General features: G+C 28.7%; 59 protein-coding genes (2 of these 59 running past the window's edge). 15 read left to right on the forward strand and 44 right to left on the reverse strand.

Going from position 1 to position 57,671, the window contains the following annotated elements; genetic code table 11:
- The 5 genes from nqrE to D1817_12740 form a co-directional block, all read right to left on the reverse strand.
- Positions 1-109, reverse strand: partial view of an NADH:ubiquinone reductase (Na(+)-transporting) subunit E gene (nqrE, locus tag D1817_12720; protein AXT20710.1) — the 5' end (the start) only. It extends 617 nt beyond the left edge of the window; the window shows 109 of its 726 coding nt (coding positions 1-109); its start codon is at positions 107-109; the stop codon falls past the left edge of the window.
- 73 nt (positions 110-182) lie between these two features.
- Positions 183-827, reverse strand: coding sequence for an NADH:ubiquinone reductase (Na(+)-transporting) subunit D (locus tag D1817_12725; protein AXT20711.1), 645 nt, complete (start codon positions 825-827; stop codon positions 183-185).
- Between the two features lies 1 nt (position 828).
- The gene (locus tag D1817_12730; GenBank protein ID AXT20712.1) at positions 829-1,578 is read right to left on the reverse strand and encodes a Na(+)-translocating NADH-quinone reductase subunit C; all 750 of its coding nucleotides are present in this window, start codon (positions 1,576-1,578) and stop codon (positions 829-831) included.
- A gap of 2 nt (positions 1,579-1,580) precedes the next feature.
- Complete coding sequence (locus D1817_12735; protein ID AXT20713.1) at positions 1,581-2,807, reverse strand: NADH:ubiquinone reductase (Na(+)-transporting) subunit B; 1,227 nt, start codon at positions 2,805-2,807, stop codon at positions 1,581-1,583.
- Positions 2,807-4,162 (reverse strand): Na(+)-translocating NADH-quinone reductase subunit A, encoded by a 1,356-nt coding sequence (locus tag D1817_12740; GenBank protein AXT20714.1) that lies wholly within the window; start codon positions 4,160-4,162, stop codon positions 2,807-2,809. Before D1817_12740 ends, D1817_12735 begins: the two co-directional genes overlap by 1 nt.
- Before the next feature lie 158 nt (positions 4,163-4,320).
- Between D1817_12740 and D1817_12745 the strand changes: the two genes are divergently transcribed.
- The gene (locus tag D1817_12745) at positions 4,321-5,568 is read left to right on the forward strand and encodes a DUF5103 domain-containing protein (GenBank protein ID AXT20715.1); all 1,248 of its coding nucleotides are present in this window, start codon (positions 4,321-4,323) and stop codon (positions 5,566-5,568) included.
- A 77-nt stretch (positions 5,569-5,645) separates the two neighbouring features.
- The gene (apaG, locus tag D1817_12750; protein ID AXT20716.1) at positions 5,646-6,032 is read left to right on the forward strand and encodes a Co2+/Mg2+ efflux protein ApaG; all 387 of its coding nucleotides are present in this window, start codon (positions 5,646-5,648) and stop codon (positions 6,030-6,032) included.
- On the opposite strand, the gene D1817_12755 is transcribed toward apaG, so the two are convergent.
- Together D1817_12755 and D1817_12760 are read right to left on the reverse strand one after the other, a co-directional pair.
- Entirely contained in the window at positions 6,001-7,023 is a 1,023-nt protein-coding gene (locus tag D1817_12755; GenBank protein ID AXT20717.1) for a hypothetical protein, read from the reverse strand. The two genes, apaG and D1817_12755, sit on opposite strands and share 32 nt — an antisense overlap.
- Positions 7,016-7,741: a hypothetical protein gene (locus tag D1817_12760; GenBank protein AXT20718.1), complete on the reverse strand. Its 726-nt coding sequence runs from the start codon at positions 7,739-7,741 to the stop codon at positions 7,016-7,018. The genes D1817_12755 and D1817_12760 overlap by 8 nt, the downstream gene beginning before the upstream one ends.
- 149 nt (positions 7,742-7,890) lie before the next feature.
- Here D1817_12760 and pruA point away from each other — a divergent pair, with 149 nt between their 5' ends.
- The 7 genes from pruA (at position 7,891) to D1817_12795 (ending at position 13,221) form a co-directional block, all read left to right on the forward strand.
- Complete coding sequence (pruA, locus tag D1817_12765) at positions 7,891-9,519, forward strand: L-glutamate gamma-semialdehyde dehydrogenase (GenBank protein ID AXT20719.1); 1,629 nt, start codon at positions 7,891-7,893, stop codon at positions 9,517-9,519.
- 105 nt (positions 9,520-9,624) lie between these two features.
- Positions 9,625-10,083: a PaaI family thioesterase gene (locus D1817_12770; GenBank protein AXT20720.1), complete on the forward strand. Its 459-nt coding sequence runs from the start codon at positions 9,625-9,627 to the stop codon at positions 10,081-10,083.
- Between the two features lie 27 nt (positions 10,084-10,110).
- Positions 10,111-10,659: an N-acetyltransferase gene (locus tag D1817_12775; protein AXT20721.1), complete on the forward strand. Its 549-nt coding sequence runs from the start codon at positions 10,111-10,113 to the stop codon at positions 10,657-10,659.
- Positions 10,660-10,725: 66 nt separating this feature from the next.
- On the forward strand, positions 10,726-11,502 hold the full coding sequence (locus tag D1817_12780; GenBank protein ID AXT20722.1) for a hypothetical protein: 777 nt from the start codon (positions 10,726-10,728) through the stop codon (positions 11,500-11,502).
- Between the two features lie 39 nt (positions 11,503-11,541).
- Complete coding sequence (locus tag D1817_12785) at positions 11,542-12,210, forward strand: hypothetical protein (protein ID AXT20723.1); 669 nt, start codon at positions 11,542-11,544, stop codon at positions 12,208-12,210.
- 223 nt (positions 12,211-12,433) lie between these two features.
- Positions 12,434-12,817, forward strand: a complete 384-nt coding sequence (locus D1817_12790; GenBank protein ID AXT20724.1) for a PadR family transcriptional regulator — start codon at positions 12,434-12,436, stop codon at positions 12,815-12,817.
- Positions 12,814-13,221 (forward strand): hypothetical protein, encoded by a 408-nt coding sequence (locus D1817_12795; protein ID AXT20725.1) that lies wholly within the window; start codon positions 12,814-12,816, stop codon positions 13,219-13,221. The genes D1817_12790 and D1817_12795 overlap by 4 nt, the downstream gene beginning before the upstream one ends.
- Positions 13,222-13,244: 23 nt before the next feature.
- On the opposite strand, the gene D1817_12800 is transcribed toward D1817_12795, so the two are convergent.
- From D1817_12800 to recQ, 3 genes are all read right to left on the reverse strand, one after another.
- On the reverse strand, positions 13,245-13,790 hold the full coding sequence (locus D1817_12800) for a putative metal-dependent hydrolase (protein AXT20726.1): 546 nt from the start codon (positions 13,788-13,790) through the stop codon (positions 13,245-13,247).
- A 69-nt stretch (positions 13,791-13,859) separates the two neighbouring features.
- Positions 13,860-14,792 carry a peptidylprolyl isomerase gene (locus tag D1817_12805; GenBank protein ID AXT20727.1) on the reverse strand — a complete coding sequence of 311 codons (933 nt, stop codon included), beginning with the start codon at positions 14,790-14,792 and terminating at the stop codon, positions 13,860-13,862.
- Positions 14,793-14,889: 97 nt separating this feature from the next.
- The gene (gene recQ / locus D1817_12810) at positions 14,890-17,091 is read right to left on the reverse strand and encodes a DNA helicase RecQ (GenBank protein AXT20728.1); all 2,202 of its coding nucleotides are present in this window, start codon (positions 17,089-17,091) and stop codon (positions 14,890-14,892) included.
- A 190-nt stretch (positions 17,092-17,281) separates the two neighbouring features.
- Here recQ and D1817_12815 point away from each other — a divergent pair, with 190 nt between their 5' ends.
- The 4 genes from D1817_12815 to lptB all read left to right on the forward strand — a co-directional run bounded on the left by D1817_12815 (position 17,282) and on the right by lptB (position 20,246).
- Positions 17,282-18,253, forward strand: coding sequence for a KpsF/GutQ family sugar-phosphate isomerase (locus D1817_12815; GenBank protein ID AXT20729.1), 972 nt, complete (start codon positions 17,282-17,284; stop codon positions 18,251-18,253).
- A complete protein-coding gene (tatC, locus tag D1817_12820) occupies positions 18,253-19,074 on the forward strand; it encodes a twin-arginine translocase subunit TatC (GenBank protein AXT20730.1) in 822 nt (273 codons plus the stop codon). The genes D1817_12815 and tatC overlap by 1 nt, the downstream gene beginning before the upstream one ends.
- Positions 19,075-19,076: 2 nt before the next feature.
- Positions 19,077-19,430 (forward strand): carboxymuconolactone decarboxylase family protein, encoded by a 354-nt coding sequence (locus D1817_12825; GenBank protein AXT20731.1) that lies wholly within the window; start codon positions 19,077-19,079, stop codon positions 19,428-19,430.
- A gap of 75 nt (positions 19,431-19,505) precedes the next feature.
- Positions 19,506-20,246: an LPS export ABC transporter ATP-binding protein gene (lptB, locus tag D1817_12830; protein AXT20732.1), complete on the forward strand. Its 741-nt coding sequence runs from the start codon at positions 19,506-19,508 to the stop codon at positions 20,244-20,246.
- Here the strand turns inward: lptB and D1817_12835 are convergent, their stop codons facing one another.
- A complete protein-coding gene (locus tag D1817_12835) occupies positions 20,247-21,065 on the reverse strand; it encodes a tellurium resistance protein TerC (protein ID AXT20733.1) in 819 nt (272 codons plus the stop codon).
- 8 nt (positions 21,066-21,073) lie between these two features.
- Positions 21,074-21,814 carry a phosphatidylserine synthase gene (locus D1817_12840; protein AXT21280.1) on the reverse strand — a complete coding sequence of 247 codons (741 nt, stop codon included), beginning with the start codon at positions 21,812-21,814 and terminating at the stop codon, positions 21,074-21,076.
- A gap of 128 nt (positions 21,815-21,942) precedes the next feature.
- Here D1817_12840 and D1817_12845 point away from each other — a divergent pair, with 128 nt between their 5' ends.
- On the forward strand, positions 21,943-23,010 hold the full coding sequence (locus D1817_12845) for a hypothetical protein (protein AXT20734.1): 1,068 nt from the start codon (positions 21,943-21,945) through the stop codon (positions 23,008-23,010).
- A gap of 7 nt (positions 23,011-23,017) precedes the next feature.
- The gene (locus D1817_12850; protein AXT20735.1) at positions 23,018-24,187 is read left to right on the forward strand and encodes a DUF4105 domain-containing protein; all 1,170 of its coding nucleotides are present in this window, start codon (positions 23,018-23,020) and stop codon (positions 24,185-24,187) included.
- A gap of 21 nt (positions 24,188-24,208) precedes the next feature.
- Here the strand turns inward: D1817_12850 and D1817_12855 are convergent, their stop codons facing one another.
- From D1817_12855 to D1817_13010, 32 genes are all read right to left on the reverse strand, one after another.
- Entirely contained in the window at positions 24,209-25,603 is a 1,395-nt protein-coding gene (locus D1817_12855) for a sugar transferase (protein ID AXT20736.1), read from the reverse strand.
- Positions 25,604-25,661: 58 nt separating this feature from the next.
- Positions 25,662-26,675 carry a glycosyltransferase gene (locus D1817_12860; GenBank protein AXT20737.1) on the reverse strand — a complete coding sequence of 338 codons (1,014 nt, stop codon included), beginning with the start codon at positions 26,673-26,675 and terminating at the stop codon, positions 25,662-25,664.
- The gene (locus D1817_12865) at positions 26,632-27,999 is read right to left on the reverse strand and encodes an O-antigen ligase domain-containing protein (protein AXT20738.1); all 1,368 of its coding nucleotides are present in this window, start codon (positions 27,997-27,999) and stop codon (positions 26,632-26,634) included. The genes D1817_12860 and D1817_12865 overlap by 44 nt, the downstream gene beginning before the upstream one ends.
- Positions 27,996-29,069 carry a glycosyltransferase gene (locus D1817_12870; protein ID AXT20739.1) on the reverse strand — a complete coding sequence of 358 codons (1,074 nt, stop codon included), beginning with the start codon at positions 29,067-29,069 and terminating at the stop codon, positions 27,996-27,998. Before D1817_12870 ends, D1817_12865 begins: the two co-directional genes overlap by 4 nt.
- A complete protein-coding gene (locus D1817_12875; protein AXT20740.1) occupies positions 29,069-30,184 on the reverse strand; it encodes a glycosyltransferase in 1,116 nt (371 codons plus the stop codon). The genes D1817_12870 and D1817_12875 overlap by 1 nt, the downstream gene beginning before the upstream one ends.
- Positions 30,181-31,182 carry a glycosyltransferase gene (locus tag D1817_12880; protein ID AXT20741.1) on the reverse strand — a complete coding sequence of 334 codons (1,002 nt, stop codon included), beginning with the start codon at positions 31,180-31,182 and terminating at the stop codon, positions 30,181-30,183. The genes D1817_12875 and D1817_12880 overlap by 4 nt, the downstream gene beginning before the upstream one ends.
- Positions 31,175-32,203, reverse strand: coding sequence for a hypothetical protein (locus tag D1817_12885; protein ID AXT20742.1), 1,029 nt, complete (start codon positions 32,201-32,203; stop codon positions 31,175-31,177). The genes D1817_12880 and D1817_12885 overlap by 8 nt, the downstream gene beginning before the upstream one ends.
- Complete coding sequence (locus D1817_12890; GenBank protein ID AXT20743.1) at positions 32,196-33,752, reverse strand: glycosyltransferase family 2 protein; 1,557 nt, start codon at positions 33,750-33,752, stop codon at positions 32,196-32,198. Before D1817_12890 ends, D1817_12885 begins: the two co-directional genes overlap by 8 nt.
- A 3-nt stretch (positions 33,753-33,755) precedes the next feature.
- On the reverse strand, positions 33,756-34,715 hold the full coding sequence (locus tag D1817_12895; GenBank protein ID AXT20744.1) for a hypothetical protein: 960 nt from the start codon (positions 34,713-34,715) through the stop codon (positions 33,756-33,758).
- A gap of 5 nt (positions 34,716-34,720) precedes the next feature.
- A complete protein-coding gene (locus tag D1817_12900; protein ID AXT20745.1) occupies positions 34,721-35,872 on the reverse strand; it encodes a glycosyltransferase family 1 protein in 1,152 nt (383 codons plus the stop codon).
- 11 nt (positions 35,873-35,883) lie between these two features.
- On the reverse strand, positions 35,884-37,281 hold the full coding sequence (locus D1817_12905) for a UDP-glycosyltransferase (protein AXT20746.1): 1,398 nt from the start codon (positions 37,279-37,281) through the stop codon (positions 35,884-35,886).
- A gap of 20 nt (positions 37,282-37,301) precedes the next feature.
- A complete protein-coding gene (locus tag D1817_12910) occupies positions 37,302-38,177 on the reverse strand; it encodes an N-acetylneuraminate synthase (protein ID AXT20747.1) in 876 nt (291 codons plus the stop codon).
- A 5-nt stretch (positions 38,178-38,182) separates the two neighbouring features.
- Positions 38,183-39,337: an acylneuraminate cytidylyltransferase gene (locus D1817_12915; protein ID AXT20748.1), complete on the reverse strand. Its 1,155-nt coding sequence runs from the start codon at positions 39,335-39,337 to the stop codon at positions 38,183-38,185.
- A 90-nt stretch (positions 39,338-39,427) separates the two neighbouring features.
- Positions 39,428-40,594, reverse strand: coding sequence for a DegT/DnrJ/EryC1/StrS family aminotransferase (locus D1817_12920; GenBank protein AXT20749.1), 1,167 nt, complete (start codon positions 40,592-40,594; stop codon positions 39,428-39,430).
- Entirely contained in the window at positions 40,591-41,514 is a 924-nt protein-coding gene (locus D1817_12925) for an NAD-dependent epimerase/dehydratase family protein (GenBank protein AXT21281.1), read from the reverse strand. Before D1817_12925 ends, D1817_12920 begins: the two co-directional genes overlap by 4 nt.
- 1 nt (position 41,515) lies before the next feature.
- On the reverse strand, positions 41,516-42,586 hold the full coding sequence (gene gmd, locus D1817_12930) for a GDP-mannose 4,6-dehydratase (GenBank protein ID AXT20750.1): 1,071 nt from the start codon (positions 42,584-42,586) through the stop codon (positions 41,516-41,518).
- Between the two features lie 43 nt (positions 42,587-42,629).
- Entirely contained in the window at positions 42,630-43,532 is a 903-nt protein-coding gene (locus tag D1817_12935; protein AXT20751.1) for a hypothetical protein, read from the reverse strand.
- A 2-nt stretch (positions 43,533-43,534) separates the two neighbouring features.
- A complete protein-coding gene (locus D1817_12940) occupies positions 43,535-44,974 on the reverse strand; it encodes an MBOAT family protein (protein AXT20752.1) in 1,440 nt (479 codons plus the stop codon).
- 9 nt (positions 44,975-44,983) lie between these two features.
- Entirely contained in the window at positions 44,984-45,862 is an 879-nt protein-coding gene (locus tag D1817_12945) for a glycosyltransferase family 2 protein (GenBank protein AXT20753.1), read from the reverse strand.
- A 5-nt stretch (positions 45,863-45,867) separates the two neighbouring features.
- Complete coding sequence (locus D1817_12950; GenBank protein AXT21282.1) at positions 45,868-47,016, reverse strand: glycosyltransferase; 1,149 nt, start codon at positions 47,014-47,016, stop codon at positions 45,868-45,870.
- A gap of 1 nt (position 47,017) precedes the next feature.
- A complete protein-coding gene (locus tag D1817_12955) occupies positions 47,018-47,965 on the reverse strand; it encodes a glycosyltransferase (GenBank protein ID AXT20754.1) in 948 nt (315 codons plus the stop codon).
- 4 nt (positions 47,966-47,969) lie between these two features.
- Entirely contained in the window at positions 47,970-48,890 is a 921-nt protein-coding gene (locus tag D1817_12960) for a class I SAM-dependent methyltransferase (GenBank protein ID AXT21283.1), read from the reverse strand.
- 7 nt (positions 48,891-48,897) lie between these two features.
- A complete protein-coding gene (locus D1817_12965; GenBank protein ID AXT20755.1) occupies positions 48,898-49,860 on the reverse strand; it encodes a glycosyltransferase family 2 protein in 963 nt (320 codons plus the stop codon).
- An 81-nt stretch (positions 49,861-49,941) separates the two neighbouring features.
- Entirely contained in the window at positions 49,942-50,982 is a 1,041-nt protein-coding gene (locus tag D1817_12970) for a glycosyltransferase family 2 protein (GenBank protein AXT20756.1), read from the reverse strand.
- Positions 50,979-51,794: a polysaccharide pyruvyl transferase family protein gene (locus D1817_12975; GenBank protein AXT20757.1), complete on the reverse strand. Its 816-nt coding sequence runs from the start codon at positions 51,792-51,794 to the stop codon at positions 50,979-50,981. Before D1817_12975 ends, D1817_12970 begins: the two co-directional genes overlap by 4 nt.
- Before the next feature lie 43 nt (positions 51,795-51,837).
- On the reverse strand, positions 51,838-52,626 hold the full coding sequence (locus D1817_12980; GenBank protein AXT20758.1) for a glycosyltransferase: 789 nt from the start codon (positions 52,624-52,626) through the stop codon (positions 51,838-51,840).
- A gap of 63 nt (positions 52,627-52,689) precedes the next feature.
- Positions 52,690-53,523, reverse strand: coding sequence for a hypothetical protein (locus tag D1817_12985; GenBank protein ID AXT20759.1), 834 nt, complete (start codon positions 53,521-53,523; stop codon positions 52,690-52,692).
- A 23-nt stretch (positions 53,524-53,546) separates the two neighbouring features.
- Positions 53,547-54,668 (reverse strand): glycosyltransferase, encoded by a 1,122-nt coding sequence (locus D1817_12990; GenBank protein ID AXT20760.1) that lies wholly within the window; start codon positions 54,666-54,668, stop codon positions 53,547-53,549.
- Positions 54,665-55,366 (reverse strand): class I SAM-dependent methyltransferase, encoded by a 702-nt coding sequence (locus tag D1817_12995; protein AXT20761.1) that lies wholly within the window; start codon positions 55,364-55,366, stop codon positions 54,665-54,667. Before D1817_12995 ends, D1817_12990 begins: the two co-directional genes overlap by 4 nt.
- Positions 55,367-55,376: 10 nt before the next feature.
- Entirely contained in the window at positions 55,377-56,138 is a 762-nt protein-coding gene (locus D1817_13000; GenBank protein ID AXT20762.1) for a macrocin O-methyltransferase, read from the reverse strand.
- Positions 56,131-57,414, reverse strand: a complete 1,284-nt coding sequence (locus D1817_13005) for an ABC transporter ATP-binding protein (protein AXT20763.1) — start codon at positions 57,412-57,414, stop codon at positions 56,131-56,133. The genes D1817_13000 and D1817_13005 overlap by 8 nt, the downstream gene beginning before the upstream one ends.
- A protein-coding gene (locus D1817_13010) for an ABC transporter permease (protein ID AXT20764.1) crosses the window boundary here: on the reverse strand, positions 57,411-57,671 show its final stretch. It continues 627 nt past the right edge of the window; 261 of the gene's 888 nt are visible here — the last part of the coding sequence; its start codon lies beyond the right edge, outside the window — the gene reads right to left on this strand; its stop codon occupies positions 57,411-57,413. The genes D1817_13005 and D1817_13010 overlap by 4 nt, the downstream gene beginning before the upstream one ends.

Raw genomic sequence — 57,671 nt, forward strand, 5'->3', positions numbered from 1 at the left:
CTGTAGATACTTTTTTAGATACAGCAAGATATGAACACATCCCTAAGAATGTTGCAAATACCATATTGTCTATAAATATTGATTTAAAAAATAATTCTAAATGTTCCATATTTCAAGGTTTTGGGTTTTGGATTCTTGGCAAAAGATCTAAGATCTAATACCTATACCAAACACCTGTCTTTTTAATCTTCTATTAATGCTTTATTTTTATTACGTTGTACCCAAATAATGATTCCTACAACAATTAATGCCATTGGTGATAGTAGCATAAAACCATTATCCTCATACCCTATGGCATATAATCCTGTTTTATTGATAGGGTCTCCTAATATTTTAAATCCTAATAAAGTTCCAGAACCTAATAATTCTCTAAAGAATCCTACAATAACTAATATAATGCCATAACCTAACGCATTACCTATACCATCTAAAAATGAACGCCATGCTCCATTACCTAAAGCAAAAGCTTCAAAACGTCCCATAATGATACAGTTGGTAATAATTAAACCTACGAATACCGATAAGGTTTTACTTAGCTCATAAGCAAAAGCTTTTAATACTAAATCTACAATAATTACCAAAGCTGCAACAACTGTTAGTTGTACAATAATTCTAATTTTAGAAGGAATAATATTCCGTATTAATGAGATCACTACATTACCTACTCCTAATACAAACAATACTGAAATAGCCATCACTATAGAGGCTTCAAGTTCTGCTGTAATTGCCAAAGCCGAACAAATTCCTAATACTTGAATTGTAATTGGATTATTATCTGCTAATGGATCTAATATTAATTTGCTGTCTTTTTTTGAAAGTAAACCCATATTAATTATTTTTTAATTGTTGAAAATAAGGCACATAAAGTTTTAAATCGCCTTTAATCATTGCTGTTACACCGTCACCCGTAATAGTTGCTCCTGCAATAGCATCTACTTCATTATCTGTTTTATCTTTATTTACAGGGTCTGCATTACCTTTAGCTACTGTAATACCTTTAAAGGTTCCATTAGACAATAAATGCTCTCCAATAAAATCGTCCATAAAAAAGCGTTGTTTAATATTAGCTCCTAATCCTGGGGTTTCTCCTTTATGGTCAAAATAAGCGCCTTGCACAACCATCTCTTCATTCATTGCTACAAACCCCCAAATAGCATCCCAAAGTCCTTTACCTCTAATTGGTGCTATATAAAATGTTTTTCCATCTTTTTCTCCAATAAATAATGGTAAACGCCTGCTATATCCATCTTCTTTTGCCAAAGACTTTTCTTTTTTAACATCAATTAAATAAGCTTCGTTATCTTCAGTAGTTTTACCATTTTGTATTACCAATTGCTTAGTAATATATTTATCAAATTCTCCTGCTACTTTATCGGCAGAAATAAATGTTGCACTACTCTCATCATTCTCATTTACACCCATAGCATACAAAATGTTCTGTTGCTTTTCTAGGCGTCTATTTTCTGAAATCCTATCATTTAATGATGATGCTGTAAAAGCTAATAATGAGCCTACAACTATTACCATTCCTATGGCAAAAAATAGTGTATATGTATTTTTATCTGTTCTCTTTTCCATCGTTATGCAACTTTAGATTTTAAACGTTTCATTCTTCTCTTTACATTACCTTGTACTACGTAATGGTCAATGGTTGGAGCAAACACATTCATTAACAAAATAGCCAACATTACTCCTTCTGGGTATGCTGGATTAAATACACGAATCATGATAGAGATAAATCCTATTAAAAACCCGTAAATCCATTTTCCTTTATTGGTTTGTGATGCTGTTACTGGATCGGTAGCCATAAACACTGTACCAAAAGCAAACCCTCCAATTAATAAATGATGCCAAAATGGTGTATTCATCAATCCGTAAAACTTGCTTGTTTCTGAAATTATTCCTGCATCAGCCACTGCATTAAAAATTAATCCCATTGCTAAGGCCCCTAATACAGAAGATAACATAATTCTCCAGCTCCCTATTTTTGAAAAGATTAAAAACAGCCCTCCTAATAAAATAAGTAGTGTTGACGTTTCTCCTACTGAGCCAGGTATAATTCCATAGAACATATCTAACCAATCATGCCCTAATGCTCCTTTATTCTGTGCTAAGCTTCCTAATATTGTTTCTCCAGAAATTGCATCTAAATTTGCTCCAGCTGCAATTTCGTTCGTTCGCTCAACTGCGCCTTCTACCCATACTTTATCTCCCGACATCCAAGTTGGATATGCAAAGAATAAAAAGGCACGTATAGTTAGTGCAGGATTTAAGATATTCATTCCTGTACCTCCAAATACCTCTTTACCAATGACAACTCCAAAAATAACTGCTACAGAAAGCATCCATAATGGAATATCTATTGGTACAATAAGTGGTACTAACATTCCTGTAACTAAGTATCCCTCTTCTACTTCATGACCTTTAATCATTGCGAATACAAACTCTACAGCTAGACCAACTCCATAAGATACGATTACTAACGGTAAGATTTTCCATAAACCAACAACAAGGTTATCTATTGTCCAGAATGATGCTCCAAAAAACCCACTAGCATTTTGAATTTCTCCTAAAGCAAGGTAATGTTGGTATCCTGCATTAAACATTCCAAAAATCAAACAAGGAATCATCGCCATAATTACAATGTTCATTGTTCTTTTTAAATCATCCGCTGCTTTTATATGAGTTCCATTATGGGTTGTCTCATTTGGCATATATAAAAAAGTATGAATCGCATTAAACGCAGGGGCCATTTTAGTTCCCTTATACTTTTCTTTTAAGTTATGTAAATTACTTTTTAAACCCATTATCCTATCTCTTTAAGCATTAAGTCTAATCCTTCTCTTATAATTTTTTGATGTGGTTGTTTAGATACACATACAAATTCTGTTAAAGCAAAATCTTCTGGTCCTACTTCGTACATTCCTAAAGCTTCCATTTCATCCAAATCTTTATACATACATGCCTTTAAGATTTGCATTGGAAAAATATCTAACGGAAATACCTCTTCATAAGTACCTGTAGTTACAAAAGCACGATGTTCTCCATTAGTATTTGTATTTAAGTCGTAAGATTTTTTAGGTGATAACCAAGAAAACGTTAATGCTCTAGATATTGATATTTTATTAAACACAGGTTTATTCCATCCAAAAAACTCATAATCATCTCCTTCAGGAATTACAGTAATAACATTACTATAATAATCTAAACTTCCATCTGGTTGTATTTGCTTTCCGCTAAGTACATTTCCAGAAATAATACGATCATTCCCATCTTTTTCAACTCCCTTATCGTAAATCATCGTAGCTACCTCAGCACCTATTTTAGTTCTAAAATATCTTGGTTCTTTTACAGACGATCCAACTAATGCGATAATACGTTCAGCATTAAACTTTCCTGTAAGTAACAATTCTCCAATAATGACAAGGTCTTGTGGGTTTATAGTCCACACTACTTCTCCTTTATTTACTGGGTCGATTTTATTAATCTGTGTTCCTACATTTCCAGAAGGATGAGGTCCAGAAACTTTATGTAATGTAATGCCTGATAATTCAGATAGTGGAGAATTTCCGTCTTTACCAACAGAAACATGTACTTTACCATCTGTTAATTTTCCTAGAGCAGTAACAGCAGCTTGTAATTCTGCTTTTTTACCTTGTAGTGTATGATCGTAATCTGCTGCTAAAGGCGCACTCGCATATCCTGAAATAAATATTGCTTTTGGGGTTGCTTCTGGATTAGCAATAACGTCATAAGGGCGTTGTTTTATAAAAGCCCAACAGCCTGATGTTTGCAAATGTTGCTTTAAATCATCTACTTTTCCATCATTTAAATTAAAGATACCCGCATCTTGGTATACTTGTTCTTTATCTGCTTGAATTTTAACAGCTAAAATTTTACGTTTTTCTCCACGTGTAATTTCCATCACTTCTCCAGAAACTGGAGAAACAAATTTTATGTTTTCGTTAGATTTATCAAAAAACACAGGTTCTCCTGCTTTTACTTTTGATCCAACTTTAACAATCATTTTAGGAATAATGCTGTGGAAATCTTCAGGTCTTAAAGTATAAAAGTTGCTTAAGATAGCATTTTCAGTAGTCTTTTTCGCTACACCTTTAAGTTTAATGTCTAGACCTTTTTTAATACGAATGTCGTTTGACATATTTTTATTATTGAGATTAATTGTCCAAAAATCGGTGCAAATTTACAAATTTATAATACAGCTTTCATAATAAAAACTCATAAATTTAAACGATGCCTTAGCACATAATTTTTAGGTATAAAATTTGTTTATATTTACAATCAAAACTAAAGTATTAAATGGCATTTAACCTTAAAATTATCTTATTTTTTTTAATATGTTCACCTTTTATTTATGGGCAAATAAATGAGGTAAATCCACCTGATTTTATCAAAACAATTACTTTTAAAAGTAACACTAATGAAAGTCAACTTCCTATTCTAAAATTAGGAGAACGTTTAAACCTAGAGTTTGATGCTTTAAATGGAGATGAAGATGATTATTATTATGTAATTGAACATTTTAATTTTGATTGGACACCTTCAATTTTAATGAAACAGGAATATATAGATGGCTTTGATAATTTGCGTATTAGAGATTATGAAAATTCCTTTAACACTTATCAAATTTTTTCACATTATCAATTGCAAATACCTAACCCTCAAACACGCTTAAGAGTTACAGGAAATTATCTTATTAAGATTTTTAATAGTGATGATGAACTTATGTTTAGTAGAAAATTTATGGTGTTTGAGGAAAAAACATCTGTAGCTATAACTATAAGACGTTCCAGGGATGTTAGTTCTATCAATCAAAAACAAGTTGTAGATTTTAGAGTCAATTCTCCTATTAAAGCATTGGTTAATCCAATGCAGACGGTTAAAACTGTAGTGATCCAAAATAACAATTTAAGAAATGTAGTTAATACTTTAAAACCTAAATACACTATTGGTAATGACCTCATTTATCAACAGAATAATGCATCTAGTTTTTGGGGAGGTAACGAATATCTTTTCTTTGAGAACAAAGATATTAGAGGTGCTACTTCTGCTATCCAATATATAGATTTAAAAGATTTATATCATAATTACTTATATGACGATCAGGTTAGAGCAAATCGTCCTTACACTTTTAATCCTGATATAAATGGTAATTTTTTAATTACTGCTTTAAATACAGATAATCTCGCTCTAGAAGCCGATTATGCAGTTATTCATTTTTCTTTATTACAATCTGAATTACCAGATGGAAAGGAAATTTATGTTTATGGTAATTTTAATAATTATGGATTGGACGATTCTAATAAAATGATTTATAACAATCGTACAAAAAAGTATGAAGCAGCATTACTTTTTAAACAAGGGTTTTACAATTACAAATATGTTGTAGTAGATAAAAATGGAGATCTAGATGAAGGTGCTATAAGTGGTAACTTTGACGAAACAGAAAACAATTATAAGGTTTTGGTTTATTATAGAGCATTAGGAGAGCGTTACGATCGTATTATTGGTTTTGGAGAAGCTAATTCTGTTAATATCACTAATTAAATGAAATAAAGTTTCATTTTTTTCGTCAAAGCTAAATATATAATGATTTCATACTAATATTTTATTATATTAGACCAATGGTAGAGCAAGTTACAAGAGGGATCAAAATTTCTGTAGAGACAAGTTTTGAAGGCACATTTTATAAAAATTATAAAGTGCTATACTCTTTTGGTTATAAAGTAACAATTGAAAATCAGAGTAGTTATTCTGTACAACTAGATTCTAGGCATTGGGAAATTTATGATGCTTTAAACAATATTGAAATAGTTGATGGCGAAGGTGTTATTGGTCAGAAACCCATATTAGAGCCTCGAGAATCCCACACGTATACTTCTGGATGTTTGTTATCATCTCCTTTTGGAGCTATGGATGGATATTATAAAATGATTAGTCTTTCTTCTGGGGAACAGTTTAGAGTTATGATTCCTAGTTTTAAATTGAACGCTCCAGTGGCGCTAAACTAAACCTTTTCACAAAACTAAATTTATACAAATTCCCATTTTGTCTTATATGACATATGTTACAATTTGAATAATGGTCAAATTGATATTCACTATCATAATCAAAAGTTTCATCTTCTACTTTAAAAATAGCATCAACATCTACACCTATAGCAGAAATACGTCGGTAACGGTATTCGTTTTTAATATCTGTTCTGTGTAATTCAAACCAAGCGCCAGCACCTATACCTCCTAACCATTGTGCATTTTTACAAAGTCCTTCGACTGGTTTTGGTTCTAAATTACCTTTATAATTTGGAGAATGCTCTTTTAAAGGGTCTCTAAAATATTTTAAGTTTTCTCCTTTAATAGTTGATTTAAATTCTGAAAAACTTCCTTCTGGGGATACTTCATAAACCATTCCTTTAGTATCTGCTAAAATTGGATTAGCTACAGTACTAGGAGTAAATCTATTTGTGATCGTTAATCTTTTTTTGATCTTTTTATTAGTTGTAGAAGCAATAATTGTATCTGTTACAAATCGTGAGCAATTTGTTGCGCTTTTGAGGAAAGCACCATAGCGAATAAAATAAGCTTCTTTTAATTCTGAAATAAACGCTTTAGCCTTGCTATAATCAATTTCATCACAAACTGATGCTACTAATTTTCCTTCTCCATGTGTTAATTTAGGATTAGTTGCTAAAAAATGAAGTACTTCTTTTAGATTTCTTATTTCTCCATTAACCATTTTTATTTTTAGAGAAAAATCTAATTCATAATCGGTATCTTTAGAACGTACACGACCATTAGGCCATGTTGTAATATAACGTCCAAAATCATGATAATCATAAGCTCCAGTCTTCTTATTGATAAGTAATAAAGCTGCATGACCAGCTCTAATATACCCTTTTTTACCTAAACCTATAAATCTTAATAATGGTGAATACCACTCTGTTGCGAGCTTTACGATCGTTTCCGGGTAAGCCAACGATAAAATAATTCCAGAATTATTCATTTACAGTTACTAACGTTTTAAACGATTTAGATGTTGTTGTATTATTTTTAAGACTAAGGTAATCCATTTTTACAATACCATCTGTTTTTTCAACTTGGGTAACACTAGTAGTCTTAACGTCACCTCTATCCATAATAACACCATATTCTTTATTTTCGAGACCAGCAGTTTTATGAAACTCCAATATAGATTCTGCATTTAAATCATTATTTTCTTTATAAGCATTAAACCAAGACAAACGATCTTGTTTCATTTCATTTGAATATAATGTTGAAGATGACCATATTTTTGGTTCTATAGGTAACTTATTAAAATATTTTTGAGCGCCATCCCAAACAAGTTCAAAAAAACGAAGTTTATTATTCCAATCTGCAATAACCAATGTAAATGGCTCTACATTATCAAGATCATATTCTTCAATTGCTAGTACAATATCATCTGTAGCTAGCAAGTCTTTTACTACAACACCTCTACTAACTCTGTATGTAGATTCTTTAACATGACATATAAAACCACCATTAAGCAAACAAATTAATCTATTTTTTTCACTTAATCCAATCCAAGTTCCTCCTCCTTTTTCATCTTTAGGAAATAACATTTTCACGTTATTTATACTATAAAAATCGGGCGTAAGTGGGATTCTATCTGGTGCTTCATCTCTATTAGAGGTTAACACAAAATCATCTCCACCTTTAGGAATAATTGTTACTGTACACATACAATTTACTAGTCTAAAATACGGGCGGCAACTTACAAAAAATAACTAAGATTTTAACGCTGTTTTAGCAATACTATAAATTAAAATGTCATCAAAAAAATTGTAACTTTGCGATTCATTTTTTTACAAATCACAAACAAAAAATAATTATGGGAAAAGGCTTTTTTAATGTACCAATTGCAGTAAATGAACCTGTTAAGGGTTATGCTCCTGGGTCTCCAGAACGTGCTGCTGTATTAGAAGCATATAACGAGATGTTTAATAATACTGTTGATGTACCTTTATATATAAATGGTAAAGGCGTTAAAACTGGTAATACAAGAACAATGTCTCCACCTCATGATCACAAACATAATGTTGGACAATATCATCTTGCTGAAAAATCTCATGTTGAGGATGCTATTGCTACAGCATTAGAAGCAAGAAAAACTTGGTCTCAATTACCTTGGGAGCAACGTGCTGGTATCTTTTTAAAAGCTGCAGAATTGATTGCTGGACCTTATCGTGCAAAAATAAATGCAGCAACCATGATTGCACAATCTAAAACAGTACATCAAGCCGAAATAGATGCTGCTTGTGAGTTTATAGATTTCTTACGTTTTAACGTACAGTTCATGACTGAAATCTACAATGATCAACCAGCAAGTACTAGTGATGCTTGGAATCGCTTAGAGTACAGACCTCTTGAAGGTTTTACATATGCTGTCACTCCTTTTAACTTTACAGCTATCGCAGGAAACTTGCCATCATGTATGGCTTTAATGGGTAATGTGGTGGTTTGGAAACCTAGTGATAGCCAAGTATTTTCTGCAAAAGTTATTATGGATGTCTTTAAAGAAGCAGGTGTACCGGATGGTGTTATTAATGTAGTTTTTGGTGATCCAGTAATGATTACAGAGACTGTATTAGCAAGTCCAGATTTTTCAGGATTACACTTTACAGGCTCTACTTTTATTTTTAAAGAATTATGGAAACAAATAGGAAATAACATTCATAATTATAAAACATATCCTAGAATTGTTGGAGAAACGGGTGGTAAAGATTTTATTGTTGCACATAAATCTGCTAATGCAAAACAAGTAGCTACAGCTATTGTAAGAGGTGCTTTTGAGTTTCAGGGGCAAAAATGTAGTGCAGCCTCCAGAGCTTATATTCCAAAAAGTATGTGGAATGAGGTTAAAAATTATATTATAGAAGATGTTAATTCTTTTAAAATGGGGTCTCCTGGAGATCTAAGCAATTTTATTACTGCAGTGATCCATGAAGGATCTTTTGATAAATTAGCTAAATATTTAGATCAGGCGAAGGCAGATGAAGGTGCAGAAATTATTGTTGGTGGTGGTTATGACAAAAGCAAAGGTTACTTTATAGAACCTACAGTTATTGTAGCTGATGATCCAAAATACACAACAATGTGTGATGAGTTATTTGGTCCAGTTATTACAATTTATGTATATGAAGATGATGCTTATGCTGAAACATTGGAATTAGTAGATCAAACGAGTGAGTATGCCTTAACTGGCGCTATACTTTCGACAGATCGTTATGCTGTAGAACAAGCCACAAAAGCATTACAAAACTGTGCTGGAAACTTTTATATAAATGACAAGCCAACTGGTGCAGTTGTTGGACAACAACCGTTTGGTGGTGCCAGAGCTTCTGGAACTAATGATAAAGCTGGTAGTGCTCAAAACTTATTACGTTGGGTATCTCCACGAATGATAAAAGAAACTTTTGTGACTCCTGTAGATTACAGATATCCATTTTTAGGAGAATAAACAATATTTTTTTACAATTTTTAAAAATCCTATTATCTATAGATAATAGGATTTTTTATATATTATAGTTTCATTCTAATGAATGTAGAAACAATACAATAAAAGATGACATTTGCACCAAAAAATATAAATTATAAAAATAAGGTTAAAGATAGTTTTGATCGCCAAAAATTCATGCAATTGATAAATGCTAAATTAATAGATGTAAAACCTGGTTATTGTGAAATTCAAATTCCTTATGATATAAATTTAACCCAACAGCACGGTTTTTTTCATGCAGGTATTATTAGTACAATTGCAGACAATGCCGCTGGATATGCAAGTTTTTCTTTAATGGATGAAAACTCATCTATTTTAACTGTAGAATTTAAACTTAATTTAATAGCTCCAGGGAAAGGAGACATGTTGATTGGAAAGGCAAATGTTTTAAAAAATGGTAAAACATTAACAATATGTAGATCAGAAGTTTATATTGTTAAAAATGGGATTGAAAAATTATGCGCTGCTGCACAATCAACTCTAATAGAGCTAAAAAATAAATCAGACAATATAAAGTTGAAATAAAACCAGTTACTAACAGCTATAAGATCGATGCAAACTTTAACTACCAAAAGATTAATAATAAAGAAAGCAGAGTTAACAGATTCTGAATTCTTTTTAAAATTATTAAACAGTCCGAATTGGATTGAATTTATAGGAGATAGAGGAGTTAAAACCGTAAAAGGCGCTACCAAATATATTCAGGATAGCTTGATTAGTTCATATCATAAAAATGGTTATGGTTTATATAAGGTTTGTCTAAAAGATAATGGAACGCCAATTGGCATTTGTGGATTTGTTAAACGAGATTACTTAGAGGATGTTGATATTGGATTCGCAATGTTATCTGAATACGAAGGTAAAGGGTTTGCATATGAAGCAGCCAAAGCGACAATAGAATATGGGAATTCTCAATTAAATTTGACTACAATTTTAGCTATCACAACTCGCAAAAACAATAAATCTCGCAAACTTTTATCTAAAGTCGGGTTTTTAGAAATAGGAATAATTAAACCTGATAAAAGTTCAGTAGAATTTTTATTATTCTCAAATAAAAATGAAAAACCAAATGGCAATATTATGTACTTAAAACAGAATTAGAAATTATATTATTTTCAGCATTTTATTAACTTAGTACACAACTACTATCAAATAAATTGTGAAAAGATGAAAAGAATACATTTATTTGAATTTGAAGATCAAAAATGGTTTCCTTCTTTTTTGAGAAACTATGGTACAGATTTTTTACAATTTTTATCTAACAAAACAAAGTTGTACAAACCTATAGTTCCAATCATTAAAAAAGGGCTTCAAGAAAGTAATACTAATCAAATTATTGATCTTGGATCTGGCGGTGGTGGCGGATTAATTTGGTTAAACTCTGAATTAAAGATTGACCACCCAAATTTAAAAATAATCTTAACAGATTATTACCCAAATATTCCTGCATTTAAATACACAAAGAAACAAGCAGATAATTTTGAATTTATTATAAATCCTGTAGATGCTAGAGATGTGCCTATAGAGTTAAAAGGATTTCGAACACAGTTTTTATCTTTACACCATTTTACTCCTATAGACGCAAAACAAATTTTACAAAATGCTATAGATTCTAATAATTCTATTGGTATTTTTGAAGCACAAGAAAGAAGTATTACAAGCATATTAGCAATGTTATTTTCTCCATTAAGTGTAATTTTCACGACCCCTTTTATTCGTCCATTTAAAATTGGAAGAATTGTTTTTACTTATTTAATTCCTATAGTTCCCCTATTTGTATTATGGGACGGAATTGTTTCGTCGTTACGAACATATTCTGTGAAAGAAATGAATGAGTTAGTAAAAGATTTAAATGAAAGCGAAAAATTTAATTGGGATATTGGGAAAATAAAATCAGGACCAAGCGTTGTACTATATCTATTAGGAACCAAAAAAGAATTATAAATATAAGATTATATTAAAATGCATAACTAATTTTAAAAAATGAAGAGTAAACAACACCTATATATTTTTATTCTTTTAGTAAGTTTCTTTTATAATTTTACTAGTTGTGAACATAAAAATAATATTTCAAAGCTATCTCAGGAAGTTACTTATGATTCTATTTTATCTTCAAAATTACTTAATAGTGAAAGAATTAAATTAAAATATGGAAGCTATGCAATTAAAGTTCTCAATAATGACTCTAAACTAAGAATATCTAATTTATACAGTTCTCATGATGATACAAAAACGACACGAACTTTTGCTATTGTAAATTATCCAGAAACTGTAGATAGTATCTTTTTAAAAGAGCATAAAAAAATTATAGAAGGTGGATCCATCGGGCGTACTTTTAAAGATTATGGTTGGGGAATAGAAAAGAAAAGTATCTATTTTGGCGAAATCTTACCTTCAAATGACTTTACGAGTATATATAAACTCATGGGTAATATTGCTCCTTCCAAGTTAGCAATTTATGTATATGAATTCTATATTAAAAAAAATAACTTAGAATTTAAATATGTAACAATTGCAGAAATATATCACCCTGATTATCTTACTTTAAATACTTTAAAAAGCATTCATGAAGACACAAATAATTACTTAGAAATAAAACCTATAATCAACCAAATGCTAGAACAAATTCCTATTAAAATGAAATTAGAATAATAATTTCATTAAAAAATACGAGTTGCACTCATATATTCCTAATACATTTTTACATCCTTTGTAGTTAACATAAAAATTTAAAATACTGCTTTTTCCACACATCTAAACTATCGCTTAGTTATAATTTAAATTTTATTTTTTTGACAATCAATTGGTTGAGTTGAATAATATTTATATATTTGTATTATACCATTTGTATAATACTATTAGATAATACAAAAAAATGAATCAATCTGAAGCATACAAAACAAAACTTCTTTCAAGCTGGGAAGAAACTTATAAAAAAGGGCAGCTTACATTTTGGCTACTATTATCATTAAAAAATGATTCGCTATATATAAACGAAATACAAGATTTTATAAAATCTATAACTAAAGGAACTATTTCTTGTGAAGATCAGAGTATCTATCGTTCTCTAAGAAAATATTATGATCTAGAGATTGTAGATTATGAATTAAAAGAAGGCTATAAAGGACCAAATAGGAAATATTATTTTTTAACCAAAATTGGTAAAGAGTTACTACATACATTTATTCAAAGAAACATTAGTTTATTTTATGATAAAGAGGTAACAGATTTGCTAAATAACAAACCCACTGTATTATGAAAACAATGACAAATAATTTAAAATATTTTAGTGGATTAACTTTAATTTTCTCCATTATTTTCTTTTACTATTTATATTCAGATATAACTATTCAATCTTATAATAAGATCTGGATATATGCAATTTTATACGGAATGACTTTATTCATTTCCGGATTAATTTTAGGGTATAAAGATCCTGTGCGTAATAGCATATATGACCTTGGATTTCAATACCATTTAACAACATTTATTATTGTTAACTGTATTGGTTTTATAGCATCATTAATTGCAATGGGAATTAATTTAAAAACTTTATTAACTAGTATTATGCCAATTATTTTTTGGGGACTAGGGCTTTTAATACATTATTATTTTAGTTTAAAATCAATTAAAGGAATTAATAAAAAAGAAATTTTTGATTAATCTACAAAAAAATCATAAGCATCTTATTTCCAACCGTTTTTTTGTAAGGCTTTTTCAATATGCGCATAATGATGCTGACTATGCCAAGCGTAATTTGCTACATTTTGTTTTAAAGAAACAGTTACATTTCCTTCTGGATGTATAAAACTCTTATTAAAATCGTCTATTGACATCGTTTTTAGAAAATACACTAGTTTAAAATGTAACGCTCTCAAATAGTTAAGTGACATTTCTATTGGCGCTGTTTTGGCATCAATTAATTCAGCCCAAAGTTGTTCGTCATAAGCTTTTATAACTGGGGTATTTTCAGTTGACGCCCATTTAAAGCGCGTATAACTATGATGATGACTATCTGCTAAATGATGAATAACTTGCCTAATTGTCCACCCTTCTGGTCGATATGGTGTATCTAATTGCTCATCTGTTAAATTCTCAACAAGATGCTCTATATGATCAGGAAAATGTTCTAATATAGAGATCCAGTTTGCGATATGATCTTTAGTAATTTCTGAAGGTAATTCTAACTTACCAATAGGGTATTTTAACTGTTCTAATTCTGTATTTGTCATCTTTAAATATAGTAAAAAAGAAAAGCACCTCTAAAGAAGTGCTTTTATACTATTTATAAATCAATTGATTTATTTAACATTCATTAACTCTACATCAAAAATTAAAGTAGCGTTAGGTGGGATAACTCCTCCTGCACCTCTTGCTCCATAAGCTAGATCACTAGGGATTACAAAACGTGCTTTATCTCCTATTTTTAACAGACCTACACCTTCATCCCATCCTGGTATAACTTGCCCAACTCCTAAAGCAAAATCGATAGGCTCATTACGTTTATATGACGAATCGAACACAGTACCATCTAATAATTGTCCTTTATAATGTACAGAAACTGTTTTACCTTTTTCAGCTTTTACTCCATTTCCTTCCTGAATAATCTGGTAACGCAATCCGCTATCTGTTTTATTGAATCCAGCTGCAATTTTTTCTAATTCTGCTTCCTTAATTGCTTTCTCTTCTGCTAAACGTTTTTCACGAGACCCTTCAAATGTTCTAAAAGATTCTACAGCGTTAAATGCTTCAGCTTCAGAACCGACTCTAACGATCTCTAAAGTAGTAATTTCATCTCCCTGTGCAATTGTATTAACGATATCTTGTCCTTCTTGTACTTTTCCAAAAACTGTATGATTATTATCTAACCAAGGTGTTTCTACATGAGTAATAAAAAACTGACTTCCATTTGTTCCCGGCCCTGAATTTGCCATAGACAATACACCTGGTCCATCATGCTTTAACTCTGAATGAAACTCATCATCAAATTGATAACCTGGATTTCCAGTTCCTGTTCCTTGAGGGCATCCGCCCTGAATCATGAAATCTGAAATGACACGATGAAATTTTAATCCATCGTAATATGGTTGTCCTTGAGGTTTTACTGAGTTTTCTAAATTTCCTTCAGCTAAAGCTACAAAGTTACCTACTGTTCCTGGTGTTTTCTGAAATTCTAAAGCAACAAGAATTGCCCCTTTAGTTGTATTAAATTTTGCGTATAAACCGTCTTGCATCTTTTTAATTTTTAAGAATGTGCAAAGATACTTAGGATTTACGAATTAGGATTTAAGATTTTAGAATTTTTAGGGATTTACATCTTTAAAAGTAAAATTAATTTGCTACCTCACTAATAAACTTTATACGATATAAACGAAGTTCCTCATCATCGTAATCTCCATCAAATTCTTCGATTGCTGCATCTATTTCATCAGTTTCAGATTCCATGAAATAATCATGAATCTCTTCTTGTTGATCTTCATCTAAAACCTCATCTATCCAATAATTGATATTAAGTTTAGTTCCAGAAAATACAATTACTTCCATTTCTTTTATAAAATCCACCATCTCCATTCCTTTGGCAGATGCTATATCGTCTAGAGGTAATTTCCTATCTATATTTTGAATAATATATAATTTTAAAGCAGAATTACTTCCAGTAGATTTTACAATCATATCTTCTGGTCTAACAATATCATTTTCTTCTACATATTTAGCAATAAGTGCAACAAAATCTTTACCATATTTTTTTGCTTTGCCCTCACCCACACCATGTACATTTGCTAATTCTTCTAAAGAAATTGGATATTTAAGTGCCATATCCTCTAAAGAGGGGTCCTGAAAAATCACAAATGGAGGAACACCTAATTTTTTAGCATTCTGTTTACGTAAATCTTTAAGCATTCGCATTAAAGCTTCATCTGCTACACCTCCACTTCCTTTAGAGTTCGTAATAATACTATCATCATTAGTATCATCAAAAATATGATCTTCGGTCATCATAAATGATACTGGATTATTAATAAAATCTTTACCTGTATCTGTCCCTTTTAATACTCCATAGGTTTCAATATCTTTTCGCAACAATCCAGCTACTAAAACCTGACGAATTAATGCCATCCAAAATTTATCTTCTTTAGCTTTACCAACACCAAAAAACACTTGTTCATCTGTACGGTGAGATTTTATTAAAGCATTTTCCTTACCTATAATAACATTTACTAGGTCTTTACTTTTATAGGTTTCATTTGTTTTGGACACTACATCTAATAAGGTAACTACTTCATTTTTAGCTTCAACTTGTTTTTTTGGATTACGTACATTATCATCTAAATCACCACCTTCTCCTGTTTCATTATCAAACTCTTCTCCAAAATAATGAAGTATAAATTTTCTTCTAGAAATAGAAGTTTCAGCAAAAGCTACAATTTCCTGTAATAAAGCATGTCCTATTTCCTGTTCTGCAACAGGTTTTCCAGACATGAATTTTTCGAGTTTCTCTATATCTTTATAAGCATAATATGCTAAACAATGCCCTTCTCCTCCATCACGTCCAGCACGTCCAGTTTCTTGATAATAACTTTCAATACTTTTCGGGATATCATGATGAATTACAAAACGAACATCGGGCTTATCTATACCCATACCAAACGCTATTGTGGCCACCACTACATCTACATCTTCCATTAAAAACATGTCTTGATGTCGTGCTCTTGTTTTTGCATCTAACCCTGCATGGTATGGTACAGCTTTAAGTCCATTAACCTGTAATACTTGTGCTAATTCTTCAACACGCTTACGGCTTAAACAATATACAATACCCGATTTTCCTTCATTTTGTTTTATAAAACGAATAATATCTGCATCTACATTTTTTGTTTTTGGACGTATCTCATAAAATAAATTAGGACGATTAAACGATGCTTTAAAGGTCTTAGCATCTGAAATTCCTAAGTTTTTAAGTATATCTTCTTGTACTTTAGGTGTAGCGGTAGCTGTAAGTCCTATAATAGGAATATTATCACCTATCCGCTTAATTATATGTCTTAAATTTCTGTATTCTGGCCTAAAGTCATGTCCCCATTCACTTATACAATGAGCTTCGTCTATAGCCAAGAATGAAATGGTTTCACCTCTTAAAAATTCAACATTTTCTTCTTTCGTCAGTGATTCTGGAGCTACATAAAGTAATTTAGTGATTCCATTAGAAATATCAGATTTCACCTGTTTTACTTCTGTTTTATTTAAAGAAGAATTTAATACATGTGCAACACCATCTTCATTTGAGACTCCTCGAATAGCATCCACTTGATTTTTCATTAAAGCAATTAAAGGAGATACTACTATTGCCGTACCTTCTTTCATTAAAGCTGGTAACTGATAACAAAGAGATTTTCCTCCACCAGTTGGCATTATTACAAACGTATTATTTCCAGAGACTATATTTTCTATAACCTCTTCTTGTAATCCCTTAAAATTACTAAAGCCAAAATATTTTTTTAGAGCTTGTTGTAATTTATCTTTTTCCATATTCATTAACTCTCCCAATTAGTACATTATAAGTTTAAATTTCTCTTATTAGGAGTAAATTCTAATCTATTTAGAAAGTTCTCCTAATTTTTTTTCGTTTTTTTGTATTAATTTTTTAATAACATTAGCGCAATCTGTCTGAGAGACCTATAAAGATACTAATTTCTTTAATTAATTAACCCTAAAATAATAAATTTTGAATACAAAAAAATCTATTCTAGATATTGCTAAAGAAACCATAGAAATGGAGTGCGATGCTATTGCAAATTTATCTAAATTATTAGATGATAACTTTACTGAAGCAATACAATTAATTTTAAATTCTAAAGGGCGTGTTATCATTACTGGAATTGGAAAAAGTGCAATCATTGCCAGTAAAATAGTAGCTACTTTAAATTCTACTGGTACACCTTCAGTATTCATGCATGCTGCAGATGCTATCCACGGTGATCTCGGGTTAATTTTAAAAGATGATGTTGTAATTTGTATTTCTAAAAGTGGAAATACTCCTGAAATAAAAGTTTTAGTTCCTCTTATTAAAAATGGTCCTAATAAAATGATTGCCATTACAGGTAATACAGATTCCTTTTTAGGAAAAAATGCAGATTATGTATTAAACACTTATGTTGAAAAAGAAGCATGCCCTAATAATCTAGCGCCAACAACTAGTACAACCGCACAATTAGTTATTGGAGACGCTATTGCTGTATCTTTATTAAAACTAAGAGGTTTTTCTAGTAAAGATTTTGCTAAATATCATCCAGGCGGAGCATTAGGCAAAAAGCTATATTTAAGAGTTAACGATTTATCGTCTGCAAATCAAAAACCATCAGTAGCTCCAAACACAAGTATTAAAGATGTAATTGTTGAAATCTCCAATAAAATGTTAGGGGTTACTGCTGTTGTAGAAAACAACAACATTATTGGTATTATAACTGATGGTGATTTGAGGCGAATGTTAAGTAATACTGATGATGATTTTATGACTCTTACTGCTAAAGATATTATGAGCTCGAATCCTAAACGTATCAATAGTGATGCTATGGCAGTTGATGCTATGGAACTTATGGAGGCAAACGGAATCTCACAATTACTTGTTGAAAATGAAATTGGCGCATATGAAGGTATTGTACACATACATGATCTTATAAAAGAAGGTATTATATAATGGCTAAAAAAAAGAATATTAATGAGATGTCTTTTTTAGATCATCTCGAAGATTTACGATGGCATTTAATTAGAATCACATTAGCTGTAATAAGTGGAGGCACTATTGCTTTTATATTTAGCAGGCGTGTATTTAATGATATCATTTTTGCCCCTAAAGGAATGGATTTTATTACCTACAGATTACTTTGTCAATCAGCTAATTTTATTGGAATAGAAGAAACTACTTTTTGTGCAGAAGAATTACCTATAATTATACAGAATAGAACTATGGCTGGGCAATTTTCTGCAGATATTTGGACATCTATTACTGTAGGTTTTATTATTGCTTTTCCATATATATTATATCAATTGTGGAAATTTATTAGTCCAGCTTTGCATGATAATGAAAGAAAGCATTCTAGAGGATTCATTATAATTTCATCGTTTTTATTCTTTATTGGTGTTCTTTTTGGATACTATATTATTACACCATTGTCAATAAATTTCTTAGCAAATTATAATATTTCTAATCAGATCGATAATCAAATAGACTTAAGTTCATTTATAGCTATAGTAAAATCTTCTGCATTAGCTTCAGGAATTATTTTTGAACTACCAATAGTTATTTATTTTTTAACTAAAATAGGATTAGTAACTCCACAAATTTTAAAAAAATATAGAAAATATGCTCTTGTTATTGTATTAATACTTTCTGCTATTATTACACCTCCGGATCTGGCAAGTCAGATTATTGTAGCCATTCCTATTTTAATATTATATCAAGTAAGTATTTATATTTCTAAAATTGTAATTAGAAATCAAGAACGTAAAACAACATAATCATGTCAGACATAGTAACAGAATTTAATGACTATCGCCAAAAAATGAATGATAAAATCCTTGGTGATAATAACAAAATAATAAAGCGAATTTTTAATTTAGATACCAATGCCTATCAAGCAGGTGCTTTAGACGTAAAAACCAAAGAGCTTCTTGGTTTAGTTGCATCAACAGTATTGCGTTGTGATGATTGTATTCGTTATCATATGGAAACTTGCTATAAAGAAGGTATTTCTAAAGAAGAGGTTGTAGAATCTTTAGGGATCGCAACTTTAGTTGGTGGTACAATTGTTATTCCGCATTTACGTCGTGCATACGAATTTTGGGATGCTTTAGAAACAAAAAATCAGGGTTAATAAATATATAAATTGAATGTGTTTTAATAGTAATCTATATGATTTTACTATTTTTAGCGTTGATTTGAAGAACATATGGTTTTAAGAGCTGATAATTTAATGAAGTCCTATAGTGGGCGAAAAGTTGTAAAAGGTATTTCTGTTGAAGTAAATCAAGGAGAGATTGTTGGACTTCTTGGTCCTAACGGTGCTGGAAAAACAACATCTTTTTATATGATTGTTGGCTTAATAAAACCAAATGGAGGTAGTATTCATTTAGATAATACAGAAATTACAAAATACCCAATGTACAAACGTGCTCAAAACGGTATTGGATATCTTGCTCAAGAAGCTTCTGTATTTAGAAAGTTAAGTATTGAGGATAACATTTTAAGTGTTTTACAAATGACTAAGCTTTCTAAAAAACAGCAGCATGAAAAAATGGAGTCTCTTATTGATGAATTTAGTTTAGGCCATATCCGAAAAAATAGAGGTGATTTATTATCTGGTGGTGAGCGACGTCGTACCGAAATTGCACGAGCTTTAGCTACTGATCCAAGTTTTATTTTGTTAGATGAGCCTTTTGCAGGAGTAGATCCTGTTGCTGTTGAAGATATACAACGTATTATTGCACAACTCACTAAGAAAAATATTGGAATTTTAATTACAGATCATAATGTACAAGAAACACTTGCCATTACAGATAGAACTTACTTAATGTTTGAAGGAAGTATTCTTAAGGCTGGAAAACCTGAAGAGCTAGCTGCAGACGAAATGGTGCGTAAAGTGTACTTGGGCCAAAACTTTGAACTCCGCAAAAAGAAATTAGAGTTTTAATTAATTTTCTTCATTTTTAGCATTCTTAGCTGCTTCTTTTATTAGTTTTTTCTGATACCTTCCTTGTACAATATCTGTTATTACTAAAATTGTAATCACAAAATAAAAAGTTGTTTTGCTCATTGGTACAATTTCATTACCAAAAATCTTTAGATGTGCTAAATGACCACCTTCTGTTACTAACATAATACCTACAATAAATAAGATAAAAAGCCCCAGAACTTCGTACATCCTATTTTTTGCTAAAAATGCAGAAATTTTGTCCGCCAACAAAAGCATTAATAATCCACTAGCAACTATGGCAACAGCCATAATAATAAATGCTGTAGTTGAATTTTCTATATCACTAGTTAATCCAATTGCAGCCAAAATGGAATCAAAAGAAAACACTAAATTCATTAAAACAATACTTGCAACAACTGCATTTGAAGACTTGCTTCGCTTTGTATTTCCTTCAACATCATGACTTAAATCATGAGTAGAGATCATATGCCATATTTCTTTAATAGCCGTATAAATAATAAAAGCGCCTCCAGCTAATACAATTAAGCTATGTCCGTTAAAAGCAAACTTGAAAACATTTTCTATTTCTCCAGTTAAAAAAGAAAATGGGTCTTGAAAAAAATCAATAATTGATACCAAAACAAACAATAAGACTATTCTTAAAATTATAGCAATTAATATCCCTACTTTCCTAACTCTTTTTTGATCATTTTTCGGTGCCTTTTTTGATTCTAAAGAGATATATAAAAGGTTATCGAAACCAAGAACTGCTTGCAACATTACAAGCATTAATAATGTAAAAATAATCTCTGCCATAGTTCGTATTATTTATTCAATAAAGAAATGATTATATATAATAAAATAATTAAAGGTATTGCTGCAAATTGAAATATTGCTAACAAGATAATCGATAATAAAATCAGCATGTATCTTGATATATTATCTTTAAATGCCCATGTTTTAAATTTTAGAGCAATGAGTTTAATTTTTGCATTTAATAAATAGCAACTTAATAAAGTCAATCCAATTAAAACCCATTGATTGTTTATGATTAAAGCAATAGTATGATTGTTTTGAAATTCTAAAATTAAAGGCAATGATAAAATTAATATCGTATTTGCTGGAGTTGGCAAACCTATAAATGAATCCGTTTGATTTTCATCTATATTAAATTTTGCAAGCCTGTAGGCAGAAGCCAATGTAATCAGTAAACCTATTAATGGTAAAAGTTTTACTTTAAAACCAATCCAATGCATTGTTTCTGTCCATTGGTTAGAGTCTTCAATTAAACTAAAATCATTAATAGTTAAACTTAATAAATGAAACATTACAAGTCCAGGAACTAAACCACTAGTTATCATATCTGCTAATGAATCTAACTGCAGCCCTAATTCACTTTGTACTTTTAATTTTCGAGCTAATAAACCATCAAAAAAATCAAAAAATATCCCTAAAAACACAAATAATGCTGTTGCTATCATATTTCCATTTACAGCAAATAAAACAGCTATGCTTCCACAAAATAAATTTAATAACGTTATAAAGTTTGGAATGTGCTTAATCAAGCTTTTTGATATTAGTTTAAGTAAAAATAATAACATTTTTTGTCTATGGCAAAGAAAGGACAATATCTATTAATTTTTAGAGTTTAATAGGTTAAAAAAATATCTCATCTTTGTGAAAATATTTGCTTTTGAAGAAACCTTTACTTCTATTTTTACTGCTTAGTGCTTCATCTATTTTCGCACAATCTAGAAAATATTCTAATGAATTTTTGAATATTGGAGTTGATGCTGCAGCTCTAGGAACAAGTAATGCAGTAGTAGCTAGAACAGGAGATGTGAATTCTGGATACTGGAATCCTGCTGGTTTAGTTAACTTAGAAGATAACCAAGTTGCCCTATTACATTCTAGTTATTTTGCTAACATTGCTAATTACAATTATGCTGCATTTGCTAAACCTTTAGATGATAGAAGCGCTATTGCAATTTCTGTTATTAGGTTTGCTGTTGATGACATTTTAGATACCACACAATTAATAGATGATCAAGGTCAAATTAATTTTGATAGGATTAACCTATTTTCTGCTGCCGATTATGCTGTTACCTTTTCTTATGCAAGAAAACTTCCTCTTTTAGGGTTTAACTATGGAGTTAATGCTAAAGTTATACGTCGTATTATTGGAGATTTTGCATCATCTTGGGGGTTTGGTTTAGATGCAGGAATTCAATTTAAAACTAAAAACGATTGGCAATTTGGAATTACTGCACGAGATATAACTACTTCTTTTAATGCCTGGACTTTTGATGATGATAGATTAGCTGACATACAGAATGCTGTTGAAGGTCAAAATCAAGAAATCCCTGAATCTACAGAAATTACAATTCCTAGATTACAAATAGGTATTGCAAAACAATTTGAATTTAATCGTGATTATACACTTCATACTGAAGTTGATTTAAATATTAGGTTTGAAGAAAATAATGATATTATTTCTTCATCTATTGCTAGTATTAATCCAGCTATTGGTTTCGAATTTGGGTATACAGATCTTGTTTTTTTACGTGCAGGTTTAGGAAATTTTCAAAATGAGCTTGAAATAGATAATACAGAACGATTAACATTTCAACCCAATTTTGGAGTAGGCTTTCATTATAGAGGTATTTATATAGACTATGCTTTTACAGACATTGGTGACCAAAGTGCTGCTTTATACTCGAACGTATTTTCAGTAAAACTAGATTTTAGTATTTTTAGATAATTAACATATGAAAACAAAGTTACTAGTACTATTATTTTTTATCACTCTTAATATAACTGCTCAAGCTAGACAATTATCTCAACAAGCAGAAATTAGTGTTCTTACCATTGGTCCTGGTAACGGGTTTGTAGATTCTTTTGGGCATAGCGGATTTAGGGTAAAAGATCGTAATATAGATATTGTATTTGATTATGGTCGTTATGACTTTGATGCGCCTAACTTTATTTTAAAATTTGCTAGAGGTAAGTTAAATTATAAATTAGGACTTGGTTATTTTTCAGATTTTTATAATTCTTATGTGCGTCAAAATCGCACGATTCAATCTCAGGTTTTAAATTTAACTCAATCTCAAAAACAGCAATTATTTAATTTTTTAGTTGAAAATGAAAAACCTGAAAATCGCTATTATCTTTACGATTTTTTTTATGACAACTGTGCTTCTATTATAAGAGATGTAATTACTGAAGAAGTTGACAATCCTATAGTTTTTAATATTCCTAATGATTTTAAACAACAAACATTTAGAGAATTAATTCGTAGTCATCTTAACCAAAATTCATGGGGGAGTCTTGGTATTGATATTGCATTAGGTTCTGTAATAGATAAAACTGCAACTCTTGAAGAACATATGTTTTTACCTAATTATATTCATGTTTTTTTTGAGAATGCAACTTATAAGAATTCTGGAGAACCACTTGTAAGAACAAATACTGTTTTATTTAAATCGATTGACAAACCTACAGAAAGTACTTTTATTACTAGTCCATTGATGATATTCGGAATTCTAAGTTTGATTATTTTATGGATTACCTACAGAGATCATAAAACACAAAAACGAACCAGAATTCTAGATGTTATTTTATTTATCACTACAGGTCTTATAGGTATTTTTATATTATTACTCTGGTTTGCTACAGACCATACCGCTACAGCACAAAATTATAATTTACTATGGGCATTTGCTTTAAATATATTTATCCTTAAACAAGTATGGAGTAAACACCCTAAAAATTGGTTTATTAAATATTTAAAATTTTTAGTAATTGCATTTTCCTTATTAGTGTTACATTGGATTATTGGTATACAAGCATTTGCTATTGGGTTAATCCCATTTTTAATCGCTTTGTTTATAAGATATATTTACCTTATTAAACATTTTTCTATAAACAATAATTAACTTTAATAGTGATAATAATATTTATTGACCTCTATAATGAATTACGGTACTTAGCGTTTTTACTATAATATTAAGATCTAAAAAGAAGCTTCGATGCTTAATATAGTATAAATCATATTGTAGTTTTGTTAAACTATCTTCTACAGTTGATCCATAATTTGTATTCACTTGAGCCCATCCAGATAATCCTGGTTTTATACTATGCCTAGTTTCATAAAATGGAATAATTTGAGATAATTCCTTTACAAAAAATGGTCTTTCCGGTCTTGGACCAATAATACTCATATCACCAAGTAGTACATTTACAAATTGTGGAATTTCATCTAATCTAGATTTTCTTAAAAAACGACCAAAAGAAGTTACACGCGAATCATTTTTATCTGCCCATTTGGCCCCAGAAGATTCTGCATTAGGAATCATCGTTCTATATTTATAAACTGTAAATGGTTCTCCATCTTTACCTATTCGAACTTGAGTATATATAAGTGCACCTTTGTTTCCAATTAAATTTCCTATAAAAATAAAAGGAAGAAGAATTATTCCTAAAACAATTCCGATTAAAGAAACTATAATATCCATAAATCTATGGTATATCATATATAATTTATTTTGATTACTCCTACTAAACGGGAAGTATCTATAAAAATCTTTGCCTACAAATTGTACAGGCACTCGCTTGGTTATTTCTTCAAATACTTGAGTATATTCTCTAATTTTAAAACCTTTTTCGAGTAAAGTAGTTAATTCATTATAGATTTCTGGAGTAATATTCTCCGAATTGTAAATTGCTACTACTATTTCATTTATATTCTCTTTTTGTATAGCTTCAACTAGCTTTCCAGGCCAATATTCCTTAATTCCGTTAAACCTAATCGCATATTGATGTGGCGGTTCACTATTTACAAAGCCTACAATTTTATAATTAGGATCCGATTCGTTTATCGTTTTTATAATTGCATCAATATTAGATATTTCTCCAATAACTACAACTCTTTTATAAAATCGAGGTGATACAATAAACGTAACATATAAAAATCTCCATATAAAAATTGAAGCGATTATTGTTAAGTAAAAATAAAATATTTCTATTCGCTTTTCAGGCAATGAAGGTGTTAATATAGGGGTTAAAAAATAAAATAGAGTGGTAACTGATATTGTAAGTGTGATGGTTTTAAAAGCAGAATCTAATTTACTAGATTTCTGTAAATCATATAATTCAAAAATAGTCCCAAAAACAGTTATATATAGTATTAGAATAAATGTCCAAGTCCAATTTTCAATTGAAATAGAAAAATAGTTAAACGAAAATGTATAACAGATAAACTGTAATCCTCCTAAACTAAAAAGGATGTCGAAAAGGCGTAAGAGTATTTTACGTTCAGAAATTTCGAAATGGATTCCTTTTGTAGAAGACATTAATTAGGGAATTGTCATGTGTAAATATAACAAGTAAATCTGAGTAATTCCTACCTTTTTATTTTAATAACTCATTCCACAACAACTTAGCTTTATTCCAATCAAATTGCTCAACTCTTGCTCTTGCTTTTTTTGTTATATTTTTAGTAACCCTTTTATTATTCTTTAACTTTAAAATTGCATTCGCCATCTCTGTAACATTATTCTTATTTACTAATATTCCATTGATTTCATTTGAAATTAAATACGGAATTCCGCCAACATTTGTTGTTACTACAGGTAACCCTAGTGCCATAGCTTCAATTACACTAACAGGCATATTATCGAAGTTTGTTGTATTTATAAACACATTATATTGTTTAGATTTCTCAATCCACTCCTTTTTAGTTAAACCTCCTGTAAACTCAACATCGACATCAAGTTTTCTAGCTAAATTTATAGTTTTTGTAAGTGAGCCATCATTATCAGGGCCTATCATGCATAAACTTACTTTTTCTCCTAATACTTTTAAACGCTCTACAACTTTTATTGCTAATATCGGATTATAAATATCTGAAAACGAGCGCACCCAGAGTAATTTAATAGGTTGAATTTCTCTCTCTATAAATTTATAATTATCAATCTCAATTGTATTTGGAATAGATTTTACATTAACATATCCTTTTTTTTCAAATATCGATTTTGTGTATAATGAAGGAGCTACGTTAATATGTGCATTTTTAAAAATTAAATCAGAAAGTTTTCTATTATTCTTTAAACGATTAGGTAAATTACCTCCATGTAGTATTGGAATATATTTAAGGTTTAGTTTTTTACATAATAAACTACATAATACTGCGTAATAAAAATTTTGTGTGCTATAAGTATCAATTAACACATAATCTACAATTTTACGATGTTTAAAGATTGTAAATAACATATCCAGTAATCTTAGTATTTTGTTAGATTTATTAGATACTGTGGTAATTATATAATCATCCTTCTCTAAAAGTTCACTTAAAACTTCTATAGTTGTAATGGTTTTTCCTTTACTTACTAATTTGTTTCCTATGTAAAGGAGATTTTTTTTCATAATATATATTTAATAAGCATAATCCATAAATAAATGCTGGAGCTGCTATACGCATTGATGAATGATTTATTGTAAGGAACCAAAAAAAATAAAAAGAATAAAAATAAATATTTTGCTTCTTTTTAAACCTGAATATTAACGGAGTAAATAATAAAATACTAAATGCTATAACTCCAAATATACCATGCTCTCCTATAATTCTACTCATTTCGTTATGAGTAGCTGCTTCAATACCTTCTCTTTGTAATCTTAGCTCTTTAAGCTTTCCTACACCTACTCCCAAAATAGGGTTTTCAAAAAACTCATTTAACTCATAAGTAAATAATTCTGCTCTACCTGTAGATGCGTCTTCTTTAATTCTACCCGTAGCATCTTGATTATTATAACGTTTATCTATTAACCCTAAAGTATTAACAGAGCTCATAAACCAAGTCAAAATAATTGCACCGCCTAGAAATATTACATAACCAATAGTTTTAATTTTAAATTTTTTAGAGCTATTTATATAAAACATAATCACTAAAGCTAAAATCATCACTATAGACACAATAACACCACCTCTGCTAAAGGTAACAATTGCTCGATAGCCCATTGCTATTACTAGAATGATATTTAATATTTTATAAAATAAGGTTTTGGATTGTATGAAAAATTTACCTGCTAATAGAAAAACACCTAACCCTAAAACAGTTGCGACTTGATTAGGACCAAATCCTCCTGAAGCTGCAAAATTAGATCCTGTTCCAGATAATATACTTTTAATACTTGGTGAGTATAAAAATAAATATGTTGTCATCGCTATAATTGGTAATAACATAGCTTGAACTATTTTTTGTAAGTCTCTAGGAGTTACTTTTTTTCCGTAACAATATAATGCCGAAATACCTAAACAAAATGGTCCACTTAAATTAAATGTGATTGCAGTTCTAACATTAGTTCCATAATCTAAAGTAGATAACGCAACAAAAACACCAGGTACTAGTAATAGTAAATAAATAATATATGGATATGCTTTTTTATTTACTTGACCTCCTAAAACAACACCAATTATCAAAAATAAAATTACAGTATATTTTGAAATTTCATATAAAAAATTACCCCCTGTCATTCTTAAAAGCACCTCAGATCCAGCTATATAAGCACAAGCCATTAATACATATATATGTTTCTTTTTCGGTTTAGAATTAAAAATGTTCATTATTCCTAATACTAAAATTGCCAAGAAATATATTTTAGATAATGAATCAACCAAATAAATACCTAAACCTATACATATATGTATACCTATAAGTACTAAGTAATTATATGATTTAAAAATATTCATTGTTTATAGTTAGCTATTAATAGATTTATTATCGATTCACTACTAAACTCATTTATGATTTTATGATATAAGTTCTTTCCTAATTTTTCTCGTTCTGAAAAATTATCAATTAGCCTCAATATTGCTATTGATAAATCATTAGTGTTTTCTGAATCGATTAAGATTCCTTCAAGTGAATTACTTATAACTTTATCACACTCTCCCACCTTAGTTGAAATTACCGGTAACTCCCCTAATCCATATTCTAAAAGTGTTAATGGTAATCCTTCAGAATTCGATGACAAAACTCCTATTTGGCCTTGAGATAGTATATGAGGTATATCGAATTTACTTCCATATAAGTATACATGTTTTTCTAGATGTAATTCTTTTATTATAGTTTTAATCTTTTTTGAATATATATCATTAAAATCTTTTCCTACACAATGTAATGTCCAATCTGGTCGTTTCTTAATTACTTTATTAAATGCTTTAATTAAGGTTGAATGATCTTTTTGAGGCCTTAAGTTTGCTAAATGTATAATGCGTTTTTCAGAAGCGCCTAATAATGTCGTTTCTTTTTTGTCATTTCCTTTAACTACAAAGTTTGATAGATAAGATACTTTTGGAGCTTTTAAACGTTTTCTCGCCCATACTTCTAATTTGGAGTTAACACTAAAAATATGAGAAAAATACTTTGAACAAAATTTTAAGACATATGTTTTTCTTTGTTCTAAAAACTCACTATTACCATAATGATCATGCCATATTAGTTTTACATTCTTATTCATTATTTTTATTATAGTTGCCAAAAAAAATGATGTGGAATGCGCATGAATTATTTCAATAGATTCTTTTTTTATAAACTTATTAAACTGTAAAATAGCTTTAATATCTATAGTAGTTTTCTTATTTAAGAAAAGATAATTTACACTTTTATTAATATCACGTTTTAATAAACCTTCTTCTCTAGTAACACATAAATAGGATGCTTCAACATCAGAAAACATTGATAATTCATTAGCTATATTTACTGCCATACGTTCAGTCCCCCCAGCTTGTAAAGAATCTATTAGTTGTAATACTCGCATTATTTTTTTAGTAAAACTTTTATTTCGTCCTCAAAAACATCTAATGTGTACCTTTGTGACCATTTAGAAGCATTAAAAGATATTTGTTTTAAATCACTTTTAGAAATTACTTCGTCAATTTTCTCAACTGCTAAATTTAAATCAGGTTCTATAAAAACTCCTCTATTTTCATTATCTAACATATAAGGTACACAAGAGATTTTAGTTGCAATTGGAATTACTCCAAAAAACATAGCCTCCGCAATAGCTTTTGGCCAGCCTTCAGATCTTGAAGGCAAAATTAAAAAATGAGCTTTTTTTAAAGTTTCCTTAATTGTATCTTTCTCTTGGTTCCCATATAATGTAATGTATTTATTTAAATTATTATTAATAATATAGTCATGTAATTCTGTTTTTAAAACTCCGTCTCCAAATAAATTTAAACGTACTTTTTTTCCTTGTTTAACTAACTCTTCTATTATTTTGATGGCTAGCAATGGTCGTTTTCCTTCTACTAAACTTCCAACAAAAACAAATTGTAACGTATTAGTATAATCTCTTTCTATTAATTTTTCAATTTCAGTTTTAGTGAATGTTGCAGTAAAAAATGATTTTATATTTCTCGTTTGATTTTTCCAATCTCCATAAACCAATACTTGCATATTTTTTGTTAAGACAGTATTTCTCAACAACCATTTTTGCAACCTATAACTTTTTGGTTGCTTTGCTCTTGGATCCCAATTTCCTGCATATTTTGCTGTTTTGATTTTTTTTGGAAATAATATCTGTACAAAACAACCTATAAGTCCTATATTTCCGGGGCAGCGTAAATGAATATGCTCTGCTTGCTTACACGCTTTAAAAATAGTAAATGCAATTATTGGCAATTGAAACATAGACCTAAAAACATGCTTTATAGAAGTAAATTGAATCGAAGGTATTTTATTTAATTTAATATCTTTATGCTTATAATTCATTTCTATTGCTGATGGCTTTCCCATTATTTCTGGAGCTACAATAGTAATAGTATCTACATATTTAAACCACAAATTCATTTCTCGCACATAAGGTGCATAAGCAGCATATGTGCTTCCGTTAAACTTGTGTTTTACATGTGATATGATTAAGAAATTCATCGTTCTATTTTTGGTGCATTTAACAGTATAGACCACCAACCTATTGTTCTCCCTAAACTCTCTGTTAATGCTGCTAATTTAGACTTAGAGGTTATTACATTCGTATAACGAATTGCTGTTAATAAAAATGCTGTTGCATTCCATTTTAATCGTGCTTTTAAAGTTGGCTTAGGATATCTCATACGCCATATATACCATCCGTTTCTCAATACCATTTTTCCATATTTATATTGATTTGGCCTTCCTAACGTACTATGATGATGTGCTAATTGAGCGTTAGTATTAATATAAATAGCCCCTTTTTCTGCTACTCGTAATGAAAAATCTGCATCTTCATATAATCCATAACCCTCAAAATATGTTGAAAATGATAAAGTTTTAAATATCTCTTTTTTAAAAGATGACACACCTCCCATTAATTGTTCTACTTTATATATTTTGCCTGTGGGTGGTAAAAAACTTATAGATCTTCCATGAGAAAATGTTGGTAAAAACCCTGGCGCTTTATCTGGTAATAAGCCAAACTTTCGTCTTAACTGAAAACGTGATGGTTCACTACGCATCCAATTGTCATAATAAAAATGGGTTTTCTTCCTATCTATTGAAGCTATTTTCCATTCTACTTCATTTGTAATATATCCTCCAACAGCTAAAGCATCATTATGTGTATTATAGGTTTCTAACAATGTTTTAAAGTACATGGGAGTTAATACAACATCATCATCCAAAAAACAAATAATCTCTGAGAGTTCTGTTACTAAATTGATTCCATAATTTCTTTGTTTAGTTAATCCTCTATTAATTTCATTTACTTTAAAATACCTTAAGTTTTTAAATTGATTTTTTATCAACACTTGCTCAGTTTCATCATTTATTGAACCATCAATAATTAGGATCTCATTAGGATATAGTGTTTGTTTACATACCGATTGCAACAACTCCAACAATGATTTCGGTCGCATATAAGTACATATAATAAGTGCAAACGTTTTAGTCATTTTGTTTTAATATATCATGAACCTTAATAAAGTAAGCGTGTCTTACTAAATAATTTTCCCAAAGCTGTCTATTATTATTTTGAATTGTATTAAAGGTTTCTTCTGTATTTGAGTTATGAAATTCTAAAATTTGAGATTCTATAGACTTTTCTTTTGTTTCTTCTAAAATTACACAATGTTGAGACCATTTTATAATGTTGGACAATGGCAATTTGCAATCTGTATTTAATAAAATAGGAATACGACCTACTGCTAATGTTTCGTATAATCTAATTGAAAAGTTACCTACTCCTCTCATACAAAATGTATATGCATTGTTAAATACGTTGTCATAAAATTCTTTTGTTGTTTTATATTTATCAGTTTCTGTTAATATTCCGGCTCTATAATTCTCTCTTAAAATAAAATTAGTATTTAAGTTTTTATTTAAATTAAGTTTTTTTAAATAATATGCTCGTTTTATACTCGATGGATAAAATGATTGTGAATCAGCTACTAACTTATTAGTTTTTCTTTTTATTTGATATTTAAGATGGTTTAATAATTCTTTAAAATATTTAAGTATTCCAGATTGTGCGTGCCCTACAAATCCTATATCTGGCTTTTCTTCTTTTTGTTTTGTAGAAAACCTTTGTGATAATTGAGTTTTATACGGGTCATTTATAAATGATGGCATTATAAAAGTCGAATCGTTTAATTTACTTTTATAGCCTCCTAATCTAAATGTATAACTATTTTTAATGTAATTAGTAAACCCATAATCTCCTGCAGAATATATCCAGATGGGTTTATTGTATTTTTTTGCTAATTCTTGAAGTGTTAAAAAATCTGTTTTAAATTTCAAAAATGCTACATAATCTATAGGGAATACAATAAAATCACACTCAGAAACAACATTTACTATTTTATAATATTCAAATAATATTTCATTTTTCAAATAATATAAATCAAACAACAGCGGAAACACTTTTTTACGATGTTCTTCGGTTAAAAAACTAGTATTTGTATATAATTTAAGCATTTTGCTGTTGTTTTAAAATTGTACTCCAATACATACTTTTATTCCATCTTTTTTTAGCGTACTTGATATATTTGAATGGATTTTTAATAGATTGAGAACTATAATTTTTAATAAACAGTAGCAGCTTATACCCTTTTAATTGTTGTTCTGTAAAGTAAGTCATATTTAACAACATTATAGTTGGCGATGGTTTTGGTTGTATAGCATCGCTATCCCAAAGTTGTTTCACTTTTGTTCTATAACCTCCTATTGGAGCTTTTAAATGTGTAATTTTGATATCAGAAAAATAAACAACATCTTGACCTAAATAACGTAATTGCATACCAAATTCTGTGTCTTCTCCATAATTAAATTCATATCTAGTATTGAATGCAACTGATGTTAATAAGTTAGATTTTAAAATTGTATTTCCAGCTCCAAAAATTGTGGTTTGTGCACTTTTTAAATAAACTTGTCTTTCAGAAGGCTGTAAATAAACAGTAGTTGCAACATTTACACCATACTGTTCTATTCCTTTAAACAACTTTTCGATTAAATCTGCATCAAATCTATTATCATCATCTCCTAACAAAACCCATTCACTTTCTACTTTTGTTAGTGCTAAATTCCTTGCATTACAAACTCCAGCTTGATGTGTAAATTGGTGCTTAATTATAAATGGCCATGTTTCAGTAGTTAAATAATCTAATTCAGTAACAGAATCTTTATTTGAATTTTGTTCAACTATAATAACATTTTTAGGCAATATTGTTTGTACAGATAAATCTTTTAATACATCATATAAATATTTTTTTCTTCCTATGGTTGGTATAATAACATCTACATTCTTATTATTTACTACTTTACGTGAAGTTTGTATAACTATATTTTCTAACTTAAAATTAGTATTTCTTTGGAAATAAAATAATGATTTTAAAAATGACCAAATGCTACTTATTTTCTTCTCATATATGACAAAACACAAACTTAAAATACATCCCCAAACCCACTTGTAATGTTGCTTCACAAATTTAAATAACTCATATGTAGTTGCTTGTTTAATTTCTGTTTTAACAACTTTATAATTTTTAAGCAATTTAGGTTCTGAATAACAAAATAGACCTTCTATCATAGCCCTTTTTCCTAATGAATTTAGGAAATAATCAAAGTTATCTTTACTATTCAATTCTCCTTTAAGATTACGCAATACATCCGTATAGATACCGCCAACTAAACTACTTGTTTGCCAAGTAGGATAAGTTACTTCTTTTTTTATTTTTAAATAATACGAGCGCTCTATAAAACCTATTTGTTTAGGTAAATATTCTAACATACTTGGATTATATGAGGCCAATATTCGTTTATGATGAAATATAATTGGTAGTATTTCTATATCTAGTTCTTGTTCATAAATTGAATCACACCAAACTATTAAAGTATCAGGATAAATATTTGCTATTTGTAAAAGTATTTTTGTCACAGATTGTCCAATTTGCATATTTGCAATTGACTGTTTCTTGGCATCCAAAACTTTTAAAACTTTATTATTTTGATGTACGACTAAAATCATACGTTACTTGTTAATCATTTTAAAAGGTTTATCTCCAACGATAGCTGCATATTTAGAAAAACTACTGTGATACATTGGTTCTATTTTTAAAAAGTAAACGATCTCACTATTTGCTATCATAAAAAAATCTATCATTGTTTTTAAATGCCCTTCTATGGTAGAGTTTCCTTTATAATTATCCATATGAAATGGATTTCCTTCCACTAAATGTACTGCTTCTTTTTCTTCTATGTAATCTAGAAAACGTACACTATCTGAAAATCCATAACATTTATATACTGTTGTTTTCACAATACTTTTTACTTCTGTTTGTAATTGAGTTAATAGTTTTTGTTTTTGTTCTTCAGAAATTGTTTTTGTTGAAGAATCTACAAAATCTCCCATTAAACTTGTAAAACGGGTATGGAAAGCTATATATTTTTCTTGTTCAATGTTATTCAATTTATCGTTGAGTTGGCTTGTTTTCTTAAATAATTCATTAAAATTAATTCTCCATTTATTCTCTAAAGCTTTTGCATCTGCTAATGGGTGAAATGAATTTAAATAGTCAATATTTGCATAAACAATAAATGTATCTGCTTTCGATTTTTTAATAAGTTCTAAAGGTTTTACATTAAAATTATTAACTACATAAATTAGTTTTGTTTTAGTTGGATGCCATTTTATATCTTTTTTCTTTATTAACCAATTTACTGTATTAGGTTCTAAAAAGATATTTAAGTTAAATGGATTATCAAAATGAATATAAAACTCGTAGTTTAATAGCTTTGAAATTTCATAAAAAGAAATCATTCCTTTTAATCTATCGACCAATCCTCCATGAGGAAAAAGGCCATCGAAACAAATTATAATTCGCTTTTTATTAGTATTTGTTTTAAAACTTAAATGTCTAGAATAGTGTAAAAAAAACATAATCTTTTTTACAGTTTTACTAAGCTTTTTTTTAAGCGTTTTTATAAACATAAAAATTAATACTCCTTAATTATTGAATTATAGTATTGTATGTTTTGATCTGCAATAGTCTCAATATTAAAAGTAGCTTCTACTTTTTGTCTAGCTGCCTTACCTATCTCTAAACACAGTTTTTCATCCCTTAAAAGTTTTAAAATACATTCAGCATATTCATCTACATGAGATGGATGGATTAAATATCCATTCTTACCATCATCAATTAATTCTTGCGCCCAACCTATACTTGTGTTTATAACAGGCTTTTGTAATGCCATAGACTCTATAGTAACCATTCCTAAGGTTTCTGCAAAAGAAGGAAAAGTGCATACATGTGCATTTTTAATATACTCTTTTACTTCTGAGTACGGGATTTTGCCTAAATAATCACATTGTTCTTTAGCTTTTTCTGAGAATATTTTTTCCATTAATACATAAGTAGACGCATTTCCTGTTTTAATATCTGGTGCATCTCCTCCTATTAAAATTAATTTAGTTTTTGGATTTTTTTTGACTACTTTATTAAATATTTGTGCCAACTCTATAACTCCTTTTTTTCTAATTATAGTTCCTATATATAGTATTGTATTTCTATTAAAATCATCTGGAGTTTCATTTATAAAGTGCTTTAATTGTAAACCGTAGTGTATAGTTCTTATCTTATTTTTATTAAGCCCGAATATTTTTTGAGTTTCTATTCCTGCATAAGTAGTTGGAGTAATATAAGCCACAGCTCCTTTTAGAGCTCTTTTTTCAAATATAAAATTCTTAAACTTCTGCTGACGTTCATCTAATTTACAGAAATAAGCATCACTACCATGAAAACGAATAACTAATGGTATTGTAAATTGCATAAATGCAGTAATCCCTGTCCAATCTGGTGCTTCTAATATATCTATATTTCTTTCTTTTACTATAACATTTATATAGTTTTGGATATGTTTACGATAACGGTACCAAGTAAAATATTTGTATGATTTATTTTGTATTAAGTGAACCTCTACATTTTCATCTATAAATATTTCACTTGTTTCTTGATGGTATACAAAAACTGTAACATCTACTCCTCTTTTCGCTAAAGTAATTGCCAAATTTTTTATACTTGTAGCTATACCTGCGGCATGCTTTACTTTTGAATGTGGATATTCTGATGTTATAAAACCAACCCTCATATTAAACCATTTTATTTAGTCAATAAGCTATCAATTACTTCCCATATTGTTTCAGATGCTTTTGCTGGTGCATCTCCTGCTACTATTTTAAACCATTTTGAGCCTTCTACTACGTTGGATGTTTTCTTCTTTAAAGTGTTATCTACGATACTCTCTAAATCCTTTTTATCGGTACAGAAAATTACAGCTTCCTGACTTGGCATAGATCTAAAGTGTACATATTTATAATTCTGTCCTATATCTCTAATGCCTTTTTTAAGTTGTGGTTGTTCATAATTATAATAAACACAAGGTTTATTATGCACTACAAAATCAAATACTGTAGAGGAACACACATTGGTCACAAATTCACTGTGTTCACAAATGTTATATAACATTTTAAAATCTTCTTTTGCAGGTAAAACCTGATTCCATTGTCCTCCTATTTGCTTCCAAATTGGATCTATAACTTTAATAATATCATTATTTGATTCTATTACAGCATCATACCTCGATGTAAAATCTACAGGGCATTTTCTGTATATAATACCTAAATTTTCGCCTTCCTCATTGAGGTTTCTTACTACGTTTGCTAAGTCTTCTAAATAGTATTGATCTAATGGTGAAGTAGTTTCATCATCTCCTGAATAGCAGATATATTTTTTGTCTTCGTCTAAATTATGTTCTTTAAAAAATTCTGATTTAGATTGTAATAAATTAGTATTATAATGAGGTTCAAACTGTGGAGTTCCAGTAACAAAAACTTGTGATTCTTTTATAAAAGGGTAATATTTTAATACCTCACTCTTCATTAAATCACTCCATACAAAATAATAATCTGTTTCTACTACTTGCATAGCTTTAGGAACATTATCCCAAGAATATACAAAAGCTACTGTTAGAATACCTAAGTCTTTAGCTGCTAACAAAGCGCTTATAGATTGTGTAGCTCTTTGTGTCGTACAAAACACTATATCTGGTTTATGAATTTCTAATTGCGCTTTACAATATTTGTATTTTGAAGTAGAACGTTCTAAAGCATTAATTTTTTTACGAAGGTATATAACTCCTTTTTCTGAAGAATATAATCCTATTAATATCTTTGTATATATACTTTTAAAAATATTTTTTAAGCCTTTATAATTAAATGGAAATTTATATGTGGTATATACGAAATCGTTAAACTTATCTCTAGACACATTTAATTCTGCACGCTTCCTGGCTCTAGTATAGATCGGTAATAATTTATGAGTTGTGTGATTCTCTATTTTTACTTCGTTAAAGCCTAAATCATCTTTTAATGAAAAAATGGTATTATTCCAATACTGAATATCAAACCCCATTCTCTCTCCTATGTTTTTAAAATCTGTGAATGCAAAATTTCTTAAGCCAACACCGTCAGGAAAAAAAACAAATATTTTTTTCTTCATTCTAAATTTTAATAAATTATCTATCCTTTTTGGTTTTTTAATTTATCACGCTGTACTTGTTCTATTGGTAAAACATCTGAAGATTTAAACGATAAAGCTTTATATACTGCAGTTAAATCTCTAGATAATTTACGCAAGCCCATTGGTTCTAAAGATGCTGCATGATCAGTACCTTTCCAAGTACGGTCTATTGTATAATGTCTTTCTACAATATTTGCTCCTAAAGTATAGGCAGCTACATCTACAGCTATACCTAAATGATGTCCAGAAAAACCTATATGCTTTACATCATCTTCATATTTATCAATTAATAAATTAATATCTAAAAGACATACATCATCAAAAGGTACTGGATAGCCCGATGTGCAATTATAAAGTACTAAGTCCTTATTTCTTTTATGTTTTTTAAATAATTGCACCAAATTATCTATTTCGGTTTTGGTGGTCATTCCAGTGGAAATATGGAGTTCTCCTTTATAATTTTTGCATAACCATTCTAACATTCTTGTATTATTGTTACATGCCGATGGTATTTTAATAAACTCTGGCTCTAAAGATGTAATTTCTTTAGCTGATGTTACATCCCAAACCGATGTAGCATATGTAATTCCTATCTCTTCACAATAACCTTTTAGTTCTTTATGCTGTTCTAAATTAAATTCCAAAAATTCTCTATGCGCTCCATATGTATTTCCATATGAGTTTATAGGGTTTGGGTGTGGTTGATTATATTGTTCTTCTGTTAAGAGTTCTTTATTATGTCGTTTTTGAAATTTAACAGCATCAACGTTACAAAATATTTTAGCTACTTTAATTAATTCTTTAGCTATTGTTATTTCTCCTTTATGATTACAGCCTATTTCGGCAATGATGTAGGGTTTTTTATATGTATTCATAAAATCTAAAATCGTTTATTATAATTACTGATAAATTGACATGCTTCTCGAATAGCTCCAGCGCCAGAATTTTTTGATAATACTACATCTGCATTTTGTTTTACAATACTTGTTGCATTATTTGGTGCAAACGACCATCCTACACTACATATGTTAGTTAAGTCATTAACATCATCTCCAACATAAGCAACACTAGCTACTGATAAACTATTTTTTTCTGAAATATAATTTAATAATGTGTATTTATCTTTTACACCCAGATATACATTTTGAATGTTGAGTTTTTTCATACGTTTTGCAACTAACTCTGATTGTTCTGAGGTCATTACAATTACTTCAATATTAAACTGCCTTAAAATTTCAAGCCCCATGCCATCTCGCATATCAAACGTTTTAGACAACTCTCCTTCTTTACTATAAGTCACAGTACCATCAGTAAATACACCATCTACATCTAATACTAAGTGTGTGATTTTTTTTGTTTCTTTTAATCGTTTTTGACGCTCAATTAAAAGATTTTCAACAATAATCCAGTCATTTTCAGAATCTATCTCATATAAAGATTCTTCTGGCATTTTTACAATAGCAATTTTACTTCCTAATCGATTTCCTGTACGCTTTAAAGATGCTTTGGTACTTGTATAAACAGCCCCATTTTCTATTAATAAACCATCAAAATTTTGACGCCTTGGTCTTTCTAATAAATTATAGTTTATTGGAGTACCATTTTCATTCCATAAAAAACGATGTGTTTTAACAACAGTTAGTACTGAATCGTAATCTTCTTTTAATTTTTCCAAGCAAGCATTGATATGTTCGCGTTTGGTAAATGGTGATGTTGCTTGTAATAAGCAAAAGACATCAAAATTATAATCTATTTTTTTACAAAATTCTAATATCGCCATTTCTGTTGAAGCACTATCTGAAGCACTTTCTGCACTTCTCAATAACGCTTTAACTTTTGAGGTCCAATGATATTCTTTTCCTATAAAATCAATAATAGTTTGATCATCTGTATAAACGTAAATCTCATCTAAATTAGAAAAAATAGCTTCTCCTAAAACCCAAGTATATAATGGTCTACCAACCATTTTACGTTTATTTTTATTAAGCACACCTTTAGAGCCTTTTCGCAATGGAATAAATCCTACTGTTTTCATTCTAATTATTTAATTCATATCATTTATGCTAAAATACATTTTTTATCGACGAAATACCAAATAATAGGATAAAATGCAACAAATCTCATTTTATAATTCAGACAAAACTGTATATAGGTGTTTTATTTCTTCTTTTATAGGTGTTTGATGATTCCCGACAAATAAGCCGTTTTCATCTAAATATTTTGCGTTCTTCATTTCTCCAAAAATTTCGTAATCAAAATATTTCAAAACTTCATTTTTCGTAAAATCCCCAGTAACTATAGGTCTACAATCTATATTATTTTGTGTTAATTTTTCAACAACATCTTTACGTTTTAACTTAGATTCAGGTTTTATTATCAAACTAAAACCAAACCAACTACTATGATCTATATTTGTCTGTGTATAGAAATCTTTATGATTTTTAAATAGAGTTTGAAACTGTATTGCATTTTTTCGTCTGTGCTTTAAAAAGTTTGGCAATTTCTTTAATTGTTGTTCACCTATTGCTCCACACATTTCTACAGGCCTTAGATTGTAGCCTGGTAAAACAAATCTAAAGGATTCTGTAAACCAATCATCAGATTTATTTATCACTTTATTTTCCTTTGGCAAATGTCTTGTCCAACCGTGTGCTCTTAAGCTAATTAGCACATGGTACAACTCTTCATCATCTGTAACAATTAAACCACCTTCCATTGTTGCCATATGGTGAGAGAAAAATGTAGAAAATGTCCCCATTACTCCAAAAGTTCCTGTTTGCTTTTCTTTATATTCTGCACCCATAGATTCACAATTATCTTCCAATAATAGAATATTACGCGTTCCAATAATATTTTGTATTGTATCAAAATCGTTAGGGTTTCCTAACAGATTAACTGCAAATATCATTTTGGTATCTTTGGTAACAGCTTTTTCAAGTTGCTCTAAATCAAAATTTAAAGTTTGTAAATCAATATCTACAAATTTTAATTTTAATCCGTATTGATATAGAGGGTAATATGTAGTAGACCAAGATACTGCTGGCACAATAACTTCATCTCCTTTTTTTAATTTTGGTTTTTTTGTGTAAAATAATGCTGCTATTGCCAGTAGGTTCGCTGAAGAACCCGAATTTACCATCACACAATGTTTAGAATCTACAAATGATGCAAACTCCGTTTCAAATTGTTTAACGTGTTTACCCATTGTATACATATCACTAGCTATAACTGCTTTAATAGCTTCTATCTCTTTATCATCCCAAGTAGATGTTGCTAGCGGATACTTTATCATTCAATTACTTCTTTATAGTATTCATAAGTTTTTTTCAAACCTTCTTGTAATGTTGTTTTTGCTTTCCAACCAAAAATAGTTAATCTAGTATCATCTATTAATTTTTGCGTCATACCAACTGGTTTACTTATATCATGTTTAAATGTACCTGTATAACCAATAACATTTGCTATTTCTTTATAATAGTCATTTATTGTGTAGTCATGACCTAATCCTACATTTATGTTTTGTGGCATTTTATGAAAATGTTCTATTGCATAAAAAATAAAATCCGCAAAATCTTCTGCATACATAAATTCACGCCTTGCTTCTCCTGTTCCCCAAATAGTCACACTTTTTTCCGACTTAGTTTTAGCTTCATCAATTTTCCTGATTACTGCTGGTACCATATGTGAATGTTCAAATGAAAATTTATCATATTTGCCATACAAATTACATGGTATTACTGTTTTATATTGGTAATAATTATTTTCTTTATTAATATACTCACATAATCTTGTCGATATAATTTTAGCAAGCGCATACCCTTCATTTGTTGGTTCTAGTTCGCCCTTCAAAATAAGATTCTCATTTAATGGATTAGTAGCTTCTCGAGGATACATACAAGAACTAGATAAATTTATAAAATATTTTATTTTATTTTCTTTTGCAGCTAAAATCAAATTTCTACCCATATCCAAATTTTTAACTAAAAAATTTACTGGGTTAGCTATATTATCTTGAATACCTCCCACTAATCCTGCTGCATGAATAATATAATCTGGGTGATGTAGTTTAATATATTTATTTACTTCCTTATAGTTCTCTAAATCTAATTGATTTCGAGATGGTGCTACTATATTATATTGTTTTGAATTGGCATTGAATTCGAGAATATTCTTCCCAACCATGCCACTCCCTCCTGTTAGTAAAATCTTCATTTTATATAACATTCGATTTATATTTCACAACATAATCCAGGTCATGCTTCATCATCATTTTCACTAATCTTTCAAATGATGTTTTATTTGGGTTCCAACCTAAATTCTTTTTTGCTTTAGATGGATCGCCTAAAAGTGTGTCAACTTCTGCTAACCTATAATAGTTAGAGTCAATTTCTATTAATACTTTTCCTGTTTTGCTACAAACTCCACATTCATTCTCATTTTCTCCTTCCCATTTCAATATTATATTTGCTTCAGCAAATGCTAGCTCACAAAAATATCTTACTGTATGTTGTATTCCTGTACTTATAACATAATCTTCAGGAACGTCTTGCTGTAACATTAACCACATACATTCAACAAAATCTTTGGCATACCCCCAATCCCTCTTAGCATTTAAGTTTCCTAAATATAATTTATCTTGAATACCGTGTACAATCCTAGCTGCTGCCAAGGTAATTTTACGTGTTACAAATGTTTCTCCTCTACGTTCAGATTCATGATTAAATAAAATACCATTTACAGCAAATATGTTATAGGATTCTCTATAATTTTTGGTAATCCAATAGGCATATAATTTTGCTACTCCATATGGAGATCGTGGATAAAAAGGAGTTGTTTCTGTTTGCGGAGTTTCTTGAACTTTACCATATAATTCTGAAGTTGACGCTTGATAAATTTTAGTTTTCTTTTCTAAACCACAAATTCTAATTGCTTCCAAAAGTCGTAATGTTCCCATACCATCAGTTTCTGCTGTATACTCTGGCATATCAAAAGATACTTTTACATGAGATTGTGCTGCTAAATTATAAATTTCGTCCGGCTGAATTTGCTGTACCAATCTAATAAGATTTGTAGCATCTGTCATATCTCCGTAATGTAACTTAATACTCTGCTTTTGATGCAAATCTTTTAAAAGTGTGTCTATATATAAATGCTCAATACGCTCTGTATTAAATGTAGAGCTTCGTCTTATTACTCCATGAACTTTATAACTCTTACTTATTAACAACTCTGCTAAGTATGAACCATCTTGGCCATTTATTCCTGTAATTAAAGCTGTTTTCATATATAAGTACTTAAAATGTAAATATAATTAACTTCATATTATTTTAATTACTGTTATTAATAAAAGTACTTACTTCTGAAGTAAATATTTCAGCGCCGTTTTTCATTAAATGAGATACATCTCTATAGTAAGATTCATTTTTATATACAGGATTCAAAGTATCGTATATCATTATTTTATTTTCCTGTTGAACTAATTCATTAAATCGATTTAAAAAACTAGTATTAAATATTCTATAATTAGGTGGAAAAATGAATATTAATTCAATTTGATTGGATTTGCATAATTCTTGAATTCTTGAAAAAGCATGCAGTTTTTCTTTTTGTTCAAATTCTGTAGAATACTTTTCAAAAGTACTCTTATAAGTCATTTTAGAGTTTCCTTTTGACAAAATAACTTTAGAACCAAACGCTGTCATTTTATTTATTGGTAAAACATTATTTTTTTTCAAATTAAAATCTTTTCGATTTACTCTCGATAAACAAAAGATTTTAGACAATACATTTTTATTTCCTCTTCTAATAAGTTCATTATTAATGTAATTATATTTTTTTAATGGAGATAATCTATCGATTCTAAACTTTAATGTTGGCTCATAATTAAACTCATAAATATCGTCAATAATGAGTATAACTTTTTTAGGTTTTGTATTAAACTTTAATAGGGTTTTTAATAAAAACTCTTGAAACACTATATCTGCTCCTCTATAAGATAAATTATACGATGTTAAGCCTGTCTCATTTTGTAACTGTTCTGCAATAATATTATTAGCGCCGCGAGATGAACCTAAAACAATAAGGTTTTTATTCATTTCTCCTTTTAATATATATTCTAATCGTTTATCGTATTCTTTATTTGGCGCATTAGCAATAAAAAAATAAATACTCTTTTCAACAATAAAAAAAAGGGCACTAAAAACTACAATATTTAAAAGAAATTTTTTCATTCTTAAAATTGAAAGTAAATAAACTCTTGTTCAACATTACTGCTATAAATAAAAATACAAGCAATTAATATCATATAAAATGTCCATCTAAAAAATTTATGCCTGGCTAAAAACATATTACTTATTGCATATTTTTGATCTCTACCAAACCATTCTATTATCATAAAAACCATAATTAAAACCATTACATCCAAAGGTCTGATTTCTGGAATTCTAAAAAATGATGATGTAAAGATTTCTTTTATAAAACTAAAAGCATGGGTAATCGATTCTGCTCTAAAAAAAATCCATGCAAACACTGTTAAACTAAACGTTATACCTATAGAAATAACTTCTCTAAAGCTCGGTAATAAAGTTTTCTGAGCAACGTTATCAAGGTATTTTCTGTTTTTTTTAGCAAGTAATAATGGTAAAAAATAAAGCGCATTTAAAAACCCCCAAGCAATAAACGTCCAATTTGCTCCATGCCAAAATCCACTTACTAAAAATATAATAAATGTATTTCTAATTTTCATCCAAATACTTCCTTGACTCCCTCCTAATGGAATATATAAATAATCTCTAAACCATGTAGATAACGAAATATGCCAACGTCTCCAAAACTCTGCTATATTTCTAGAAAAATACGGAAAAGCAAAGTTTTGTTTTAAATCAAAACCAAACAATCTAGAAGTACCAATAGCTATATCTGAATAACCTGAAAAATCACCGTAAATTTGAAATGCAAAAAATAAAGCTCCAAAAAATAAAGTACTTCCTGAATAGTCTTCTGAGTTATTAAAAATTATATTAGCATATTTCGCACAATTATCTGCTATAACTATTTTTTTAAATAATCCCCACAAAATCTGACGCAAACCATCAATAGCTTTAGAATAATGAAACTCTCTTTTATCATAAAATTGGGGTAATAAATTTGTAGCTCGTTCTATTGGACCTGCAACTAATTGTGGAAAGAAACTAACAAATGCTAAAAATGAGGCTATATCTCTTGTAGGTTCTAACTTTCGTTTATAAACATCTATAGTATAGCTTAATGTTTGAAATGTATAAAAACTAATCCCTACAGGAAGAATTATATTTAGCGTATTTGGAGATATTTTACTTCCAAAAAATGAAAAAGCCTCGACAAAATTATCTATAAAGAAATTGTAATATTTAAAAAATCCTAAAAATCCTAAATTCACACAAATACTTATCCATAGTAATTGTTTTCGTTTATTAGGATTATTTTCTTTAGATAAACTTAATCCAATAACATAATCTAATAATGAGCTAAAAATAATTAGAGATAAAAAACGCCAATCCCACCAGCCATAAAACACATAACTTGCAATTATTAAAAGTATGTTTTGAAACCTTAGATTGGATTTGAAAACAAACCAATACAATACAAATATTATTGGCAAAAAAACAGCAAAGTCTAAAGAGTTAAATAACATTAATTTGTTTTAATATTTTAAACTTTTTAAATTCAATTTATTTTCTATCGTAATTTTCTTCACTGGCCTTCTAAATTTTAAAATATTAAACAATTGAAATACAGTCAAATAACATATTTTAATAAACGATTTAAAATAATTAATATCTGTAAGTCCATATTTTTTAAAATTATGCATTAACAATTTCAAAATTTTAAAAGTAGGTTTAGGGTAATACACTAAATAATAACGTAATTCATTTCTTAATTGCTTTTCAAATCTAAAATAGTTTCTCCCTTGTTGTTTTCGTTTTTCAGTATCGATTCTATGATTTATTACAATTGAAGGTTGATACAAAATTTGAAATCCTAAATCTAATACTTCTATTGCTACAGCGGATTCTTCTCCATAAATATCCATCCAAACTGGAAATCCGTTTATGGCATCATAAACTTCTTTTTTAATAGCAAATCCACACCCTATAAAATCGTTAGTTAAGTATGATTCTCCCATATTCACTTTCTTTAAGGCATCATCATCAGTATTAAATAATCCCTTTATTTCTTGAAAAGCAATAATCCCTAAATTATTATTTTGCTGAAACTCATTTTCCACTTGACTTATAAAATTATCACTAATAGGATGAGCATCATCATCTAAACCTATAAAAATTTTCCCTTTTGCTTTTTTATATAAAACACTCCTTGCTGGAGAAGCACTCATACTTTTTGAATTAATTGTCCAATTAACCCAATTAAATTCAGGTACAATCGCTTCAGTTTTAGAACAACCATCTATACATACCAAAACCTCATGAATAGATAAATTCATAAGTATTTTAAGCTTACTTAAAGTCAAAGCTAAATCTATAGGTCGGTTTTTTGTAACAATTAAAAAGGATAATTGCATAGTTTTTAATCTATTGTATTTACAGTTTCATAAAGCTTTAAAATTTTAGATTGTAATATAGTGCGATTATAGTTTTTCTGGATAAATTTTACATTATAATCTTTCGCTTTCTTTCTTAAATCATCATTTAGAATTGCTTGTTCTATTAACTCTTTTATATGATTTACATCTAAAGCGTTTTCAATTAAAAATCCATTTTTTTTATTGATAATTACTTCTTCAGTAACACCTCCAGGGTTTGATTGTATTGGAAATGCTCCCATACTCATCGCTTCCAAAAGTGCATTTGGCATCCCATCAGAAATGCTATTAGCAATATGCAAACAACTTTTACCCATTAGTTCTAATAAATCTGTATTCTGGATAAAACTATACCTAGAATATATTGTTATTTTTAATGTTGAAAGTAATTTAGAGTTTTTAATTATATTTTTAAGAGAATGATCTGCACTATAAATGATTATTTTTTTATCATTAATCAAATCTTCAGACACTAACTCTAATGCTTTTAATACAATTGATGCTTTACCTATACCATCATCGTATCCTTTTATCAAGATCGTATTTCTGTCAACCATCGGTTGAATTTTATTGATATCTACAGTTAACCCTCCATTGCCAGGGAAAACTCCTAAAAATTTAGATTCATAACCATTATTTAATATAATATTATAATCCCTTTTACAGTCAGTAATTAAATAATCTGTTCGATCATAAAAATCTTGGGCTTGTTGTTTAGTTACCCCCATTTTTTCAAAATAAAACACATCGCTTCCCCAAGAAGAATATATAAATGGAATAGCATTTTGCTTCATTATATCTAATATTGGTAATCCAGACAATTGCATTTCAAAACAATGCACAATATCTGGTTGAATTTCATTTATTAATTCCTCAAAAACTTCTGAAACTTTATATTCATTCCTTTTTTGAATAAATGTATATAATTTAGGTAATCTCTTCTTTATACGAAATCTAAATGGGTAATCTTTTTTTAATTTCCAACCTTTTATTTGCTTAACCCAATCTATACGTTTTGATTCTGGCCCTCCATCTGTTATATCAAACCAAAAAACCTCATGCCCTGAGTTTTTCAATTGATCAACCCATTGAAAAAAATGATGATTTGGTATAGCAACCATTAAGATTTTCATATTAAATTTTAAATAATGATTTAAATTGAGTGTCCCCACGTTTTAACACTTTAAAAATAATATAGAAGAAATGAATTCTTGTACACTTCAACTTCAAATTAAGATTATAACACAAATTCTCTGATTTAATAAAATCTAAACAATATGTCGCAGATTTAAAATCACGTTGCGCTAATCCCATTCTAAAAAACCCTAAAGTCATTTTTAAAATTGCATATTTTACTCTTTTTGAATCAGTTAATTTAAGTACTGTTTTTTTTGCTTTAAAATAGGACTCTAATCCATAATTTATATTTTTATAAAAACTATTAGTAGAGGAAAATGCACCAACACGATAATAAATAAGTGGTTCATTAATTATTTTATATTCCTTTTTATTAAAAAGTGCTCTTGCAAATAGTTCATGATCTTCTAATATATGTAAATCTTCACGAATAGGCATATAATTTTTTAACACACTTTTTTTCCATAATGGAGCTACCATCATCATTGGAAAAACACCAGAAACAAAATCTTCAAATACATTTTCTGAATATTCTATATCTGGAGTTTTATCTTTTAAGAATAAATTAGAATTAAATTCATTATCAAATTCTTGTAATTTACAAACTACAAAATCGGCTGTATCAATTGCATTTCGTTTCTTTAACAAATGCTCTGGGTGCATTACGTCGTCACTATCAAAAAACTGAATATAATCTCCTAAAGCTTTACTAAATGCGAAATTTCTGCACGAGCTTGGTCCTTTTTTTAAATGGCTTGGTCTGCTAAATATTTGAAATCGTGAATCATCACTTGTATAATCGTTACATATATCTATAGTATTATCCGTACTCCCATCATCTACAATAATACATTCCCAATTCTCATAAATTTGTTTTTTAATAGATTGTAACGTTTCAATTATTAAATGTGACCTATTGTATATTGGAATAAGTATAGATATCATATTATCACTTTTTTATAAGCCATAAGTTCCCGCCATGATTATTATACATTAATGGTAGTTTTTTAAAAGCATTTTTATGATGTTTATGTAAATAGTGAGAGAAAAATAATATTTCAAATTCTTTATTATACATTAAAAAAGCTTTAACTATATAATCTTCATTCCAATTTCTGCCTTGAAATACCCATTTTTTAGGATACTCAAAAGGATAAAAGATATCATGAAAATGAATTAAAACGCCACTTTTTAATCGCGGTAGTATTTCAAATAAAATAAAATTGACATCACTACCTGTTTTAGATACATGAGTACTATCTATAAAAAGAATATCTCCAGATTCAAGAGATTCAAATATATTAATTGGTACATTTTGAATAAACGATTCAATTATAGTAGTAGATATTTTATCTTTCTCTAAAATCAAATCATACAATCGCTCTGGGTAAGGCTCTATGAATGTTAAATCAATTTGATTTTGAAAAAAACAAGCATTTACATCCAACATCAATGCAGAGCTATAACCTGATCCAGCTTCTATTATCTTCTTTGGTTTATAGTTTCTAATCATTCCATATAATGAAATTGCATCTGAATAAGAATAAAATCCGTTTTTAAAAAAATACCTTAATCCTTCTTTTTTAGTGTCCTCAAAAGGTATTTCATCATAGTATTCTTCAAAGGATTGAATAGTTTGTAGCTGTTTACCTATATTCAAGTCAACTCCTAAAACCTCATTTACAGTTTCATTTTTCCATATTTCATTTTCTCTCTTTCTTACTTCATCTATAGAAATTATAGTTGAATAATAATGTCCTGCAGGATATATTGTATTCGATTTAAAATTTTGATTCTCTTTATATAATGTTTTTATATAAGGAAGTTTATTTAAGAAAGATTTGATTTGTTTTTTTAGTTTGCCGAACATAATTACTTTATTTCCTAAAAAAGATAATTTTAAGTATGTATATATTAGATTTAAATATATCAAAACTACTTATTTCATTATTTGAATATACAAACCTTAATTTCTTATAATATTTAAACACATCTGTTAAACGTTTCAATAATTTGCTTTCAAATCTTAACCCTGCATAAAAAGCCCATATTGCTTTCTTTGCAATGACTTTATTAAAATGCGTATCTACATTTAAATCTTTATTAGATGCTAATTTTAAACACTGATATCTATAATAAAAAATATCATATAATTTTTTCTTAGTTATATTAGTTTTAGAGCTAATTTGACTCTTATCTCCATCTCCGCTTCTAATAGTTGCTAAAACTATATCTAAAACTTTTATGTTAGGCTTTAAAGCTAGCATTCTTATATGAAATTCATTATCTTGATAACGTTGAATCGTTTCATCAAAAAGAAGTTTACCTTCTAGGAAAGAGCGTTTCCATAAAAACCCACAGGTTTGAATTTCTATAGCTTCCATAGCATAATTGTAGAATAAATTTCTCTCATTATTGTAATCAAATTTACTAGTTCTATATTCAGTAATTTGATAATTTGCATAGTTATTTCTATGCAGAACTGCATCTGTATTAGTTTGAAAAGCTTTTACTTTTTCTTCTAAGAAATTAGGTTGCATAATATCATCACTATCAAACCAATTGATATAATCGCCTTTAGCTAATGTAAATCCATAATTTCGACAACTATTGGCTCCTCTTACTAGATGATTTGGTCTATCAAAATATTTAAATCTAGAATCTGTTTGTAAATACGTCTCCATTGTTTGTTTAGTATGATCTGTACTACCATCATCAATTATAATACACTCCCAATTAGTATAAGTTTGTGCAACGATTGTATCTAATGTTTTTTTTACAATGCTTTCACGATTAAATATCGGAATAATTATAGAGATTAGTGGAGAAGATAAAGTCATTACATTATACTACATATTTACATTAAGAAAAATCATCAAAGTTTTTATTTTATAAAAAAAAGGTATAACTCTATTCAATATTTAATTATAATCATTATCAAGGTAGTTATAAATTTGTTCTTTATTTAACCCTTTCATTCTATAAATGTATTTTTTAAAATGCTTTGAATAAAAAAGTTTCTTAAACATTTTCTCTGACAAAAAATAATTTATAGTATTCTTTTTAAGAAGTTTAAGTTGTTTAAAGTCATTATAAACCTTGTTTTCATCATTTAGTCTAGTAAACTCTTCTTCCATCCAAGGTTCTAAACTATTTCCAAGATGATATGCATAATTGTCATAGGTTGCCAATCTATACCCTCCATACTTCAATACAGGTTTATCTAAATACAAAGATTCACTATTACCCCCAAGTTTAAATTTGCTATTAAATTTAGGAAGCTTATTAAATACTTCTCGTTTATAAGTTCCAACAAAATGTGAATTGCCAATAACTGCTAAAACATCATTTTTTGCTTTTAAAGTCGCCACAACATCTTTTAATTTTTCGCTTAATCCTGGCCAGCTTATACTTTTAGCAAATCGTGTTAATGCTTCAGGATTCTTCACTGGTGAAAATTTTAAACGTTTGGAAAACAAATAGCGTTTCCAAATATTACTTGTTAACCTTAATTGTGTACGATACATAGGTACTGGACTTATCATCCCAGCTTTAGGAAAAGATTCAAAAGCAATAATAATTTCTTTCTCCCAATTATTTAAAAATAAAACATCAGCATCAGTAATTGTAATTAACCGTTCTTCAGCAGTACGCAATGCTTTTAAAATACTATTAATTTTTCCAATATTCTCTTTCTCTACAATGAGTTCATCTATATGATTCTCATTTTGTAAGTTCATTAATTTTATATTGACAGAATCATTACTTCCATTGCTTATAACAGATATTTTTATTGGAGATAATGCTGTTTTTCTTATCGAAAACAAGCACAATTCAAAAATTCGAAATGCATCAGTGTAATACCCTTCTTCATTTGGAATGTATAGAGGAATAATAACTCTATGAGAACACATACTAAGCTTTATTTTTTCATTCCTTATAACGTTCTTACCTTTTCTCATTTTACAAAAGGGCAGCTTTTTAAAAGATCTTTTTTTCTCAACTCTAAAACATCTTCTTCTTGCAATAAAACTGTTTTATTCTCGTCAAGTAAGTCTTCTATTTTTTTAATACTCAAACTATTAGGGTTAACAAATATTTCTTTTTTCAAATAAATATTCATCGATTCAAAATAATCATAAAACTTTATATCATCACCAGATAATTTATTCGAAAATTTTACCCAAAGAGATGGTATTCTATATGATTGACCCACTATAACTCCATGTAAAGAAGACGATATTATATTTTCGCATTCTAAAATTTCATCAGTTGTTTTTTCAACATCTTTAGTAAGCAAATTAATTACTTTTATTGTATTGTTATGATCAAACTTATTATTTACAATTTCATAATCAACAAAATGTGGTATAATGCCTATTTTATATTTTTTTGAAGTATTATTTTCATAAAACATTGGAAGCAGTATTGCTGGATCTCCATAAACTTCAGGAACTGTATAATTCAACTCTAATAAACGTTTACGTGTTCTAGGCCCTCTAACCGCCAAAAAGGTAGCATTATTCACTTTTTCATCTTTTCTCATAATACCTCCTCCCCAGACAACAGTATTTTTGTTAGCTGCAAAAAGTACACTTCCAATACAGATATAATATGTTTTAATTAATCTATTTAAAATTTTCTTTAAAAAGTGGTTTTTAGAAATTACAATTTTTTTTGATAGCTTTCTAGTGAGATACAAAGACATTAAATCTCCATAGTTTTGTAAACTATCTTTTCTTTTTTCTTGCCACCAATACAATCTAATTATCATCTATTTTTTATAAAGATTATAAAATAATGCAATCTATTATAGTTCATTTATTCAGAAGAACATATCTATTAAAATATCCTAAACCAAATTTCGATAAAAACTCAACAATTAAAAGTTTTAATTTAATTACTTTTCTACTACCCCATTTATTATGAAATTGTATTAACCCCTCTATCATCTGTTCATTTTCTAATACCCAAGTCCAATTTTCTTTTACAACATATTTTGGTATTTTACTATTTAACTCAATAGGTTTTTTCTTTTGTTTTAATTCTTTAACACTAATTCCTTCTAAATGGCTTACAAATGCTTTTGTCACCAATGCATGCTTAATATTAAACTTTCTTAACATCATTGCATAATCATTATCGGCATAATAAAAATTAAACCTTTCATCCAATTGCTTAATATCATCAAATACTTTTTTATGTATTACTAGGCACCATCCTGTAATATGTTTTTGAATATCATAACCAACAATATAATCATTATTTTTTGTCGCTTGCTTTGAAAGTTTATTTGCATTAGCATCAAAAGGTGAAAAAGATAAAATATTTTTGTTACCCTGACTTACTTTAAGGATTTCTAACAACCAATTTTTATCAAAAACAACATCATTATTGCTTAATATATAGAAAGTTCCTTCTGCATTATCAACGCCAATATTTAAAAATTTATGAAAGTTAAATTTTCCTTTCGGCATTATCACCTTTAAATGCTCCAAATCATAATTCCAATTATTAGTCTTATTACTTTCTATTAATATAATTTCATATTTAATCTCTGATGCTTTTGCACTTTCAATAAAAGTAGTGAAGCAATCTAAGTTCATTTCAAAAATAGATTGATTTATAGTATTTGAGAGTACAATTAATGAAAACTTAAGCAAAGTATATTATTTTTTAATGTTCGAAATTTTATTTAAAAATCGTTTTTTTAATTTTTTATATTCAATTTTATTAAATATTCTAAAACCCAAAAAACTTGTGTGATATTTTGGAAGTAACCACCAAAACCAAGATTTATAAAATATTTTATTATTAGTAACTATATTATCTATATCATTTTGTTTTCCAAAATCTCCATAGTTATTGATTTGTATATTAACTTTTTCAATCCATTTTTTTTTAGGAATTTGATTAAATAATACATTAATAAATCTAAAATCTGCTCCTTTCCATTCATCCCATTTTGCTAAATCTTTATATTTTGAGTGAAAAAGAATATTTGAAGTTCCAATATGATTAAGCTCTATTTTTTTTTGCTTAAAATGCTTTTTTAAGGGTAAAGTTTTTCCATTAGGGTATCTTATTTGCCAAACAATCATTGTATCATTATCCATTTTTTTAATAAGTTTTACTGCTTCTTCTAAAACTTTATGATGTAATAAACTATCGTCATCATCTAAAAATAAAATCCATCCATTTTTAACCTCTTTTAATAATTCATTACAATATAAGTTATAGGGTGCATAAATAAAGCTTTGCTTTATTTCAGGATCACTGGTTACTTTATTTACTTTTATTTTTTTTAAATCAAAAGCATTAATATAATTCAAATCATTATCATTATCATATGATATAATATGATTAAAATTTTTATATGATTGTTGGATTATAGATTGATGGCAATTTAAAAAACCTATTGGCCTATTAGATGTTCTTGTTAGGATATTTATTAAAACATCTTCTTTTGAATTAGATTTCATGTTGTTAATTAATTGATCCATTTTATGAGAAAACTGAGAAGTTATTAAAAGTGATGCACCGCATTTTCTATCTCTTGATCTAAAACACCAATATGCCTTTTAATATTATAATTTGCTTTTATATTTTCTTTTCCTCTTTTACCTAATCTTTTTGATAAATTTAAATCATTCAGCAATTGAAGCATATTTTCTGTCATAGCCTCAACATCATGTTCTTCTGATAGAAGACCTGTTTCTTTGTCAATAATAACATCTGGTATTCCTGCATGTTTTGTTGAAATAACTGGTAATCCTGCAACACTAGCTTCTAAAATTGTTAGCGGAGTACCTTCCATATTTCCTGAAGCAGCTGTTATAGAATGCTGTACAAAAGCTAAAGATTTTTTAATATGAGATCTATAGTCTTCAGGGGTAATAACACCAAGAAATATGATACTCTTTTCTAGTTTATAATACTTTACCAAGTTTTTACATACATTTAAAAGCTCTCCATTTCCTGCCATAAGTAAAAGAGCATCCGAGTGAGTTTTTAATACTTCCTTAAATGCTAAAATGGTATAATAAGGAGCTTTTTTTTCTGTAAACCTTCCTATAGCTATAAATTGTTTCTTTTTGAATTCTGGCTCAACTGTTTCAAATTCTGGTTGAGGACCATAAACATTATATAAAAGCTTCGCTGAAGGGCAACCTAATTTTAAAAGCATATCTTCCATTTTTTTGGAAACGGCGATGATTTTGGTTGCTAATTGAAAAATTTCTTTATAATTGTTACAGTTTTTTACAATATTTGTTACACTTGCATCATAGCCATGAAAATGAACTATAATTGGCAAACCACAATCTTTTAATACTTGTTTTAAATAATAAGCATGTGTTCCATATTCAACTAAAATTACATCTATTTTATTATTTTTAATACTTTTTAAAACACTTTTATTTAAAACATATTTAGATGATTTATTAGTCAACCTTGCATATATTTTAAGGATTATTTTAAAAAAATAAGGAACTAAATCTCCTTTGTTTTCCAGTTTTATATGATTCTCTTTCCCATAATAGTAAAATATATTCCCTTTTAAATATTTTTTATGTGCCTGAATAAAAGTTTCAGAATATGGGTTTTGATTAGGAGTGAATAATGCTATATTTAAATTTGTTTTTTTCATTTTGTAACTATACCATATAAGCCAGTAATCATTTGACCTTCTGTAAACATAATTGTTTCAGGCTTGTCTAATTTCATTAAATAATTTATTATGGGTTTTAATAATCTTGAGAAAAAATTTCTTTTAAAACCAGACATAGGGCTTCTTAAAGCCCAAAGCCCTAACATCTGAGCCATAGATGCATGCCATCCCCCTGTTGCATTTATTTTAATATTTTTAAATTTTGCATTTTTAAAATGTCTCTCTAAAGAAAAAGGAGTGTATCGATACTCATCATTGGGAGTTTCGTGTAAGTTCCATAAAAAAGGAACTGTAAAAAAAAATATCCCATTAGGTTTTAAAACTCTATAAACTTCATTCAACACAACTTCTATGTCTGGGCAATGCTCTAGCACTTCTGTTCCTATCGCACAATCGAAAGTATTATCTTTAAAAGGCATCGTAATACCATCCCAGGTAAAATCTGGTTTTATATTATCATCATACTCTAAAGCGTTATCAATGTCTAATCCATTGTATGTTTTTACTGCACTATTATCTAAAATATATTGTTTATAGGGCATTTTACCACATCCTATATCTAAAAGGTCTCCTTTAAATAATGAAAGCTTTTGAGTTAAAGCATCTAATATAGCTTTTCGAATAGTGTACCTATCTAAATTATTTTTATTTAATGAAATTTCAGTAAACTCATTCATTATCAATATTTTATATTTTTACCCCCATTCTACATGTATAATCAATTCTATGTAAAAACAATTCTATATTATTCTTACTTAAGTATTCATCAATGGCTTTCTTACAACCTTGCCAGTGCCCATAATCATCAATTATAATGATACCTCCTTTTACTAATCTTGGAAATAAATGTTCCATTTCATGCAATGTCGATTCATACCAATCTGTATCTAATCTAAGAATTGCAATTTCCGTAGGAATTCCAGACTCTGGTATTGTATCCTCTACTTTTCCTTTAATAAAATGAATATTATTAGATGGGTAATCAATTTTATAGATATTACTTTTTACCTCATCCAAAGCAGACAAGCATTCAATCTGATTCCAAAATTTATCTTTATTCTGATATGCATCAGAAGCTGATTCTCCTTTAAAAGACTTATCCATTTCAGTAGGTTCACTCATCCCTTCAAAAGTGTCGTATAAATATACATTACGATCAAAACTTTTTAAATTATTTAGAGTTTTTAATGCAGCCATCATACTCCCTCCTTTCCATACACCACATTCAACTATATCTCCTTTAATATTATTTGCCTCTATATGCTCTATAGAGCGTATTAAACTTATTATTCTTTCTGGGTTTGTTAATGTAAAGCGTTTGACTTCTTCAATAATTTTTTTTTCTTTAGGTTTAATATCTGAATACCTATTAGGCTCATAAACATGATATTCTGAAAAAAACTTAGAGAAGATTTTATTTTTAATTTTCTTTTTTAATTTTTTAAGCATTAGCTTTTTCTTTTATTATACTCCAATTACTATCTTCAATATATTTACAAGCTCCTTTAGCCCAACTATAATCATTTCTAGTACTCTTCATCATTTCTATTTTAAAGCTACAAATAGAATCTAAAAAATGAAATCTCTCTTTTGTTTTTGATTCTGACAAATAAACTTTCAATGAATATGTTCCCATATAAAGTTTAGGGTTTAAAAAATCACAACTAAATATATATACTCCTTTTTCTCTTTTAATTTTATGTTCTGAATCAATAATCCAAGTATGAGTAATAGGAATCCCTAACTCATCAATAATTTGAAAAGAAAGTGCTAAGTTGTCAACATTGTATGGAAGGTGTACTTTAAAATTAAACTTTATTAATTTACCGTATTCATGAATGTTATTGGGCAGGCTAGTATCTATATTAACCTTTATAATTTTTGGCGATGACAAATCTCCAGTATAAAAGAATTGATCAGATTCATTTTCATCTTTTAAATATAGTTTTATTGCTTCATTTGTACTGCCTATAAAATTCACAAATCCATCTTTTAAAACCATAACTCTATTTGTTAATTTAGATATAGCATTCATATCATGGCTAACAAACAAGACCGTTCTACCTTCTCCTTGTGAGATATCTTGCATTTTACCAATTGCTTTCTTTTGAAATTCAGCATCTCCAACAGCTAAAACTTCATCAACCACTAATATTTCTGGTTCTAAAAACGCTGCAACTGCAAAAGCCAATCGTACGGTCATTCCTGATGAATATCGCTTCACAGGGGTATCTATGTAACGTTCACAGCCCGAAAACTCAATAATCTCGTCTATTTTAGATTTAATCTCTTTTTTAGTCATTCCTAAAATAGCTCCATTCAAAAAAATATTTTCTCGTCCAGTCATTTCACCATGAAATCCTGTTCCTACTTCTAATAAAGAAGCTATTCGTCCTTTAGTTTTTATTTTTCCTGTAGTAGGGCCAGTAATCTTTGATAAGATCTTTAACAGAGTTGATTTTCCTGCGCCATTTTTACCTATAATTCCTAATACTTCTCCTTTTTCAACTTCAAAATCTATATTTTGTAGAGCCCATACATATTCAGATGTCCCTTTTACATCTCTTTTATTACTTTCACTTACTTTTAGATAAGGGTCTTCTTTACCTCTAATTTTACTCCACCATCTATTTAGGTCATGACTTAATGTTCCAGTTCCAACTAACCCTAAGCGATATTGTTTAGATATATTTTCTGCTTTTAATATTACTCTTTCTTTTTTCATATTGTATCTATAAAACTTTTCTCGGTTTTATTAAAAATCAATAATCCAATTAAAAAAATAATTATTGTAATTATAATTGTAAAAAATATATTCCCTATTGAAAAATAACCTTCAGAGAAAAACATATACCTAAAAGTTTCAACAACTTTACCTAATGGATTATTCTCTATTAATGGTGTTATATAATCTGCAGTCTTAGGGAAATTGTTTTGAATTTTAGTAACTGCAACTTGAGTAGGGTACATCACCGCAGAGAT

The sequence above is a fragment of the Flavobacteriaceae bacterium genome (assembly GCA_003443635.1).
GTDB lineage: Bacteria > Bacteroidota > Bacteroidia > Flavobacteriales > Flavobacteriaceae > AU392.

Bases quoted from the DNA above. Each gene is read 5' to 3' on its own strand.
- D1817_12790 (AXT20724.1), top strand. From the start codon at position 12,434: ATGAATCAATCTGAAGCATACAAAACAAAACTTCTTTCAAGCTGGGAA.
- D1817_12825 (AXT20731.1), top strand. From the start codon at position 19,077: ATGTCAGACATAGTAACAGAATTTAATGACTATCGCCAAAAAATGAAT.
- D1817_12855 (AXT20736.1), bottom strand. From the start codon at position 25,603: ATGTCTTCTACAAAAGGAATCCATTTCGAAATTTCTGAACGTAAAATA.
- D1817_12785 (AXT20723.1), top strand. From the start codon at position 11,542: ATGAAGAGTAAACAACACCTATATATTTTTATTCTTTTAGTAAGTTTC.
- D1817_12960 (AXT21283.1), bottom strand. From the start codon at position 48,890: ATGTTCGGCAAACTAAAAAAACAAATCAAATCTTTCTTAAATAAACTT.
- D1817_12730 (AXT20712.1), bottom strand. From the start codon at position 1,578: ATGGAAAAGAGAACAGATAAAAATACATATACACTATTTTTTGCCATA.
- D1817_12885 (AXT20742.1), bottom strand. From the start codon at position 32,203: ATGCTTAAATTATATACAAATACTAGTTTTTTAACCGAAGAACATCGT.
- D1817_12835 (AXT20733.1), bottom strand. From the start codon at position 21,065: ATGGCAGAGATTATTTTTACATTATTAATGCTTGTAATGTTGCAAGCA.
- D1817_12880 (AXT20741.1), bottom strand. From the start codon at position 31,182: ATGACTAAAACGTTTGCACTTATTATATGTACTTATATGCGACCGAAA.
- D1817_12725 (AXT20711.1), bottom strand. From the start codon at position 827: ATGGGTTTACTTTCAAAAAAAGACAGCAAATTAATATTAGATCCATTA.
- tatC (AXT20730.1), top strand. From the start codon at position 18,253: ATGGCTAAAAAAAAGAATATTAATGAGATGTCTTTTTTAGATCATCTC.
- D1817_12965 (AXT20755.1), bottom strand. From the start codon at position 49,860: ATGACTTTATCTTCTCCACTAATCTCTATAATTATTCCGATATTTAAT.
- lptB (AXT20732.1), top strand. From the start codon at position 19,506: ATGGTTTTAAGAGCTGATAATTTAATGAAGTCCTATAGTGGGCGAAAA.
- apaG (AXT20716.1), top strand. From the start codon at position 5,646: ATGGTAGAGCAAGTTACAAGAGGGATCAAAATTTCTGTAGAGACAAGT.
- D1817_12870 (AXT20739.1), bottom strand. From the start codon at position 29,069: ATGCGAGTATTACAACTAATAGATTCTTTACAAGCTGGGGGGACTGAA.
- D1817_12740 (AXT20714.1), bottom strand. From the start codon at position 4,162: ATGTCAAACGACATTCGTATTAAAAAAGGTCTAGACATTAAACTTAAA.
- D1817_12980 (AXT20758.1), bottom strand. From the start codon at position 52,626: ATGAACTTAGATTGCTTCACTACTTTTATTGAAAGTGCAAAAGCATCA.
- D1817_12780 (AXT20722.1), top strand. From the start codon at position 10,726: ATGAAAAGAATACATTTATTTGAATTTGAAGATCAAAAATGGTTTCCT.
- pruA (AXT20719.1), top strand. From the start codon at position 7,891: ATGGGAAAAGGCTTTTTTAATGTACCAATTGCAGTAAATGAACCTGTT.
- D1817_12935 (AXT20751.1), bottom strand. From the start codon at position 43,532: ATGAAAAAATTTCTTTTAAATATTGTAGTTTTTAGTGCCCTTTTTTTT.
- D1817_12775 (AXT20721.1), top strand. From the start codon at position 10,111: ATGCAAACTTTAACTACCAAAAGATTAATAATAAAGAAAGCAGAGTTA.
- D1817_12760 (AXT20718.1), bottom strand. From the start codon at position 7,741: ATGTGTACAGTAACAATTATTCCTAAAGGTGGAGATGATTTTGTGTTA.
- D1817_12950 (AXT21282.1), bottom strand. From the start codon at position 47,016: ATGAAAATCTTAATGGTTGCTATACCAAATCATCATTTTTTTCAATGG.
- D1817_12975 (AXT20757.1), bottom strand. From the start codon at position 51,794: ATGATAATTAGATTGTATTGGTGGCAAGAAAAAAGAAAAGATAGTTTA.
- D1817_12755 (AXT20717.1), bottom strand. From the start codon at position 7,023: ATGAATAATTCTGGAATTATTTTATCGTTGGCTTACCCGGAAACGATC.
- D1817_12955 (AXT20754.1), bottom strand. From the start codon at position 47,965: ATGATATCTATACTTATTCCAATATACAATAGGTCACATTTAATAATT.
- D1817_12745 (AXT20715.1), top strand. From the start codon at position 4,321: ATGGCATTTAACCTTAAAATTATCTTATTTTTTTTAATATGTTCACCT.
- D1817_12940 (AXT20752.1), bottom strand. From the start codon at position 44,974: ATGTTATTTAACTCTTTAGACTTTGCTGTTTTTTTGCCAATAATATTT.
- D1817_12770 (AXT20720.1), top strand. From the start codon at position 9,625: ATGACATTTGCACCAAAAAATATAAATTATAAAAATAAGGTTAAAGAT.
- D1817_12945 (AXT20753.1), bottom strand. From the start codon at position 45,862: ATGCAATTATCCTTTTTAATTGTTACAAAAAACCGACCTATAGATTTA.
- D1817_12795 (AXT20725.1), top strand. From the start codon at position 12,814: ATGAAAACAATGACAAATAATTTAAAATATTTTAGTGGATTAACTTTA.
- D1817_12800 (AXT20726.1), bottom strand. From the start codon at position 13,790: ATGACAAATACAGAATTAGAACAGTTAAAATACCCTATTGGTAAGTTA.
- D1817_12805 (AXT20727.1), bottom strand. From the start codon at position 14,792: ATGCAAGACGGTTTATACGCAAAATTTAATACAACTAAAGGGGCAATT.
- D1817_12910 (AXT20747.1), bottom strand. From the start codon at position 38,177: ATGAATACATATAAAAAACCCTACATCATTGCCGAAATAGGCTGTAAT.
- gmd (AXT20750.1), bottom strand. From the start codon at position 42,586: ATGAAAACAGCTTTAATTACAGGAATAAATGGCCAAGATGGTTCATAC.
- D1817_12970 (AXT20756.1), bottom strand. From the start codon at position 50,982: ATGAGAAAAGGTAAGAACGTTATAAGGAATGAAAAAATAAAGCTTAGT.
- recQ (AXT20728.1), bottom strand. From the start codon at position 17,091: ATGAATATGGAAAAAGATAAATTACAACAAGCTCTAAAAAAATATTTT.
- D1817_12860 (AXT20737.1), bottom strand. From the start codon at position 26,675: ATGAAAAAAAATCTCCTTTACATAGGAAACAAATTAGTAAGTAAAGGA.
- D1817_12925 (AXT21281.1), bottom strand. From the start codon at position 41,514: ATGAAGATTTTACTAACAGGAGGGAGTGGCATGGTTGGGAAGAATATT.
- D1817_13000 (AXT20762.1), bottom strand. From the start codon at position 56,138: ATGCTTAAAAAATTAAAAAAGAAAATTAAAAATAAAATCTTCTCTAAG.
- D1817_12735 (AXT20713.1), bottom strand. From the start codon at position 2,807: ATGGGTTTAAAAAGTAATTTACATAACTTAAAAGAAAAGTATAAGGGA.
- D1817_12900 (AXT20745.1), bottom strand. From the start codon at position 35,872: ATGAGGGTTGGTTTTATAACATCAGAATATCCACATTCAAAAGTAAAG.
- D1817_12990 (AXT20760.1), bottom strand. From the start codon at position 54,668: ATGAAAAAAACAAATTTAAATATAGCATTATTCACTCCTAATCAAAAC.
- D1817_12895 (AXT20744.1), bottom strand. From the start codon at position 34,715: ATGTTTATAAAAACGCTTAAAAAAAAGCTTAGTAAAACTGTAAAAAAG.
- D1817_12890 (AXT20743.1), bottom strand. From the start codon at position 33,752: ATGATTTTAGTCGTACATCAAAATAATAAAGTTTTAAAAGTTTTGGAT.
- D1817_12920 (AXT20749.1), bottom strand. From the start codon at position 40,594: ATGATAAAGTATCCGCTAGCAACATCTACTTGGGATGATAAAGAGATA.
- D1817_12985 (AXT20759.1), bottom strand. From the start codon at position 53,523: ATGGATCAATTAATTAACAACATGAAATCTAATTCAAAAGAAGATGTT.
- D1817_12865 (AXT20738.1), bottom strand. From the start codon at position 27,999: ATGAATATTTTTAAATCATATAATTACTTAGTACTTATAGGTATACAT.
- D1817_13005 (AXT20763.1), bottom strand. From the start codon at position 57,414: ATGAAAAAAGAAAGAGTAATATTAAAAGCAGAAAATATATCTAAACAA.
- D1817_12905 (AXT20746.1), bottom strand. From the start codon at position 37,281: ATGAAGAAAAAAATATTTGTTTTTTTTCCTGACGGTGTTGGCTTAAGA.
- D1817_12850 (AXT20735.1), top strand. From the start codon at position 23,018: ATGAAAACAAAGTTACTAGTACTATTATTTTTTATCACTCTTAATATA.
- D1817_12875 (AXT20740.1), bottom strand. From the start codon at position 30,184: ATGAATTTCTTAATCATATCACATGTAAAACACAAGTTTAACGGAAGC.
- D1817_12915 (AXT20748.1), bottom strand. From the start codon at position 39,337: ATGAAAACAGTAGGATTTATTCCATTGCGAAAAGGCTCTAAAGGTGTG.
- D1817_12995 (AXT20761.1), bottom strand. From the start codon at position 55,366: ATGAATGAGTTTACTGAAATTTCATTAAATAAAAATAATTTAGATAGG.